The organism is Micromonospora sp. CPCC 205561 (assembly GCF_036906775.1).
GTDB lineage: Bacteria > Actinomycetota > Actinomycetes > Mycobacteriales > Micromonosporaceae > Micromonospora.
Map to the genome: position 1 here is coordinate 1 of NZ_JBAKHV010000031.1, position 57,068 is coordinate 57,068.

Annotated in this window: 50 protein-coding genes and 2 pseudogenes (1 of these 52 running past the window's edge); 34 read left to right on the forward strand and 18 right to left on the reverse strand. The window is 74.1% G+C overall.

Features of this window, described 5'->3' with window-relative positions:
* Positions 1-380 (reverse strand): annotated as a pseudogene (locus tag V6V16_RS17325) (alpha/beta hydrolase); the annotation flags it as partial.
* Between the two features lie 149 nt (positions 381-529).
* Positions 530-826: a type VII secretion target gene (locus V6V16_RS17330; protein ID WP_334563318.1), complete on the reverse strand. Its 297-nt coding sequence runs from the start codon at positions 824-826 to the stop codon at positions 530-532.
* A 173-nt stretch (positions 827-999) separates the two neighbouring features.
* On the opposite strand from V6V16_RS17330, the gene V6V16_RS17335 reads away from it, so the two are divergent.
* From V6V16_RS17335 to V6V16_RS17400, 14 genes are all read left to right on the forward strand, one after another.
* Positions 1,000-1,368, forward strand: coding sequence for a holo-ACP synthase (locus V6V16_RS17335; protein WP_334563319.1), 369 nt, complete (start codon positions 1,000-1,002; stop codon positions 1,366-1,368).
* A 51-nt stretch (positions 1,369-1,419) separates the two neighbouring features.
* On the forward strand, positions 1,420-2,889 hold the full coding sequence (locus tag V6V16_RS17340) for an NAD(P)H-hydrate dehydratase (RefSeq protein WP_334563320.1): 1,470 nt from the start codon (positions 1,420-1,422) through the stop codon (positions 2,887-2,889).
* A 70-nt stretch (positions 2,890-2,959) separates the two neighbouring features.
* On the forward strand, positions 2,960-4,078 hold the full coding sequence (alr, locus tag V6V16_RS17345) for an alanine racemase (protein WP_334563321.1): 1,119 nt from the start codon (positions 2,960-2,962) through the stop codon (positions 4,076-4,078).
* Positions 4,075-5,166 (forward strand): alpha/beta fold hydrolase, encoded by a 1,092-nt coding sequence (locus tag V6V16_RS17350; protein WP_334563322.1) that lies wholly within the window; start codon positions 4,075-4,077, stop codon positions 5,164-5,166. Before alr ends, V6V16_RS17350 begins: the two co-directional genes overlap by 4 nt.
* A gap of 26 nt (positions 5,167-5,192) precedes the next feature.
* Positions 5,193-5,663 carry a tRNA (adenosine(37)-N6)-threonylcarbamoyltransferase complex ATPase subunit type 1 TsaE gene (gene tsaE, locus V6V16_RS17355; protein ID WP_334563392.1) on the forward strand — a complete coding sequence of 157 codons (471 nt, stop codon included), beginning with the start codon at positions 5,193-5,195 and terminating at the stop codon, positions 5,661-5,663.
* A 60-nt stretch (positions 5,664-5,723) separates the two neighbouring features.
* The gene (ung, locus tag V6V16_RS17360; RefSeq protein WP_334563323.1) at positions 5,724-6,425 is read left to right on the forward strand and encodes a uracil-DNA glycosylase; all 702 of its coding nucleotides are present in this window, start codon (positions 5,724-5,726) and stop codon (positions 6,423-6,425) included.
* An 83-nt stretch (positions 6,426-6,508) separates the two neighbouring features.
* Entirely contained in the window at positions 6,509-7,360 is an 852-nt protein-coding gene (locus V6V16_RS17365; protein WP_334563324.1) for a maleylpyruvate isomerase family mycothiol-dependent enzyme, read from the forward strand.
* Between the two features lie 75 nt (positions 7,361-7,435).
* Entirely contained in the window at positions 7,436-8,113 is a 678-nt protein-coding gene (gene tsaB, locus V6V16_RS17370) for a tRNA (adenosine(37)-N6)-threonylcarbamoyltransferase complex dimerization subunit type 1 TsaB (RefSeq protein ID WP_334563325.1), read from the forward strand.
* Complete coding sequence (gene rimI, locus V6V16_RS17375; RefSeq protein ID WP_334563326.1) at positions 8,110-8,580, forward strand: ribosomal protein S18-alanine N-acetyltransferase; 471 nt, start codon at positions 8,110-8,112, stop codon at positions 8,578-8,580. The genes tsaB and rimI overlap by 4 nt, the downstream gene beginning before the upstream one ends.
* Positions 8,573-9,619 carry a tRNA (adenosine(37)-N6)-threonylcarbamoyltransferase complex transferase subunit TsaD gene (gene tsaD / locus V6V16_RS17380; RefSeq protein WP_334563327.1) on the forward strand — a complete coding sequence of 349 codons (1,047 nt, stop codon included), beginning with the start codon at positions 8,573-8,575 and terminating at the stop codon, positions 9,617-9,619. Before rimI ends, tsaD begins: the two co-directional genes overlap by 8 nt.
* 18 nt (positions 9,620-9,637) lie before the next feature.
* Complete coding sequence (locus V6V16_RS17385; RefSeq protein WP_334563393.1) at positions 9,638-9,892, forward strand: hypothetical protein; 255 nt, start codon at positions 9,638-9,640, stop codon at positions 9,890-9,892.
* A 122-nt stretch (positions 9,893-10,014) separates the two neighbouring features.
* Positions 10,015-11,715 (forward strand): ABC transporter ATP-binding protein, encoded by a 1,701-nt coding sequence (locus V6V16_RS17390; RefSeq protein WP_334563328.1) that lies wholly within the window; start codon positions 10,015-10,017, stop codon positions 11,713-11,715.
* Entirely contained in the window at positions 11,715-13,496 is a 1,782-nt protein-coding gene (locus V6V16_RS17395; protein WP_334563329.1) for an ABC transporter ATP-binding protein, read from the forward strand. The genes V6V16_RS17390 and V6V16_RS17395 overlap by 1 nt, the downstream gene beginning before the upstream one ends.
* Before the next feature lie 143 nt (positions 13,497-13,639).
* The gene (locus tag V6V16_RS17400) at positions 13,640-15,214 is read left to right on the forward strand and encodes a Na+/H+ antiporter (RefSeq protein ID WP_334563330.1); all 1,575 of its coding nucleotides are present in this window, start codon (positions 13,640-13,642) and stop codon (positions 15,212-15,214) included.
* A 465-nt stretch (positions 15,215-15,679) separates the two neighbouring features.
* Here V6V16_RS17400 and V6V16_RS17405 read toward each other — a convergent pair whose 3' ends face one another.
* From V6V16_RS17405 to V6V16_RS17435, 7 genes are all read right to left on the reverse strand, one after another.
* Positions 15,680-16,417, reverse strand: coding sequence for a DUF4142 domain-containing protein (locus V6V16_RS17405; protein ID WP_334563331.1), 738 nt, complete (start codon positions 16,415-16,417; stop codon positions 15,680-15,682).
* A gap of 142 nt (positions 16,418-16,559) precedes the next feature.
* On the reverse strand, positions 16,560-17,741 hold the full coding sequence (locus V6V16_RS17410) for an ROK family protein (RefSeq protein ID WP_334563332.1): 1,182 nt from the start codon (positions 17,739-17,741) through the stop codon (positions 16,560-16,562).
* Positions 17,742-17,769: 28 nt separating this feature from the next.
* Positions 17,770-19,029, reverse strand: a complete 1,260-nt coding sequence (locus tag V6V16_RS17415; RefSeq protein ID WP_334563333.1) for a sugar ABC transporter permease — start codon at positions 19,027-19,029, stop codon at positions 17,770-17,772.
* Positions 19,026-19,850 carry an ATP-binding cassette domain-containing protein gene (locus tag V6V16_RS17420; protein WP_334563334.1) on the reverse strand — a complete coding sequence of 275 codons (825 nt, stop codon included), beginning with the start codon at positions 19,848-19,850 and terminating at the stop codon, positions 19,026-19,028. The genes V6V16_RS17415 and V6V16_RS17420 overlap by 4 nt, the downstream gene beginning before the upstream one ends.
* Before the next feature lie 109 nt (positions 19,851-19,959).
* Entirely contained in the window at positions 19,960-21,060 is a 1,101-nt protein-coding gene (locus tag V6V16_RS17425) for a sugar ABC transporter substrate-binding protein (protein ID WP_334563335.1), read from the reverse strand.
* A 194-nt stretch (positions 21,061-21,254) separates the two neighbouring features.
* Entirely contained in the window at positions 21,255-21,734 is a 480-nt protein-coding gene (ybaK, locus tag V6V16_RS17430) for a Cys-tRNA(Pro) deacylase (RefSeq protein ID WP_334563336.1), read from the reverse strand.
* Between the two features lie 49 nt (positions 21,735-21,783).
* Positions 21,784-23,013, reverse strand: coding sequence for a THUMP-like domain-containing protein (locus tag V6V16_RS17435; protein ID WP_334563337.1), 1,230 nt, complete (start codon positions 23,011-23,013; stop codon positions 21,784-21,786).
* Between the two features lie 249 nt (positions 23,014-23,262).
* Here V6V16_RS17435 and groES point away from each other — a divergent pair, with 249 nt between their 5' ends.
* Both groES and groL read left to right on the forward strand, forming a co-directional pair.
* The gene (groES, locus tag V6V16_RS17440; RefSeq protein WP_121399825.1) at positions 23,263-23,577 is read left to right on the forward strand and encodes a co-chaperone GroES; all 315 of its coding nucleotides are present in this window, start codon (positions 23,263-23,265) and stop codon (positions 23,575-23,577) included.
* Between the two features lie 70 nt (positions 23,578-23,647).
* Positions 23,648-25,297, forward strand: coding sequence for a chaperonin GroEL (gene groL, locus V6V16_RS17445; RefSeq protein ID WP_334563339.1), 1,650 nt, complete (start codon positions 23,648-23,650; stop codon positions 25,295-25,297).
* A 228-nt stretch (positions 25,298-25,525) separates the two neighbouring features.
* Here the strand turns inward: groL and V6V16_RS17450 are convergent, their stop codons facing one another.
* Complete coding sequence (locus V6V16_RS17450; protein WP_089003203.1) at positions 25,526-25,909, reverse strand: WhiB family transcriptional regulator; 384 nt, start codon at positions 25,907-25,909, stop codon at positions 25,526-25,528.
* Positions 25,910-26,162: 253 nt separating this feature from the next.
* On the opposite strand from V6V16_RS17450, the gene V6V16_RS17455 reads away from it, so the two are divergent.
* Positions 26,163-26,987, forward strand: coding sequence for a helix-turn-helix transcriptional regulator (locus V6V16_RS17455; RefSeq protein WP_334563342.1), 825 nt, complete (start codon positions 26,163-26,165; stop codon positions 26,985-26,987).
* Between the two features lie 42 nt (positions 26,988-27,029).
* Here V6V16_RS17455 and V6V16_RS17460 read toward each other — a convergent pair whose 3' ends face one another.
* Positions 27,030-27,440, reverse strand: a complete 411-nt coding sequence (locus tag V6V16_RS17460) for a DUF5319 domain-containing protein (protein ID WP_334563343.1) — start codon at positions 27,438-27,440, stop codon at positions 27,030-27,032.
* Positions 27,441-27,626: 186 nt separating this feature from the next.
* On the opposite strand from V6V16_RS17460, the gene guaB reads away from it, so the two are divergent.
* From guaB to V6V16_RS17480, 4 genes are all read left to right on the forward strand, one after another.
* Complete coding sequence (guaB, locus tag V6V16_RS17465; RefSeq protein WP_334563344.1) at positions 27,627-29,189, forward strand: IMP dehydrogenase; 1,563 nt, start codon at positions 27,627-27,629, stop codon at positions 29,187-29,189.
* Positions 29,190-29,218: 29 nt separating this feature from the next.
* Entirely contained in the window at positions 29,219-30,337 is a 1,119-nt protein-coding gene (locus tag V6V16_RS17470; protein ID WP_334563346.1) for a GuaB3 family IMP dehydrogenase-related protein, read from the forward strand.
* A gap of 49 nt (positions 30,338-30,386) precedes the next feature.
* Positions 30,387-31,793 carry a M1 family metallopeptidase gene (locus tag V6V16_RS17475; protein WP_334563347.1) on the forward strand — a complete coding sequence of 469 codons (1,407 nt, stop codon included), beginning with the start codon at positions 30,387-30,389 and terminating at the stop codon, positions 31,791-31,793.
* 168 nt (positions 31,794-31,961) lie between these two features.
* A complete protein-coding gene (locus tag V6V16_RS17480) occupies positions 31,962-33,419 on the forward strand; it encodes a M1 family metallopeptidase (RefSeq protein WP_334563349.1) in 1,458 nt (485 codons plus the stop codon).
* A gap of 45 nt (positions 33,420-33,464) precedes the next feature.
* Here the strand turns inward: V6V16_RS17480 and V6V16_RS17485 are convergent, their stop codons facing one another.
* The gene (locus V6V16_RS17485; protein WP_442934099.1) at positions 33,465-34,595 is read right to left on the reverse strand and encodes an LCP family protein; all 1,131 of its coding nucleotides are present in this window, start codon (positions 34,593-34,595) and stop codon (positions 33,465-33,467) included.
* A 136-nt stretch (positions 34,596-34,731) separates the two neighbouring features.
* Between V6V16_RS17485 and V6V16_RS17490 the strand changes: the two genes are divergently transcribed.
* Positions 34,732-36,429, forward strand: coding sequence for a GMC family oxidoreductase (locus V6V16_RS17490; protein WP_334563351.1), 1,698 nt, complete (start codon positions 34,732-34,734; stop codon positions 36,427-36,429).
* Between the two features lie 18 nt (positions 36,430-36,447).
* On the opposite strand, the gene V6V16_RS17495 is transcribed toward V6V16_RS17490, so the two are convergent.
* Both V6V16_RS17495 and V6V16_RS17500 read right to left on the reverse strand, forming a co-directional pair.
* Positions 36,448-37,518 carry a Brp/Blh family beta-carotene 15,15'-dioxygenase gene (locus V6V16_RS17495; protein ID WP_334563352.1) on the reverse strand — a complete coding sequence of 357 codons (1,071 nt, stop codon included), beginning with the start codon at positions 37,516-37,518 and terminating at the stop codon, positions 36,448-36,450.
* Positions 37,496-38,194: a bacteriorhodopsin gene (locus V6V16_RS17500; protein WP_334563353.1), complete on the reverse strand. Its 699-nt coding sequence runs from the start codon at positions 38,192-38,194 to the stop codon at positions 37,496-37,498. Before V6V16_RS17500 ends, V6V16_RS17495 begins: the two co-directional genes overlap by 23 nt.
* 184 nt (positions 38,195-38,378) lie before the next feature.
* Between V6V16_RS17500 and V6V16_RS17505 the strand changes: the two genes are divergently transcribed.
* Both V6V16_RS17505 and guaA read left to right on the forward strand, forming a co-directional pair.
* Positions 38,379-39,203: a bacteriorhodopsin gene (locus V6V16_RS17505; protein WP_334563355.1), complete on the forward strand. Its 825-nt coding sequence runs from the start codon at positions 38,379-38,381 to the stop codon at positions 39,201-39,203.
* Positions 39,204-39,249: 46 nt separating this feature from the next.
* Positions 39,250-40,803: a glutamine-hydrolyzing GMP synthase gene (gene guaA / locus V6V16_RS17510; protein ID WP_334563357.1), complete on the forward strand. Its 1,554-nt coding sequence runs from the start codon at positions 39,250-39,252 to the stop codon at positions 40,801-40,803.
* Between the two features lie 7 nt (positions 40,804-40,810).
* Here guaA and V6V16_RS17515 read toward each other — a convergent pair whose 3' ends face one another.
* Positions 40,811-41,125 (reverse strand): PspC domain-containing protein, encoded by a 315-nt coding sequence (locus V6V16_RS17515; protein WP_334563358.1) that lies wholly within the window; start codon positions 41,123-41,125, stop codon positions 40,811-40,813.
* A gap of 144 nt (positions 41,126-41,269) precedes the next feature.
* On the opposite strand from V6V16_RS17515, the gene V6V16_RS17520 reads away from it, so the two are divergent.
* The 3 genes from V6V16_RS17520 to V6V16_RS17530 all read left to right on the forward strand — a co-directional run bounded on the left by V6V16_RS17520 (position 41,270) and on the right by V6V16_RS17530 (position 44,528).
* Positions 41,270-42,217: an NUDIX hydrolase gene (locus V6V16_RS17520; protein ID WP_334563359.1), complete on the forward strand. Its 948-nt coding sequence runs from the start codon at positions 41,270-41,272 to the stop codon at positions 42,215-42,217.
* A gap of 68 nt (positions 42,218-42,285) precedes the next feature.
* Positions 42,286-43,245, forward strand: coding sequence for an NUDIX domain-containing protein (locus V6V16_RS17525; RefSeq protein ID WP_442934100.1), 960 nt, complete (start codon positions 42,286-42,288; stop codon positions 43,243-43,245).
* A gap of 362 nt (positions 43,246-43,607) precedes the next feature.
* Positions 43,608-44,528 (forward strand): CDP-alcohol phosphatidyltransferase family protein, encoded by a 921-nt coding sequence (locus V6V16_RS17530; RefSeq protein ID WP_334563361.1) that lies wholly within the window; start codon positions 43,608-43,610, stop codon positions 44,526-44,528.
* 64 nt (positions 44,529-44,592) lie between these two features.
* Here the strand turns inward: V6V16_RS17530 and V6V16_RS17535 are convergent, their stop codons facing one another.
* The 3 genes and pseudogenes from V6V16_RS17535 to V6V16_RS17545 form a co-directional block, all read right to left on the reverse strand.
* Complete coding sequence (locus tag V6V16_RS17535; RefSeq protein WP_334563362.1) at positions 44,593-45,846, reverse strand: phosphatidylserine decarboxylase; 1,254 nt, start codon at positions 45,844-45,846, stop codon at positions 44,593-44,595.
* Positions 45,847-46,383: 537 nt separating this feature from the next.
* Positions 46,384-46,638: pseudogene (locus V6V16_RS17540) on the reverse strand (hypothetical protein); the annotation flags it as partial.
* Complete coding sequence (locus V6V16_RS17545; protein WP_334563364.1) at positions 46,635-48,329, reverse strand: PspC domain-containing protein; 1,695 nt, start codon at positions 48,327-48,329, stop codon at positions 46,635-46,637. The pseudogene V6V16_RS17540 and the gene V6V16_RS17545, both read right to left, overlap by 4 nt.
* Positions 48,330-48,528: 199 nt before the next feature.
* Between V6V16_RS17545 and V6V16_RS17550 the strand changes: the two genes are divergently transcribed.
* From V6V16_RS17550 to V6V16_RS17580, 7 genes are all read left to right on the forward strand, one after another.
* Positions 48,529-49,770 carry a PspC domain-containing protein gene (locus V6V16_RS17550; protein ID WP_334563397.1) on the forward strand — a complete coding sequence of 414 codons (1,242 nt, stop codon included), beginning with the start codon at positions 48,529-48,531 and terminating at the stop codon, positions 49,768-49,770.
* A complete protein-coding gene (locus V6V16_RS17555; protein WP_334563366.1) occupies positions 49,767-50,453 on the forward strand; it encodes a response regulator transcription factor in 687 nt (228 codons plus the stop codon). Before V6V16_RS17550 ends, V6V16_RS17555 begins: the two co-directional genes overlap by 4 nt.
* A gap of 190 nt (positions 50,454-50,643) precedes the next feature.
* A complete protein-coding gene (locus V6V16_RS17560; RefSeq protein ID WP_334563368.1) occupies positions 50,644-51,801 on the forward strand; it encodes a thioester domain-containing protein in 1,158 nt (385 codons plus the stop codon).
* A gap of 760 nt (positions 51,802-52,561) precedes the next feature.
* Positions 52,562-54,205, forward strand: coding sequence for a peptide ABC transporter substrate-binding protein (locus V6V16_RS17565; RefSeq protein WP_334563370.1), 1,644 nt, complete (start codon positions 52,562-52,564; stop codon positions 54,203-54,205).
* Between the two features lie 148 nt (positions 54,206-54,353).
* Positions 54,354-55,280: an ABC transporter permease gene (locus V6V16_RS17570; RefSeq protein ID WP_334563371.1), complete on the forward strand. Its 927-nt coding sequence runs from the start codon at positions 54,354-54,356 to the stop codon at positions 55,278-55,280.
* 72 nt (positions 55,281-55,352) lie between these two features.
* Complete coding sequence (locus V6V16_RS17575) at positions 55,353-56,330, forward strand: ABC transporter permease (RefSeq protein WP_334563372.1); 978 nt, start codon at positions 55,353-55,355, stop codon at positions 56,328-56,330.
* Between the two features lie 25 nt (positions 56,331-56,355).
* Positions 56,356-57,068: the 5' portion of an ABC transporter ATP-binding protein gene (locus V6V16_RS17580; protein WP_334563399.1), read on the forward strand. The gene runs 310 nt beyond the window's last position; 713 of the gene's 1,023 nt are visible here — the first part of the coding sequence; its start codon is at positions 56,356-56,358; the stop codon falls past the right edge of the window.

A 57,068-nucleotide genomic window follows, 5' to 3' on the forward strand; every position in this document is an offset into this window, starting at 1 on the left:
ATCCGACTTAGCTCCAGCGCCGCCCGCAGCGCCGCGCCCACCTCGGCCACGCCCGCCCCGGACGGCGCGGGCGCCGCGCGGGCGGGATCGGCGGAGACCCGCCCGTCCCGGTCGACCCGCAGCCCGGCCGCGTCCGCCCGGGCGACCGCGGCGGCGAGCCGGGCCTTGGCGGCGCCCAACCGGCCGGCGAACTCGGCCAGCACCTGGTCGACCTCGATCAGGGCCGGAGCGACCGCGGTCAGTTGGGCGCGCAGCGCCGCGAGCCGGGCCCCGGCGGCCCCGGCCGCCCCGCCCGACCAGCCGGCCCGCAGGACGCCGGCGTCGGCGGCCAGCTCGTCGGCCCGGCGCGCCACCGGGTCGGTCAGCCCGCGCCAGCTCACCCCGGCCGCCTGCCACGCGCCGGGATCGGCCGCCCATAGCTGCCGGTAGCCGACGGCCGTCGCCCGGTGCGCCGGCCGCCCACCGGGAGGGCCCGGGGGCGTCGGACCGCCGGCCGGGGCGGCTCCGGGCGCCGCCGGCGTCGGGGCGGTCACCGGGGTACGACGGCGAGCCGGCGGGCCGCCCGGTCGTCCGCCGCCTCGTAGGCCCCCGCCGCCGCCCGGACCGCCCAGGCCGTCGCGGCCACCCGGGAGCCGAGACCGCCGAGCCAGGCGTGCACGGCCGACTCCAGATCCGCCAGCGCCGCCGCGGCCGGCCACTCCGGTGCCGGCACCCCAAGCCCGGGCGTGCCGAGCAGGCCGTGCCCCAGCCGGTACGCGGCGTCGTCGAGCCCGCCGGCGGCCCGGCGCAGCGCCTCCGGTCGTACGGTCAACGGCTCCTCGGTCATCCTCGCCCCCCGCCTCGTAGAACATCGACGGGCGCGACGTTAGGCGCCGTCCACACCCCCGGGCGACGGGTGTGGACGACGGCCGCCCGCCTACGCCCTCCGTCGTCCACAGGCGTTGCCGCGCGCGGAGTCGGCGGCTAATGTGCGGCCGTCCGCGCCGGTAGGGTTGGCCCGTGATCGTCGCTGTCGGCATCGACGTCGTCCTGGTCGAGCGGTTCGCGAAGGCCCTGGCACGGACGCCGCTGCTCGCCGAGCGGCCCTTCACGGAGGCCGAGCGGGTGACCCCCTCCGGCAACCCGCGTTCCCCGGAGTCGCTGGCCGCGCGATTCGCCGCCAAGGAGGCGGTGGCGAAGGCGCTCGGCGTCCCGGCCGGGCTGGGCTGGCACGACTGCGAGGTCGTGCCGGACCCGGACGGCCGTCCCTGGCTCACCGTCTCCGGCACGGTCGCGGCGGCGGCCACCGAGCGCGGGGTCAACCGCTGGCATCTCTCGTTGTCCCACGACGGCGGGATCGCCTCGGCGATGGTGGTCGCGGAACGCTGAACGGCTCCGTGCCGGGGCGCGGCACGGAGGAATCGGACGGGACGGGGTGGCATGAGACCGGTGTGGCGGGTCGCGGACGTACGCGCGGCGGAGGCGGGCCTGATGGCCACGCTCCCGCCCGGGATGCTGATGAAGCGGGCGGCGGCCGGCCTGGCCCGCCGCTGCGCGCTGCTGCTCGCCGACCGGGGCGGGGTCTACGCCGCGCGGGTGCTGCTGCTGGTCGGCTCCGGCGACAACGGCGGCGACACCCTCCTCGCCGGCGCGCAGCTGGCCCGCCGCGGCGCGGCCGTGTCGGCGCTGCTGCTGAGCCCCGGTAGGGCGCACGCGGAGGGGCTGACCGCGCTGCGGGCGGCCGGCGGTCGGGTGGTCGACCGCCCGCCGGCGACGATCGACCTGGTGCTGGACGGCATCGTCGGGATCGGCGGGATCGGCGGGCTGCGGGAGACCGCCGACCAGCTCGCCGCCAGCCTCGTGCGGCACCGCGGCCGCGACGGCGCCCCGGCCGCCGTGGTCGCGGTGGACGTGCCCAGCGGGGTCGCGGTGGACACCGGTCACGTGCCGTTGACCGCCGCCGGCCGGCCGGGCGCGGTCCGGGCCGACGTGACGGTGACCTTCGGCGCGCTGAAGCCCGCGCTGGTGGTGGGTCCGGCGGCGGCGCTCGCCGGTGAGGTGGAGCTGGTCGACATCGGGCTGGAGCCGTGGCTGCGCGGCAGTCCGGCGCTGCGGGTGACCGAGTGGTCGGACGTCGTCAGGTGGTGGCCCCGGCTCGGCCCGTCCGCGGAGAAGTACACCCGGGGCGTGGTGGGCCTCGCGACCGGCTCGGCCACGTACCCCGGGGCGGCCGTGCTCTCCGTCGCCGGGGCGCTCGCCGGCCCCACCGGCCTCGTCCGCTACGCCGGCTCGGCCCGGGCCGACGTGCTGCACCGGTACCCGTCGGTCATCGCGACCGGCCGGGTCGCCGACGCCGGGCGGGTGCAGGCGTGGGTCTGCGGCTCCGGCCTGGGCACCGGCGAGGAGGCGGCCGGGGAGCTGCGGGCGGTGCTGGCCGCCCCGGTGCCGGTGGTGCTCGACGCCGACGCGCTGACCCTGCTGGTCGACGGCTCGCTCGCCGACCGGCTGCGCGACCGCGACGCCCCGATCGTGGTCACCCCGCACGACCGGGAGTTCAGCCGGCTCTGTGGCGAGGAGCCGGACGCCGACCGGGTGGGCGCCGCGCTGCGGCTGGCCGCCTGGATGAACGCGGTGGTCCTGCTCAAGGGCGACCGCACGGTGATCGGCACGCCGGACGGCCGGGCGTACGTGAACCCGACCGGCACCCCGGCCCTCGCCACCGGGGGGACCGGCGACGTGCTGGCCGGGCTGCTCGGTTCGCTGCTCGCGGCCGGGCTGCCCGCCGAACGCGCGGCGGCGGCCGCCGCGTACCTGCACGGGCTGGCCGGCCGGGAGGCCGCCGGGGGCGGGCCGGTGACGGCGCCCGACGTGGCGGCCGCGCTCCGCCCGGTCCTGGCCCGCCTCGGCTGAACCGGCCGCCGCGTCCCGCCGCGCCCCGGCCCGGGCCGGGGCGGCGGGTGCGGAAAGTAGGCTGGGGGGCATGTGGCAGGCCGAGGTGCGCGTGGACCTGGACGCGATCCGTGAGAACGTCAGCCGGCTCCGGTCCGGCACCGCCGCCGAGCTGATGGCGGTGGTGAAGGCCGACGGCTACGGGCACGGCATGGTCCCGGCCGCCCGGGCGGCGCTCGACGCCGGGGCGGACTGGCTGGGGGTCTGCACCCTGGACGAGGCGCTGACGCTGCGTCGGGCCGGGATCACCGCGCCGGTGCTGGCCTGGCTGCTCGCGCCGGGGCTGCCGCTGCACGAGGGCGTCACCGCCGGGGTGGACCTCGGCGTGGCCAGCCTGCCGCAGCTCGACGAGATGGTCGCGGCGGCCCGCGCCGCCGGCCGGCCGGCGAGCGTACACCTCAAGATCGACACCGGGCTGGCCCGGGGCGGCGCGACCGTGGCCGACTGGCCCGCCCTGCTCGACGCCGCCGCCAAGGCGCAGGCCGACGGCCTGGTCGAGGTGGTCGGGGTGTGGAGCCACTTCGTCCACGCGGACTCGCCCGGCCACCCGACCACCGACCACCAGCTCGCCGTCTTCCACGAGGGCCTGGGCATGGCCGAGCGGGCCGGCCTGCGGCCGCGCTACCGGCACCTGGCCAACTCTGCCGCCACGCTGACCCGGCCCGACGCGCACTTCGACCTGGTCCGGCCCGGGCTGGCGGTCTACGGGCTCTCCCCGGTGGCCGGCGAGAGCTACGGCCTGCGCCCGGCGATGACGGCCCGGGCCCGGGTGATGCTCGCCAAGCGCGTCCCCGCCGGCTCCGGCGTCTCGTACGGGCACACCTACACCACCGAGCGGGAGGCGAACCTGGCGGTGGTGCCGCTCGGCTACGCCGACGGGGTGCCTCGGCACGCCTCGAACAGCGGGCCGGTGCAGCTCGGCGGCAGGCGCCGGACGATCTCGGGCCGGGTCTGCATGGACCAGTTCGTGCTCGACTGCGGCGACGACCCGGTGGCCGCCGGCGACGTGGTCACCCTCTTCGGCGGCGGTGTCGACGGGGAGCCGACCGCCGACGACTGGGCCGAGGCGGTCGGCACCATCAACTACGAGATCGTCACCCGGTTCGGCAGCACCCGGGTGCCCCGCGCCTACGACGGCGAGCGCCCGTGACACCCCGCTCCCGCATCCCGATCCCCCGCTCCGGGCAGGCGAGGGCCGCCGTCGGCGCACTGGCTGCCGTCGGGGTCGCCGCCGCCGGGCTCGCGGCCGGCGTCGCCACCGAGCGCGCCCTGGTCCGCAGGTTCAAGTCCGACCCCACCGACCCGTACGCCGGGGAGGCCTTCGACGAACAGCGGTACGACGAGGCGTTCCGGCTGGAGTTGCCCGACGGCACCGACATCCACGTCGAGGTGGTCGAGCCGACCCGGCCCGCGCCGGGCGCCCCCACGGTGGTGCTGGTGCACGGCTTCTGCCTGGACATGGGCACCTTCCACTTCCAGCGCAAGCTGCTCGCCGAGCGGGGTGAGCACCGCGTGGTCGCGTACGACCAGCCGGGGCACGGTCGGTCCGGGCGGCTGGAGACCGGCGAGTACGACCTCGCCGCGCTCGGCCACACGCTGCGCCAGGTGATCGACCGGGTCGCGCCGGAGGGGCCCCTGGTGCTCGTCGGGCACTCGATGGGCGGCATGACGATCATGGCGTTCGCCGAACTGTTCCCGGAGATGTTCGGCGACCGGGTCGTGGGCACCGTGCTGATGGCCACCTCGGGCGGCCTGCTGGCCGAGACCAAGCTGGTGGCGCCGGCGCTGCTCGGCCGGATCGGCGCGCCGGTGCTGCACATGGTCGGCAACGTCACCCGCTACGGCGGGCCGGTGATCGACCGGGCGCGCCGCTCCACCACGAACGTGGCCTGGCTGCTCACCCGCAAGTACGGCTTCGGCACCCGCCACCCCAGCGCGGCGCTGGTGTCGTACGTCGAGACGATGAACTCGCGTACCTCCGCCGACACGGTCACCCGCTACCTGCGGACGCTGGCGACGCACTCCCGGTTCCCGGCGCTCGCCGCGTTGGCGAGCACCCCGGTGCTGGTGGTCGTCGGCGACAAGGACATGATCACGCCGGTGACGCACTCGGAGGAGATCGTACGGCGGCTGCCGCACGCCGAGTTCGTCAAGATCATCGACAGTGGGCACGTGGTGATGCTGGAGCACGCCGACGAGGTCAACGAGGCGCTGATCCGGTTCATGGAGGCGCTGTGAGCCGGGAGCACGGGGCGGGCCACGTGGTGAAGCTGCCGACGGTCGACGACACCCACGAGTTCGGGCGGCGGCTGGCCGGGCTGCTGCGCGCCGGTGACCTGCTGCTGCTGACCGGGCCGCTCGGCGCCGGCAAGACCGCGCTGACCAGGGGAATCGGGGCCGGGCTCGGGGTGCTCGGGGACGTCACCTCGCCCACCTTCGTGATCGCCCGGGTGCACCGCCCCGATCCGGCCGGGGGCGGCACGGTGGCGCTGGTGCACGCCGACGCGTACCGGCTGGGGGACGCCGCCGACCCGCGCGCCGAGATCGACGACCTCGACCTGGACGCCTCCGTGGACGAGGCGGTGACCGTGGTCGAGTGGGGCGAGGGCCTGGTGGAGCAGCTGGCCGACGCCCACCTGCGGGTGCGCGTCGACCGGCGCGACGACGACACCCGGGTGGTCGAGCTGGAGCCGGTCGGGGGCGACTGGGCGCGGCGCCTGGCCGCCCTCGGCTGAGCGCTGTCGTACCGGCTGCCTAGAGTGCGCGGGACGGACCCGACAGGCGAAAGGTTGCCGATGCCCGACGACGCCCCCACCCTGGACCTGCTGGCGCTGCTGCCGGAGGAGTGGCGTGCCGTGCTCACCCCGCACCTCGACGCGGCCCGCACCGCCGAGCTGGCCGCGTTCGTCGCGGGGGAGTACGCGACGCACACCGTCTTCCCGCCGGTCGAGGACCTCTTCTCGGCCTACCGGCTCTGCGCGCCCGCCGACTGCCGGGTGCTGATCCTCGGGCAGGACCCCTACCACAAGGCGGGGCAGGCGCACGGGCTCAGCTTCAGCGTCCGGGAGGGCGTGAGCGTGCCGCCGTCGCTGCGCAACGTCTTCAAGGAGCTCGGCGAGGACCTCGGCGTGCCCAAGCCGCGCGGCGGCGACCTGAGCGGCTGGGCCGCCCAGGGCGTGCTGCTGCTCAACTCGGTGCTCACCGTGCGCGAGGCGACGCCCGGCTCGCACGCCAACCGGGGCTGGGAGGAGTTCACCGACGCCACCATCCGGGCGCTCGACGCGATGGAGTCCCGGGTGGTCTTCCTGCTCTGGGGCGGCTACGCGCGCAAGAAGGCCGCCCTGGTCACCAACCCGCGGCACGTGGTGCTGGAGGCCGGGCACCCCAGCCCGATGAACCCGCGCGGCTTCCTGGGCAGCCGCCCGTTCAGTGCGGCCAACAAGGCGCTCGCCGACGCCGGCCTGCCCACGGTCGACTGGGAGCGCCCGGCCGGCTGACAGCTGCGCACTTTCGCGGTCACCCCCCGGTCACCGTCCGTTGTAGCCTGTGCCTGCAGCGGTCGGTGAGCCGGGAGGCGACCATGGCCACGACGGTCAGCGACGAACGGTGGCGGGTGGCGCGCACGGCGCTGGCGGAACAGACGGACCGCTTCCTCGACCTGGTCCGCGCCACCCCACCGGAGGCGATGGCCACCGCCGACTGGTCGGTGGCCGACACGCTGGCCCACGTCGGCTCCCTCGCCTGGTACTACGTGTGCCTGGTGGACCCGGAGCACCCGCCCCTGCCGGTGCCGGGCCTGCACCGGCAGCTCCCCGACGTCACCGTCGACACGGTGGCCGACCTCAACGACGTGCTGCTGCGGCACCTCACCGAGCGCGAGCCGGCGGCCCTGGCCGGCCAGCTGCGCGCCGACGTCGGGCAGCTCCTGCTCGCCTGCGGGGACCGGCGCCCCGACGACACGGTGCCCTGGCTCGGTGGGGCCCGGGTGCCCCTCGCCGGCCTCTGCGCGCACCTCGTCAACGAACTGCTCATCCACGGTCACGACGTCGCCCGCGCCACCGGCCGCCCCTGGTCGGTCCCGGGCCCCCACGCCGCGTTGTTCATGGAGCTGTTCCTGGCCGGGGTGGTGCGGCACGGCTACGGGCGGCTGATCGACGGCGGCGCGCCGCCGAGCGAGCGCCGCGTCGTGGTCGAGTTCCGCTCGGCGTACGCGGCCCCGGTCCGGCTCATGCTGCACCGGGGGCGGATGACGTTCGCCGACCCCCGCGCCCGGGTGGACGCCCGGATCGACCACGACCCCGGCACGCTCAACCTGATGATGTTCGGCCGGGTCAGCCGGGCCCGGGCGGTGCTCACCGGAAAGGTACGCGTCAGCGGGCGCCGCCCCTGGCTGCTGCCGGGGTTCCTGCGCAAGTTCCGTACGCCGAGCTGACCGCGCGGCGCTCCCGGCCGACGGCGGCACGGGGCGGCACGGGAGCGGCGGTCGGGGCGACTAGGCTGGCTTACCGTGCTCGTACTGGTGGTGGACAGCTCGACCCCGGCGGTGACCGCGGCGCTCGTGGAGGTCACGGCGGAGGGTGTGGTGACCCGGGCCGGGCGCTGCGCGGTCGACGCCCGCGCCCACGGCGAGCTGCTCGCCCCGCAGGTCGACGCCGTGCTCGCCGACACCGGCACCCGCGCGGCCGACCTGGGCGCGATCGTCGCCGGCCTCGGCCCCGGCCCGTTCACCGGGCTCCGGGTGGGGCTGGTCACCGCCGCCGCCATGGGCCAGGTGCTGGGCGTCCCGACGTACGGCGTCTGCTCCCTGGACGCCGTCGGCCACCCGGCGGCCGCCGGCGAGCCCGTGCTGGCGGCGACGGACGCGCGCCGTCGGGAGATCTACTGGGCGGTCTACGACGGCGCCGGTCAGCGGATCGCCGGCCCGGAGGTCTCCGCGCCGGCCGTCGCCGCGGAGCGGGCCCGCGCCCTGGCCGTCACCGTGGCGGTCGGCGACGGCGCGCACCGGTACGCGGACGCGCTCGGCCTGCCGGTGCGGGACGAACCGCGCTACCCGGACGCCGCCGTGCTGGCGACCCTGGCCGCCGAGCGGATCCGGGCCGGTGCCCCCGGCGAGATACTCACCCCGCTCTACCTGCGCCGCCCGGACGCCGTGGCGACGGCGACCCGCAAGCGGGTCCTGCCGTGAGCGCGAGGAGCGTTCGCCTGGAGCGGTTCCGGTGGTGGCACGTCGACGAGGCGCTGCCGATCGAGGCGGACCTGTTCGGTGCCGAGCAGTGGTCGGCGGCGATGTTCTGGAACGAGCTGGCCAACGGGCACTTCTATGTCGTCGCCACCGGCGGCGACGGTGCCGTGCTGGGCTACGCCGGGCTCGCCGCCGCCCCGCCCGACGAGGCGTGGGTGCAGAACGTCGCGGTGCGCCGGGACGCCCAGCGACGCGGCGTCGGCCGGCTGCTGCTGGAGGCGCTGCTCGCCGAGGCGGCCCGGACCGGCGTCCGCAGCACCCTGCTGGAGGTCGCGGCGGACAACGCGCCCGCCCAGCGGCTCTACGCGACGTACGGCTTCGAGCCGATCGGCGTGCGGCGCGGCTACTACCAACCGAGCAACACCGACGCGCTGGTCATGCAGCGGAACCGGGATGTGAGCGATGACTGACGAACCCCTGATCCTCGGCATCGAGACCTCCTGCGACGAGACCGGGGTCGGCATCGTACGCGGGCACACCCTGCTCGCCGACGCGCTCGCCTCCAGCGTCGAGCAGCACGCCCGCTTCGGCGGCGTGGTGCCCGAGGTGGCCAGCCGGGCCCACCTGGAGGCCATCGTGCCGACCATGGACCGGGCGTTGAAGGAGGCGGGGGTGACGCTCGCCGACATCGACGCGATCGCGGTCACCTGCGGTCCGGGGCTGGCCGGCGCTCTCCTGGTCGGGGTGGCCGCCGCGAAGGGCTACGCGCTCGCCGCCGAGAAGCCGGTCTACGGCGTCAACCACCTGGCCGCGCACGTCGCCGTGGACACGCTGGAGCACGGCCCGCTGCCCGAGCCGGCGATCGCCCTGCTGGTCTCCGGCGGGCACTCCTCGCTGCTGCTCGTCGACGACCTGGCCCGGGGCGTCACCCCGCTCGGCGCCACGATCGACGACGCGGCCGGCGAGGCGTTCGACAAGGTGGCCCGGCTGCTCGGGCTGCCGTTCCCCGGCGGCCCGTACATCGACCGGGAGGCCCGGGCCGGCGATCCGGCCGCCATCGGCTTCCCGCGCGGCCTGACCGCCGCCAAGGACCTCGCGGCCCACCGCTACGACTTCTCCTTCTCCGGGCTGAAGACGGCGGTGGCCCGCTGGGTGGAGGCGCGGCAGCGGGCCGGCGAGCCGGTGCCCGTCGCCGACGTGGCGGCGTCCTTCCAGGAGGCGGTCTGCGACGTGCTGGTGCGCAAGGCGCTGGACGCCTGCCACGCCAACGGCGTGGAGACGCTGGTGATCGGCGGGGGCGTGGCGGCCAACTCGCGGCTGCGGGCGATGGCCGAGGACCGCGCCGCCGCGCACGGCGTACGGGTCCGGGTGCCCCGCCCAGGGCTCTGCACGGACAACGGCGCGATGGTCGCCGCCCTCGGCTCGCACCTGGTCGCCTCGGGTGTCGCGCCGAGCCGGCTGGACCTGCCCGCCGACTCCGCCATGCCGCTGACCACGGTCAGCGTGTGAACCCCGAGGATGGCTGACGTGATCGTGCGGATGTGGGAGGCGCGGGCGGAGCCGTACGGCGTCGCGGACCTCATCACCTGGGTCTGCGACGCGGCGCTGCCGGAGTTCGAGCACGACCCGATGCACCTGTCCAGCGAGGTGTTCTCCTCCACCGACCACCGGGTCGTGGTCATCTCCAAGTGGCGCAGCAACCCGCGCCCCCTGCCGGAGCCGCCCGCGACGCTGCTGGCCCGCCCCGCACACTCCTGGGACTTCACCCAGGTCGACCGCTGAGGCGCCGCCGGTGGGCCCTCGCGTCCGCGGGCCCGGGCGGAACCGGTGGAGGTGAACTGCGGCACGTCGGCCCGGTAAATGGTTGGCGGGACGGTCCGCCCGCCACCTAGCGTCGATGGGCCATGCGTTTCTCACCGGCCGGGGACCCCGGCGTACCCGACAGCCGTTCGGCGACCCGCTACCTGCTGTGGCTGGCCGGGCGGCACAAGGTGCTGCTCACCGTCGGCATCCTGTTCGGCGTCGTCTGGATGGTCGCCCAGGCGCTGGTGCCGGCGGCCGTCGGGCGGGCCGTCGACGGGCTCACCCGCCGGGACGAGGACGCGCTGGTCGCCTGGGGGCTGGCGCTGCTCGGCCTGGGCGTCCTCCAGACGGTGGCGGGGATCCTGCGGCACCGCTGCGCGGTGCACAACTTCCTCGCCGGGGCGTACCGCACGGTGCAGCTGACAGTGGGCGCGGCGAACCGGCTCGGCGCCGCGCTGCCCCGGCGGGTGGCCGCCGGTGAGGTGGTGAGCATCGGCACGGCCGACATCAGCCAGATCGGCGCGGCGATCGACATCACCGCCCGGGGTGCCGGCGCCGTCGTCGCGATCGTCACCGTGGGCGTGATCCTGCTCGACGCCTCGGTGCCGCTCGGGCTGGTCGTGGTGCTCGGCGTGCCGCTGCTGATGGCGGTCGTCGGGCTGCTCATCCGGCCGCTGCACCGGCAGCAGCAGGCGTACCGGGACTCGGAGGGGGCGCTGACCGCCCGGGCCGGCGACATCGTCTCCGGGCTGCGGGTGCTGCGCGGCGTCGGCGGCGAGCCGGTGCTCTCCGCCCGCTACCGGGCACGGTCGCAGGCGTTGCGCGCCGACGGCCTGCGGGTGGCCCGGATCGAGTCGCTGCTGGAGGCGGCCCAGGTGCTGCTCCCCGGCGCCTTCATGGTGCTGGTCACCTGGCTCGGCGCCCGGTTCGCGCTGCGCGGCGAGATCAGCGCCGGTCAGCTCGTCGCGTTCTACGGCTACACCGCGTTCCTGGTCAGCCCGTTGCGACAACTCACCGAGGCGGTGGACAAGCTGACCCGGGGGCACGTCGCGGCCCGGCGGGTGGTGCGGCTGCTGCGGCTCACCCCGGAGCTGACCGACCCGGCCCGCCCGGCCACCCTGCCGGAGGGCCCCGGCGAGCTGGTCGACACGGTGTCCGGCGTGACGGTACGGCCGGGCCGGTTCACCGCGCTCGCCGCGACTGCGCCCGAGGACGCGGCGGCGATCGTGGACCGCCTTGGCCGGTACGTCGACTCGGACGCGACGCTGCACGGCGTACCGCTGCGGGACCTGGCGCTGGCGACGGTGCGGGAGCGGATCCTGGTGGCCGACAACGGAGCGCACCTGTTCACCGGCCCGCTCCGCGCGGAGCTGGACCCGCACGACCGGGCCGACGACGCGACGGTCACGGCGGCGCTGGCGGCGGCGAGCGCCACCGACATCGTCGAGGCGCTGCCCGCCGGGCTCGACAGCGCGGTCGCCGAGCGCGGGCGCGAGTTCTCGGGTGGTCAGCAGCAGCGGCTGAGGCTGGTCCGGGCGCTGGTCGCGGACCCGCAGATCCTGCTGCTGGTCGAGCCGACGAGCGCCGTGGACGCGCACACCGAGGCCCGCATCGCCGACCGGCTGGGCGCGGCCCGGGCGGGCCGGACCACCCTCGTCTGCACGACCAGCCCGCTCGTGCTGCACCGCGCCGACCACGTGATCTTCGTGGAGGACGGCAAGGTCGCGGCCGAGGGGTCGCACACCGCACTGCTGGACGGCGAGCCGCGCTACCGCGCGACGGTCAGCCGGGGGGAGGACTGATGGCCACCGCGCTGCCCGTCGCCGACGCGCGCCAGGTGCGTCGCTACGCCCGCACGCTCGCCCGCCGCCACCCGAGGGCGCTGGGGGCCGCGCTCGGCCTGCACGCCCTGGCGGCCGCGGCCGGCCTGGTCGCGCCGCGGCTGCTCGGCGACCTGGTCGAGGGGATCTCCCGAGGCACGAGCGGCGTCACCGTCGACCGGATCGCCCTGCTGATCGCGGGGTTCGTGCTGGTGCAGTCGGTGCTGGTCCGCTTCGCGCACCTGGCGTCGGCCCGGCTCGGTGAGGGCGTGCTGGCCGAGCTGCGCGAGGAGTTCGTCGACCGGATCATGGCGCTGCCCCTGGCCACCGTGGAACGGGCCGGCACGGGCGACCTGCTCACCCGGACGTCCCGGGACGTCTCGGCGCTCTCCCGGACGGTCCGGTTCGCCGTACCGGAGACGCTGATCGCCGTCGTCACCGGCTGCTTCATCGTCGCGGCGCTGCTCCTGGTCGATCCGCTGCTGGCGCTGCCCTGCCTGCTCGCGGTGCCGCTGCTCTGGGCCGGCACCCGCTGGTACCTGCGCCGCGCGCCCGACGGCTACCTGCGGGAGAACGCGGCCTACTCGGACATCACCGACGGGATCAGCGAGACCGTCGAGGGCTCGCGGACCACGGAGGCGCTGCGGCAGCAGGCGCGCCGCCGGGCCCGCACCGACGCCGACATCCGCCGGTCGTACGCGGCCGAGCGCTACACCCTGCGGCTGCGCACCGTGTTCTTTCCCGTCGCCGAGATCGGCTACGTGGTGCCGGTGGTCGCCACGCTGATCGTCGGCGGCTGGTTCTACCTGAAGGGCTGGGTGAGCCTCGGCGAGGTCACCGCCGCCACGCTCTACGTCCAGCAACTGGTCGACCCGGTCGACCGGCTGCTCTCCTGGCTGGACGAGTTGCAGGTCGGCGGCGCCTCGATGGCCCGCCTGCTCGGGGTGGCCGACGCCGACCCGCCGGCCGGCTCCCCGACCCGGGCCGGGCCCTCGGCGACGGCGGGCTCCCCGGAGCCGGCCACGGGGGACCGGCAGCTCGCCGCCCGGGACGTCCGGTACGCGTACCGGGAGGGGCGGGACGTGCTGCACGGGGTGACCCTCGTGCCGGAGCCGGGGGAGAAGCTGGCCATGGTGGGCCCCTCGGGCGCCGGCAAGTCCACCCTCGGCCGGCTGCTCGCCGGGGTGCACGCGCCCCGCTCGGGCTCGGTGACCGTGGCCGGGCGGCGGCTCGACGAGCTGCCGCTGGCCGAGCTGCGCTCGCAGGTCGCGCTGGTCACCCAGGAGCACCACGTCTTCATCGGTACGCTGCGGGACAACGTGGCGATGGTCCGGCCCGACGCGGACGAGGCGGCCGTGGAGTCGGCGCTGGCCGCCGTCGACGCGCTGGACTGGGCCGGAGCGCTGCCGGACGGGCTGGACACGGTGGTCGGCGCCGGCGGGCACCAGCTGTCACCGGCGCAGGCGCAGCAGCTCGCGCTGGCCCGGCTGGTGCTGGCCGACCCGCACACCCTGGTGCTGGACGAGGCCACCTCGCTGATCGACCCCCACGCCGCCCGGCACCTGGAGCGCTCCCTCGCGGCCGTCCTCCAGGGCCGTACGGTCGTCGCCATCGCGCACCGCCTCTTCTCGGCGCACGACGCCGACCGGGTCGCGGTGGTGGAGGACGGCAGGATCACCGAGATCGGCTCGCACGACGAACTGGTCGCTGCGGGCGGCTCCTACGCCTCCCTCTGGCGCTCCTGGCACGGCACCGGCTCCTGACGCCGCCTCGCCGGGCGCGGTGCGCGGGTGCGGACCGGTTCCGGGTTTCGGCGGTGCCGCGTCCGACGGCCGTACCACGATGGTGGAGCGGCAGGCGACCGGCGCACCGTCACCGCGGCGTCGGCCGGTGACGGGGGTGCGACGTGGGTGGTCTCGAACTGATCGTGGTGCTGGGCGTCACGGTGCTGGTCGGCACCACCCTCGGCGGGCGGTACAGCGTGGCGCCTCCCGTGCTGCTCATCACGATGGGCGCGCTTCTCGGGCTGCTGCCGCCCCTGTCCCACGTGGTCCTGGAGCCCGACGTGGTGCTGCTGCTCTTCCTGCCGGCGATCCTTTACAAGGAGAGCATCACCACCAGCCTGCGCGAGATCCGCGCCAACCTCCTCGCTATCGCGCTGCTCGCGGTGGGGCTGGTGGTGGCGACGATGGTCGCGGTGTCGCTTGTCGCGCAGCGGTTCGGCGTCGACCCGGCCGCCGCCTGGGTACTCGGCGCGGTGCTCGCGCCGACCGACGCCGCGGCGGTCGCCGGCCTGGCCAAACGGATGCCGCGCCGGATCCTGACCACCCTGCACGCGGAGAGCCTGATCAACGACGGCACCGCGCTGGTGCTCTTCGCCGTCGGGGTGGGTCTGATCGTGGGCGGCACCGAGCCCGGGGTGCTCGGGCTGACCGAGCGGTTCGTGGGGGCCTCGGCCGGTGGTGTCGCGGCGGGCCTGCTCGTGGGCGGGGCGGTGATCCTGCTGCGGCGGCGCCTCGACGACCCGCTGCGCGAGGGTGCGCTGAGCGTCCTGACGCCGTTCGTCGCCTTCCTCCTCGCGGAGTTCGTGCACGCCAGCGGCGTCCTGGCGGTGGTGGTCGCGGGCCTGATGCTGTCGTACGCCGCCCCCCGGGTCGTCCGGGCCCGCTCGCGGCTGCTGGCGTACGGCTTCTGGGACCTCGCCACGTTCCTGATCAACGGGAGCCTGTTCGTGCTGCTCGGGTTGCAGATCCCGCGGGCGCTGCGGGGCGTCACGAGCCTGTCGGTGATGCGGGCGCTGGTGATCGCGGTGGTGGTGACCGGCGTGGTCGTGCTGACCCGGATGCTCTGGGTCCACCTGGCCGCGTTCGCCTTCCTGCTCGTCGACCGCAAGGCGGCGCGGCAGGACGAGCGGGTGGGCTGGCGGGTGCGGACGGCCGCCGGCTGGGCGGGATTCCGGGGCGCCGTCTCCCTCGCGGCGGCTCTCGCGGTGCCGGTGGCCACGCCCACCGGCGTTCCGGTGCGCGAGCGTGACCTGATCATCTTTGCCACCGCCATGGTCATCCTGCTGACGATGCTGGTCCAGGGCACCACACTGCCGGCCGTCGTGCGGTGGGCGGGCCTGGTCGGCGACAACCGGCGGCTCGACGAGCTGCGGCTGGCCCGGGTACGCGCCAGCGAGGCGGCGTTGGCGGTCCTGCCGCAGATCGCCGACCGGCTCGGCGCGGGACCGGACGTCGTCGACCGGATCAGGGCGGACTACGAGCAGCACCTCGTCGACGTCCGCTCCGCCGAGGGCCGCTCGGCGGAGTCGGCCCGGGATCTCGACCGGCGGCTGCGGCTCGCCGTCCTCGAACACAAGCGCCGTGAGATCACCAGGCTGCGGGACACGAGGGAGATCGACGACATCGTGCTGCGGGAGCTGGAGGCCGTGCTCGACATCGAGGAGATCCGGCTGTTGGGACCGGAGTCCAACGATTAGCCCGGCCGAGCGCCGGGCTGGCGTCCGACACTCAGAGTGACGGGACTGGTGGAAGGCTGCGAGGTGACGGAAAGTAGCCGCCGGTTGGCCGACGTCGGAACGCGAGCGGCGCCTGTCCGGCTGCGAAACCTGCTGACCAGCCGCTACTTCGTCATGCGGGCCCGACCGACCGACGGGCCTCCCGCCCCCTTTGCTCTGCAGCCGCCGACGCACCAGGCACCCTCGGTAGCTGGTGCGTCAATGGCTGCAGAGCAAAGGGGGCGGGGCGGGTTGCCGGCGGCAGCCGGGAAACGCACCGTCGGTCACCATTAGTAATGAGGGTGGGTGGCAGGCGGCCGGCGGGAGCCGGGCTGTCCGAGGGGCGACCGCCGCCGTCGCCCGCAGGGCCGCCGTCGCCCGCAGGGCCGCCGCCGGGACGAAGAGGCCCGCCACGGGCGACCAGCTGGGGGCGGCCAGCGCGGCCGGTCAGGTGCGGCGCAGGATGCGGTACGTGGCGATGCCGCCGGTGCCCAGGGCGGCGAGGAATACCAGCCAGACCACCGTGCTGCTGACCCCGACCGGTGGGCCGGAGTTGGCGGAGGCGGCGGCGAGCAGGCCGTCCTCGCCGGGCGCGGGCAGCGCTGCCGGCGGCAGTTCCGGCCAGCGGACCAGCCCGGTGCTCTCCAGCATCTGCATGTGGTGCAGGACGAACCGGTTGGCGTCTTCGGCGAGCTTGCGGATCACCGGGTCACGGGTGCTGGCGCGGACCGCCCCGATGACCGGGAAGATGTTGCCGTGGGCGACCCGGAGCCGGGTGACGAAGAGCTGGTCGAAGCGGGCGCCGGAGGCGTCCCGCAACTCCGTCAGCCAGCCCTTCTGCTCGACCGTCGGGTCGGTGGGGATGCTCGCCCCGAGCTTGTTGGCCGCCGCTACCGTCAGCCGGTCCAGTTCCTCGTGCTCGGTGGCGATCCCGGCGCCGATCTCGCGCACCCTGGCGCTGCGCCCCTTGTCGGCGGCGAGCTGCCCGGCCGGCATCTCCCAGAGCCCGGCCAGGCGCACCCCGTTGAGCAGGGCGGCGTCGGCCGCGTTGAGTTGCTGACCGCCCGGCGCGGCGACGGCCACCCCGGGCGCCAGCCCGAGCCCGGCGGCGATCACGACGAGCAGCAGCGCCAGGCGGCTGCTGCGGGGCCCTCGTCGGCAACGGGCGGAGCTGAGCGGTGCCATGTCCGTGGTGCCTCCTCGGTCCGGTCCGGACGCGTCCGGTCCGAGCGCGTCCTGGCCGGGCGGCGCGCGATCCGGCCGCCGCCCGTCCCCGCACTGGTACGGACGGGCGACCCGATCAGTTCACCCCGCCGTTCCCGACCGGTCAGCCGGCGTCGAGGGGGTCGGCGAGCAGGCGTTCGAAAGCCAGCTCGGCGGCGCCGATCAGGGCCGCGTCCTCGCCGAGCTTCGGGGTGCGCAGCCGGACGTGCTCCAGGCAGGCGGGCAGGGCGATCGAGTTGAGCCGGCTGCGGACCTGGGCCGCCGCCGCGAGGTAGAGGTCCCGCAGTCCGCCGCCGAAGATGACCATCTCCGGGTTGAAGATGTTCACCAGGTTGGCCACCCCGAAGCCGAGCCAGTCGCCGGCCTGGCGGACCGCGGTCTGCGCCCGCAGGTCGCCCCGGTCGGCGGCGTCGAAGACGGCCAGCAGCGCGTCCCGGCCCCTGGCGTCGGAGCGACCGGCCGCGCGGAGCAGCGCGTGCTCGCCGATCTCGGTCTCCCAGCAGCCCCGGGAGCCGCACTCGCAGGGCGCGCCGTCCCGGACGACCACCATGTGGCCCACCTCGCCGCCGTAGCCGCCGTGCCCGGTCAGCCGCCGCCCGCCGGCGATGATGCCGGCGCCGACGCCGACGTCCCCGTACAGGTAGATGACGTTGTCGCAGCCGGCCGCCGCGCCCCGGGCGTGCTCGGCGAAGGCGGCCACGTCGGCCACGTTGCCGACCGTCACGGGCACCTCGCAGCCCAGCTCCGTGCCGAGGGCCGCCCCGATCGGCTCGTCCACCCACCCGGTGGTCGGGCCCAGCCGGACGAGCCCGTCGTCGCGGCGGACCATCCCGCAGACCGCGACGCCGGCGCCGACGCAGACGGCGTCCGCCGGGACGGCCTGCTGCATCTCCTTGACCGCCCCGGCCAGCAGCGGGGCGGCCTCCGCGGCGGTCAGGCCCCGGGGACGGTCCAGCTCCCGGCGGTCGAGCACCGCGCCGCCGAGACCGATCCGCGCGGCCCGCAGCCGGTCCACCTCGATGCTGTACGCGTACGCGTGCACCCGGTCCGACTCGGGCCGGACGACCAGTGACGGTCGCCCGGCCCGGCCGGTCTCCTTCGGCGCCCCCTCGCTGACCAGCCCGGCGCCGGCCAGTTCGGCGGTCAGCGCGCCGATGGTGCTGCGGTTGAGCCCGAGGGTGGTGGTGAGCTCGGCACGGGTGGTGGCCCCGTGCACGTGCACGTACCGCAGCAACGCGCCCAGGTTCTGCCGGCGGATCTCGTCCTGGCTCGGTCCCGCGCGCATCGCCGTCGTCACTTCCGGTGTCGGTTGCTCAGCGGGTGCCGGTGGCGGTGGAGCGCCGGCGGGAGAACGCGTCGACGCTGGCGGCGAGCAGCAGCACCACGCCGGTGACCACGTACTTCACCCCCGAGCTGTATCCCATCAGGCCCATCCCGTTGTCGATGACCGCGACGACCGCGCCACCGAGGACGGCGTCGAGCACCCGGCCCTTGCCGCCGAAGAGGCTGGTGCCCCCGATGACCGCCGCGCCGACCGCGTAGAGCAGTACGTTACTGCCACCGGTGTTCGGGTCGACCGAGTTGGCCCGGCTGGCGGCGACGATGCCGCCGATGGCCGCCATCGAGGAGCAGATCACGAAGACCGAGATGCGGATCCGGTCCACGTTGATGCCCGCGCGGCGGGCCGCCTCCTTGTTGCCGCCCACGGCGTAGACGTGCCGGCCGTAGCTGGTGCGCTGGAGCACGAAGGTCCAGAGGATCAGCAGCACCGCGATGATGGGCACCACGATCGGCACGCCCTTGAGCGAGCTGATCAGGACGTTGCGGCTGCGCTCCAGGTTGAGGATGAACACAGCCGTGCCGAGGACGAGCGCCAGCCCGCCGATCCGGGCGAAGACCACCGCGATCGGGTCCGTGAGCAGCCCGCGGGCGGCCCGCTTGCGGTGCCGGAGCAGCTGCACGGCGGCGTAGCCGGCGACCGCCGCGGCGGCCAGCAGCCAGCCGAGGACGGGCGGGAGGTTGCGGTTGGCGATGGCCACCAGCACGTCGTCGCGGACCGAGATGTTGGTGCCCTCCTCCATCAGCATCAGCACGATGCCCTGGAAGGCGAGGAACCCGGCCAGGGTCACCACGAAGGAGGGGATGCCGATCTTCGCGACCAGGAAGCCGAGGGTGGTGCCGATCGCCACTCCGGTGAGGACGGCCGCGAGCACGGCCACGTACCACGGGTAGCCGAGCACGGTGACGACGTTGGCCAGGATGGCCGCGCAGACCCCGCTGGCGAAGCCGGCGGAGAGGTCGATCTCCCCGAGGAGCAGGACGAAGACCAGCCCCATCGCGATCAGCGTGACCGCGGCACCCTGGGTGAACAGGTTGGCGAAGTTGCCGGCGGTGAGGAACGACGGCCGCATGATCGAGAAGACCGTGCAGAGCACGACCAGGCCGAGCACGGCCGGCAGCGCGCCGATGTCGCCGCCGCGGACCCGGCTGACGTAGTTGCGGACGTGGCTGCCGAGGCTGGGCGTCGGCGTGACGGCCGCCGGGCCCTCCTTCTGCACGACGGTGCTGGTCATCGGACGCCTCCTGAGGTGCTCTGGGCCGGCTCCGCGCCGTGCCCGTTGCCGCCGTTGGCCGGCTCGGCGGCGAGCCCGAGCCCGCCGGAACGGCCGGCGGTGATCAGCTCGACCACCTGGGAATGGGTGATGTCGGTGGTCTTCACCTGGGCGACCATCTGGCCGAGGTAGAGCGCGGCGATCCGGTCGGAGACGGCGAAGACGTCGTTCATGTTGTGCGAGATGAGCACCACGGCCAGGCCGTTGTCGGCCAGCCGGCGGACCAGTTCGAGCACCTGGGCCGTCTGCGCGACGCCGAGCGCGGCGGTCGGCTCGTCGAGGATGACGAGCCTGCTGTTCCAGAGCACGGCCTTGGCGATCGCCACGGTCTGCCGCTGGCCGCCGGAGAGGCTGGAGACGTGCTGCCGCAGTGACTTCACGGTGCGTACGCTCAGCCCGGCGAGGGTGTCGGCGGCCATCTGCTCCATGGTCGGCTCGTCGAGCACGAGGCCGCTGCGCTTCTCCCGGCCGAGGAACATGTTCTGCACGATGTCGAGGTTGTCGCAGAGCGCGAGGTCCTGGTAGACGACCTCGATGCCCAGCGCGGCGGCGTCGCGGGGGCTGTTGATGTTCACCGGCCGGCCGTCGAAGACGAACTCACCGGCGTCGGTGGGGTGGATGCCGCTGATGCACTTGACGAGGGTCGACTTGCCGGCGCCGTTGTCGCCGACCAGCGCGGTCACCTCGCCCGGGTGGGCGGTGAAGGCGACGTCGCGCAGGACCTGGACGGGACCGAAGCTCTTGTCGATCCCGCGTAGTTCCAGCAGGGGGGTTGCGGACACGGGGGCTCCTTCGGGTGGAGGGGAGGTCTCGGATCCCGTCCGGCGCGAGCCGCCGCCCGGCACCAGGTTGCGTGCCGGGCGGCGTGCGCGTGGATCGGATCGGTACGGGTCAGCTGATGCCGGCGTCTGCGCAGAGCTTCGCGTACGCCCCGCCGCAGACCTCGTCCTTGGTGACGTAGCCGTCGGCGATGACGTCCTTGACGTTCTCCTTGTAGACCATCTTCGGGGTCAGCAGCACCGACGGGACGTCCCGGCCGCCCTCCGGGTCCTTGACCGTCTGGCCGGTCTCCTTCTTCTCGCCCTTCGCGACCGCGATGGCCAGCTCGGAGGCGGCCTTCGCCTCCTCCTTGATCGCCTTGTAGACGGTCATGCACTGGTCACCGGCGAGGATGTTCTGCAGGCCCTGCGGGGTGGCGTCCTGGCCGGTCACCGGCACCTTGCCGTTGAGCTTGTTCTTCTTCAGCACCGAGATGGCCGCGTTGCCGAGGCCGTCGTTCGCGGCGAGCACGCCGTCGATCTTGCCCCGCTGCTGGGTGAGCATCTGCTCGAAGATGGTGGCCGCCTGGGCGTTGTCCCACTCCGGAACGTTCTGGTCCGGGCCCTTGGTGTATTCCTTCGAGTCGAACTTCGGCTTGAGCACCGAGTCGTACCCGTTCTTGAACAGAGTGGCGTTGTTGTCGGTCGGGGAGCCGTTGAGGTAGGCCACGACCGGGTTCTTGACGCCCTTGTCGGTCAGGCACTTGCTCAGGCCCTCGCCCTGGAGCTTGCCGACCACCTCGTTGTCGAAGCTGACGTAGTAGGTGGCCGAGCCGCCCAGCGTGAGCCGGTCGTAGTCGATCGTCGCGACGCCCTGCGACTTGGCCTTGTCGAGCACGGCCTTGCCGGTGCCGGAGTCCAGGTTGACGATCATCAGCGCGGTGACGCCGCTGGTGATCATCTGGTCGGCGATGGTCTGGAACGCGGTCTTGTCGCCCTGGGCGTTCTGGATGTCGTAGTCGACGCCGGCGGCCTTGAACGCCTCCTCCAGGAACTTGCGGTCCGCGCCCTCCCAGCGGGCGGAGGACTTGCTGTCCGGCAGGATCACGCCGATCTTCGGCTTCTTGTCGCTGCCGCCGGCCTGGTCTCCGCTGCCGGAATCGTCGCCGCAGGCGGTGAGACCGCCGGTGGCCAGCAGGCCCACGGCGGCGAGGGTGAGGAAGCCCTTGCGCATGTGCAGGGTCCTTTCGGGGGGTGGGGGGTGGTGTTGGTTTGTTGTGTCCGGCAACGTATTCCCCGTCGCGCTGTGGGCACAAGGGTGCCGAGGTCACGAGTTTGTTGTCGGCAGTAACAATTCAGCAACGCCCCCGACACCCGGCCGTCGCCGACGAGGGAGCGCTCTCCGGCCGTGCGGGGTCGCCGCGCAGCTCAGCTGGTCGACAGCGGGGCCGTGCTCGCCCCGGTGAGCGCGACCAGGTCCCCGGGCGCGAGTTCGACCTGGAGGCCGCGCCGGCCCGCCGAGACGTAGACGCTCGGGTGGCCGAGGGCCGACGAGTCGAGCACCGTGGGCAGCCGGCGACGCTGGCCCAGCGGGCTGATCCCGCCGCGCACGTAGCCGGTGGCCCGCTCGGCCACCGCCCGGTCGGCCATCGCGGCCCGCTTGCCGCCCAGGGCCGCGGCGAGCGCCTTGAGGTCCAGCTCGCCGGTGACCGGCACGACCGCCACGGCCAGCGCGCCGTCGACCTCGGCGACCAGCGACTTGAACACCCGCTCCGGCGGCACCCCCAGCGCGGCCGCGACGAGCGCCCCGTAGTTCGGGGCGTCCGGGGAGACGTCGTACGGGTGGGTGCTGTGGTTGATCCTCCGCTTCGCCAGCAGCGCCGTCGCCGGAGTGCCCTGTCCCGCCATGCCGGTCAAGCTAACCCGGGCTCGCGCCGCCCGCGAGCCGAAACGACCGTCACCCGGGCGGGCGGCAGACCAGCGTCGTCGGGGCCCCGGCGACCCGGGTCAGCACCAGGCTGGCCGCCTCGTCGCCGGCCAGCCGGAGGTCGCGCCGGAGCCTCTCCGGCTCCAGCGCGGACCCGCGCTTGAGGATCTCGACGCGCCCGACCCGGCGCTCGCGCAGCAGCGCCCGCAGCCGCTTGAGCGAGAACGGCAGCACGTCGGTGACCTCCAGGCAGCGGGCGAACGGGGTCGGGGTCGGGGCGTCGGCGTAGAGGTAGGCGATGCTCGGGTCGGCGAGCGTCGCGCCCAGGGCGTCGGCCAGCTCCGCGACCAGGTGCGCGCGGACCACCGCCGGGTCGGGGTCGTACAGGAAGCGGCGGATGGGGCCGACGGGCGCCTCGGCGCCCCCCGAGCCCGTCAGCCGGTGACAGCCGCCGGTCGGTCGACCGGAAGGGTGAGGCGTCCCGGAGGTGTCGGCGGGAGCGCGCAGCACGGTGGCCCGGCGGGGCGCCTCGGCGAGCGGGCCGCACCACAGGGCCGCCTCGACCAGATCGCCGTCGACGCTCACCCACTCCGCCTCGGCCCCCGCCGGGACCAGCGCGTGGTCGATGCCGGGCGCCACCTTCACCACCGTGCGCGGCACCCGCTCGGCCAGCCCGACGACGAAGTCCCAGGGCGGGGAGTAGGCGTTCGGGTCGAAGATCCGCTTACCGGTGCCCGCCCGGCGGCGCGCCGGGTCGCAGAACACCCCGTCGACCCGGCCCACGTCGAACGCCGTGGCGTCGGCGCACTCCACGGTGAACAGTCCGGCCAGCCCGGCCGCCTCGGCGTTGGCGGCGGCCATCGCGGCGGTCACCGGGTCGGCCTCCACGCCGTACACCCGGATGCCGGCGCGGGCGGCGGCCAGCGCGTCGGCGCCGAGGCCGCAGCCGAGGTCGGCGAGGGTCCGTACCCCGGCGGCCCGGAGCCGGTCGGCCCGCCGCGCCGCCACGACGCCCCGGGTGGCCTGCTCCAGCCCGGCCCGGGTGAGGAACATCCCCGCCGCCGCGGGCCCGAACTTGCCGGCCGCCCGGCGCCGCAGCTCGGCCTGGGTGAGCGCGGCGGCCGCCAGCCCGGGCGGCAGCCCGGCGGAGCGGAGCGCGGACGCCGCGGTCAGCGGGTCGCCGCCGGCCACCCGCGCGGCCGCGTCGAGCGCGGCCGACCCCTCGGGCGTACGCAGGGCGGCGAGCAGGTCGGGATCCACCCGCTCATTGTGGTCGGCGGGTGCGACGCGCCGGGCGGCGGGTTGGCACTCTCCTTGACGGAGTGCTAGCCGAGGAATAACCTGCGATTAGCACTCTCACCCCGAGGGTGCCAGCTTCCGGGCCCCGTGGTCCGGTTGCTGAACGCCAGGCGGACCGGCACCCGCGACGACGGCCCCGCCCGGTGGCATGTGGCAGATTGACGCTGGTCGGCTAGCCGACCGGTAACGAAACCAGTACCCCAGGAGGGTATGCCCGTGACTACCGCGACCAAGGTTGCGATCAAGCCGCTCGAGGACCGGATCCTGGTCCAGGCGAACGAGGCTGAGACCACCACGGCGTCGGGCATCGTGATCCCCGACACCGCCAAGGAGAAGCCGCAGGAGGGCACCGTCCTCGCTGTCGGCCCGGGCCGGATCGACGACAAGGGCAACCGGATCCCGGTTGACGTCTCCGTCGGCGACACCGTCATCTACTCGAAGTACGGCGGCACCGAGGTCAAGTACGCCGGCGAGGAGTACCTGGTGCTCTCCGCCCGCGACGTCCTCGCGGTCATCGAGAAGTAAGCAACCGATCAGTGACGTCGCCCCGGTCCGGCTCGCCGGGCCGGGGCGACGTCGCATCGAAGGGACATTCATGGCGAAGATCCTGAGCTTCTCGGACGATGCCCGGCACCTGCTCGAGCACGGTGTCAACGCCCTCGCGGACGCGGTCAAGGTCACCCTCGGCCCGCGCGGGCGCAACGTCGTCCTGGACAAGAAATTCGGTGCGCCCACGATCACCAACGACGGCGTGACCATCGCCAAGGAGATCGAGCTCACCAACCCCTACGAGAACCTCGGCGCGCAGCTGGTCAAGGAGGTGGCGACCAAGACCAACGACGTCGCCGGCGACGGGACCACCACCGCCACCGTGCTGGCCCAGGCGATGGTCCGCGAGGGCCTGCGCAACGTCACGGCCGGCACCAACCCGGCCGGCCTCAAGCGGGGCATCGACGCGGCGGCCGCCAAGGTCTCCGAGGCGCTGCTCGGCCGCGCGGTCGAGGTCGGCGACAAGGAGTCGGTCGCGCACGTGGCGACGATCTCCGCGCAGGACGCCACGATCGGCGAGCTGATCGCCGAGGCGATGGAGAGGGTCGGCCGCGACGGCGTCATCACCGTCGAGGAGGGCTCCACCCTGCACACCGAGCTGGACGTGACCGAGGGTCTCCAGTTCGACAAGGGCTTCATCTCGCCGAACTTCGTCACCGACATGGAGGGGCAGGAGTCGGTCCTTGAGGACCCGTACATCCTGATCACCACCCAGAAGATCTCGGCGATCGAGGAGCTGCTGCCGCTGCTGGAGAAGGTCCTGCAGAACAGCAAGCCACTGCTGATCATCGCCGAGGACGTCGAGGGCCAGGCGCTGTCGACGCTGGTGGTCAACTCGATCCGCAAGACCCTCAAGGTCTGCGCGGTCAAGGCCCCCGGGTTCGGCGACCGCCGCAAGGCGATGCTCCAGGACATGGCGATCCTCACCGGCGCCGAGCTGGTCGCTCCGGAGCTGGGCTACAAGCTCGACCAGGTCGGCCTGGAGGTGCTCGGCACCGCCCGGCGCGTGGTGGTCGACAAGGAGAACACCACGGTCGTCGACGGCGGCGGCCGGTCGAGCGAGGTCGCCGACCGGGTCGCGCAGATCCGCAAGGAGATCGAGGCCTCGGACTCCGACTGGGACCGGGAGAAGCTCGCCGAGCGGCTGGCCAAGCTCTCCGGCGGTATCGCGGTCATCAAGGTCGGCGCCGCGACCGAGGTCGAGATGAAGGAGCGCAAGCACCGCATCGAGGACGCGATCGCCGCGACCAAGGCCGCGGTCGAGGAGGGCACCGTCCCCGGCGGTGGCGCCGCCCTCGCGCAGATCCTGCCGGTGCTCGACGACGACCTCGGCTTCACCGGTGACGAGAAGGTCGGCGTCTCGGTCGTGCGCAAGGCGCTGGTCGAGCCGCTGCGCTGGATTGCGCAGAACGCCGGCCACGACGGCTACGTCGTGGTGCAGAAGGTCGCCGGCAAGGAGTGGGGCCACGGCCTCGACGCCGCCACCGGCCAGTACGTCGACCTGGCGAAGTCCGGCATCGTCGACCCGGTGAAGGTGACCCGCAACGCGGTCACCAACGCCGCGTCGATCGCCGGCCTGCTGCTCACCACGGAGAGCCTCGTGGTGGAGAAGCCGGAGAAGGCCGAGCCGGCCGCCGGTGGGCACGGCCACGGCCACGGCCACGGTCACGGCCACCAGCACGGCCCGGGCTTCTGACCCTCGCCGTACGCCTCGTCGGGGCGCACCGTCCGCGTGACGGTGCGCCCCGACGCCTTTTCCGGCGGCCGGCGCCCTCCGGTGCCCCGCGAACCGGGCGCGACGGCCGGCGGTCGGGCCGATCGGCACGCCGGCCCGGTGGGCGGCCCGACTCGCGGAGCCGGGAACGGCGCGACGCCGCGCCCCGGTCGGGGCGCGGCGTCGGTGTGCTCTGGCAGGCGGCCGGCGTCAGGCGATCTTGCGCTGGGCGGGGACGGTCGACCGGTGCGGCTGGCCCAGGCGGGCCTCCAGCCGGGCCACGTCGACCCGGCTCTGCCGGCGGTCGGCCAGGTCCTCCCAGCCGACGGCGAGCAGCCGCAGCCGCTCCGACTCGCTGAAGCCGCCCCAGACGCCGTACGGCTCGCGGACGGCGAGGGCGTGGGCGGCGCACTCGGCCCGGACCGGGCAGGCCCGGCAGACGGCCTTGGCGCCGGACTCCCGGCGCAGCCGGGACGAGCCACGCTCGCCGTCCGGGTGGAAGAACTGGGCGCTGTCGCGCCCCCGGCAGGCACCGAGTCGCTGCCAGTCCCAGAGGTCGACGATCGGTCCGGGCAGTCTGCGTACGTTCGACATCAGCACCCCTCCTCCCGCGCGGCACCGCGCAGATCCATGTGAATCGGCGTCCGGGCGACGGTCCGCGCAGGCGCGCCGTTTCCGGCCTGGCCCCTCCGTACCCGGGCCGTCGCCGACTCACACACCTGTGATCGAAAACTTCCGGCAACAAGTGGCTTATGCCCCACTTGTCGGAAAAGTTCGGATGATTGCCGGGAACCCCCTCGCGACCCGTCCCGGCCGTGGTCTGCTCGTGACCGGAGAGGAGACCACTGTGCGTACGGTTCTCGTGTGCGTTCGGACACCGCTCGCGGCGCAGCATCTGGCGTCCGCGGCGGCACGGCTCGGTCTGTCCGCCGTGGTGCGGACGGCCGTCTCCGATCCCGAGGTGATGCTCCGCCTGGCCGAGCGCCCGCCCGACGTGGTGCTCGCCGACACGGCCCTGACCCGGCCGGACAGCGCGGGCTTCGTCCGCCGGGTGCTGGCCCGCGCGCCGCAGGCCTCCGTGCTGCTGCTCGGCACCGAGGAGTCGGAGGCGGCCGCCGCCACCATCAGCGCGGGTGCCCGGGGGCTGATCCAGGGCATCGACCACGACCTGACCAGCGCGGTGGCCAAGGCCCTGCTGCTGCTCTCCGCGCCGGGCCGGGCGGCCCGGCACCGGATCACCGACCCGGCCCGCGACGCGGCGGCGGTGGGCGGGCCGGTGCGCGCCGCCCAGGCCGGCCGGCAGTCGGCCGAGGCCGGCCCCACCTGGTCGGCGTCCTCCGGCGACGGCAACCCCGGCGCCCCGACGGTCGTACCGTCGCAACGCGGCGACGACCCGGGTGAGCCCGCCGACGAGCCGGCCGAGGCCGTGCCCGCCGGGCGGCGGGGCGGTTCCGCTGCGCGCGGCGGCCGCTCCCCGGCCGGGCTGACCGAACGCGAGCTCCAGGTGCTGCTTGGCATGGCCGAGGGGAAGAGCAACGCCGAGATCGGCCGGGAGCTCTTCGTCTCGGAGGACACGGTGAAGACGCACGCCCGGCGGCTGTTCCGCAAGCTCGGCGCGCGGGACCGCGCGCACGCGGTGGCGGCCGGCTTCCGCGCCGGCCTGGTGGCCTGACCCCGGGGTCACGCCCACTACGGCCGACCGGCCGGCCCCGCCTCAGGGCTCGGAGCCGGGTTCCTCGTCGGCGCCCTCGGTCAGGGTGTCGTGCACCCCGTCGGCGTAGCCCCTGGCGTAGTCCCAGGTGACGTAGTGGTCCGGGTCGGGGTCGTAGGCGGGCTCGTGCACCCGGGGCCGCCCCGAGCTGAGCAGGTGACGCAGGTTGCCCCGCAGCAGGTCCCAGTCGAAGTAGTGCGGCTCCCGGCAGTCCTCGCACTCGATGACCAGCCCGCGTACCCCGATCGGCGCCAGCAGCGCCTGGTAGATCTCCAGGTCGGCGAGATCCTCCAGCACGTCCTGACGCTCGACGTCGGTCAGCGGGTCGAGCGGGGCGTCGTCGCCCGGGTCGTCCAGGCCGGCGGCCGGATCGGCCGGGTCGCCGTTGAAGGGGTCGATGGGCTCGTCGTGCACCCCCTCACCGTAGACCCAACGCCTGGGCCGCGTCCGCCCCCGGCCACCGGTGACCTGGGCCGCCACCGGCCGGAGACGGCCCGGGCCGGTGGGTACGATGGGACGACGCGCCCGTCACCCGGCGTGTGCCGGTGCCCGCCCGCGCCACCTCGCTGAAGCCCGTTCGAGCAGCTCAGGGGAGCAATCGTGGAATTTTCGCCCAGCACCGATCTTCCGGCCGGCGCCGACAGCGGCGGGCTGGGCGGCCATCTGCCCGAGCTGCCCGCCGGCTCCGCCCGGGTGGTGCCGCTGGGGCTGACCTTCGACGACGTGCTGCTCCAGCCGGGCGAGTCGGACGTGGTGCCCAGCCGGGTCAACACGGTGACGAAGCTGACCCGCAACATCGACCTCTCCATCCCGCTGCTCTCCAGCGCGATGGACACGGTGACCGAGGCCCGGATGGCGATCGCCATGGCCCGCCAGGGCGGCATCGGCGTGCTGCACCGCAACCTCTCCCTGGAGGACCAGGCGCTCCAGGTCGACCTGGTGAAGCGCTCCGAGTCCGGCATGATCACCAACCCGGTGACCGCCAGCCCCGACGACACCCTGCGCGACGTCGACTCCCTCTGCGGGCGCTACCGCATCTCCGGCGTGCCCGTCGTGGACGGCGAGGGCCAGCTGGTCGGCATCGTCACCAACCGCGACATGCGGTTCGTCTCCGACCCGGCCACGCCGGTCCACCAGATCATGACGCGTACCCCGCTGGTCACCGCCCCGGTCGGGGTGAGCAAGGACGACGCCCTCGGCCTGCTGCGCCAGCACAAGGTGGAGAAGCTGCCGATCGTCGACGACGCGGGCCGGCTGCGCGGGCTGATCACCGTCAAGGACTTCACCAAGAGCGAGCAGTACCCGGAAGCCACCAAGGACGACGCGGGCCGGCTCCGGGTGGCCGCCGCGATCGGCGTCGGCGACGACGCCTACAAGCGGGCCCGGGCGCTGGTCGACGCGGGCGTCGACGTGCTGATCGTGGACACCGCGCACGGTCACCAGCGGGCCGTGTTGGACATGGTCCGCCAGCTCAAGAAGGACGTGACGGTCGACATCGTCGGCGGCAACGTCGCCACCTACGCCGGCGCCCGGGCGCTGGTCGAGGCGGGCGCCGACGGCGTGAAGGTCGGCGTCGGGCCGGGCGCGATCTGCACCACCCGGATCGTCGCCGGGGTGGGCGTACCGCAGATCACCGCGATCATGGAGGCGGCGCGGGCCGCGCGGCCGGCCGGCGTCCCGGTGATCGGCGACGGCGGCATCCAGTACTCGGGCGACATCGCCAAGGCCATGGTCGCCGGCGCCGACACGGTGATGCTGGGCAGCCTGCTGGCCGGCTGCGAGGAGAGCCCCGGTGAGCTCATCTTCGTCAACGGCAAGCAGTACAAGGCCTACCGGGGCATGGGCTCGCTCGGCGCGATGCAGTCCCGGGGCCAGGCCAAGTCGTACTCCAAGGACCGCTACTTCCAGCAGGACGTGACCAGCGACGAGAAGCTGGTCCCGGAGGGCGTGGAGGGGCAGGTGCCCTACCGCGGCCCGCTGTCGCGGGTGGCCCACCAGCTCGTCGGCGGGTTGCGGCTGGCGATGGGGTACGCCGGCGCGGAGAACATCCCCGATCTGCACGAGCGCGGTCAGCTCATCCGGATCACGGCGGCCGGGCTCAAGGAGAGCCACCCGCACGACATCCAGATGACCGTCGAGGCGCCCAACTACCACACCCGCTGACCATCCCCCTGCGACAACTGGAGTCCCCCATGCGTGACGTGGTCGAGATCGGGCTGGGCAAGACCGCGCAGCGCGGCTACCACCTGGACGACATCGCCATCGTGCCGAGCCGCCGGACCCGGGACGTCGACGACGTCTCGACCAGCTGGCAGCTCGACGCGTACCAGTTCGGCATCCCGTGCGTCGGGCATCCCTCGGACGCGACGATGAGCCCGGCCTCCGCCGTCCGCCTCGGCCAGCACGGCGGCCTCGGCGTGCTCAACGTCGAAGGGCTGTGGACCCGCTACGAGAACCCGACCAAGGTCCTGGAGGAGCTGGCCGGGCTGGGCGAGGGCGCCCGCGCCACCAAGCGGCTCCAGGAGGTGTACGCGGAGCCGATCCGCCCCGACCTGATCGCCGAGCGGGTACGCGAGCTGCGCGAGGGCGGCGGCACGGTGGCGGTGCGGGTCTCCCCGCAGCACACCCTGGCGCTGGCCCCGGTGATCCTCGACGCCGGCGTGGACATCCTGGTCATCCAGGGCACCATCGTCTCCGCCGAGCACGTCTCGACCACCGACGAGCCGCTCAACCTCAAGGAGTTCATCGCCGACCTGGATCTCCCGGTCATCGTCGGCGGCTGCACCGACTACAAGACCGCGCTGCACCTGATGCGCACGGGCGCCGCCGGCGTGATCGTCGGCATCGGCGGCGACGAGTGGTCCACCACCGAGTCGGTGCTGGGCATCCGGGTGCCGATGGCGACCGCGATCGCCGACGCGGCGGCGGCCCGCCGGGACTACCTCGACGAGACCGGCGGCCGGTACGTGCACCTGATCGCCGACGGCGACCTGCAGACCTCGGGCGACATCGCCAAGGCGCTCGGCTGCGGCGCGGACGCGGTGATGCTCGGCGAGCCGCTGTCGCTCTGCGCGGAGGCGCCGGCCGGTGGCGCCTGGTGGCACTCCGCCGCCAGCCACCCGTCACTGCCCCGGGGCGCGTTCGAGATCGCCGGAGAGCCGTTGGGTTCGATGGAGCAGCTGCTCTTCGGTCCCGCCGACGAGCCGGACGGCCAGCTCAACCTCTTCGGCGGGCTGCGCCGGGCGATGGCCAAGTGCGGCTACCGCGACCTCAAGGAGTTCCAGAAGGTCGGCCTGGTCCTCGACCGCTGACCTGCGCAAGCAGCACCACCCGCACCGGCCGCGCCGATAGGCTCGGCCGGTGCGTCGTACCCGCCGGTTTCGCCCCGCGCTCGCCGTCGCCGTCGTGGCGGCCCTGGTCTTCACCGCCTGCACCGACGCCGACGAGCGGGCCGGGCTGCGGCCGGGGGCGGCCGACCTCGCCGACCCGTACGTGCCGGGGGCCGGCAACGGCGGCTACGACGTGGCCGACTACCGCCTCGCCGTCCGCTACGACCCGGCGACCGACCGGCTCTCCGGGCGGGCCGTGCTCACCGCCACCGCGACCACCGGGCTGTCCCGGTTCAACCTCGACCTCGCCGGGCTGGACGTCTCGCGGGTGGCCGTCGACGGCAGGCCGGCCGGCGCCGGGCGCGACGGCGACGAGCTGGTGGTCACCCCGCGCGACGGCCTGCCGCGGGGGACCCGGTTCAGCGTCGAGGTGGAGTACTCGGGCGTGCCGGCCGCGAGGGCCGACGGGCAGCTCGGCAGCGGTGGCTTCCTGCACACCGGCGACGGCGCGATCGCGCTCGGCCAGCCCTGGTCGGCGGCCACCTGGTTCCCCGTCAACGACCACCCCTCCGACAAGGCCACGTACGACATCGAGGCGACCGTCCCGGACGGGCTGGCCGCGCTGAGCAACGGGGTGCCGGGGGAGAAGAGCAGCTCCGGCGGCTGGACGACCTGGCGCTGGAGGGAGCGGGCGCCGATGGCCAGCTACCTGACCACCCTGGTGATCGGCGACTACCGGGTACGCACCGGCACGCACGCCGGCAGGCCGATGGTCACGGCGGTGCCGGCGAGCCTGCCGGAGACCGGGCCGGAGGCCGCCTCGCTGGCCCGTACCGGCGAGATCGCCGACTTCCTGGCCAGCCGGTTCGGGCCGTACCCGTTCGATTCCTACGGCGGGATCGTGGTCGACGACGGCCGGATCGGCTACGCGCTGGAGACCCAGTCCCGGCCGGTGTACGGGCCGGCCTTCTTCCGCGGCGGGCGGCCCAACCTCGCCGTGGTCGCGCACGAACTGGCCCACCAGTGGTTCGGCAACAGCGTGGCACTGAGCCGGTGGAGCGACATCTGGCTCAACGAGGGCTTCGCCAGCTACGCCGAGTGGCTGTGGGAGGAGCACGACGGAGGCCGCACCGCGCAGCGCAACTTCGAGCTGGAGTACGCCGCCACCGACTGGTCGCGCCCCTCCGTCGACCCCGGACGGTCGCGACTGTTCGGCGCGGCCGTCTACAAGCGCGGTGCGCTCGCCGTGCACGCGTTGCGCCGTACGGTCGGCGACGACACGTTCTTCCGCATCCTGCGCACCTGGACCGCCGAGCGGCGCGGCGGCAACGCCACCACGCAGGACCTGGTGGCGCTGGCCGAACGGGTCGCCGACAAGCCCCTGCGCCCGCTCTTCGACGCCTGGCTGGTCGGCGCGGCCGCCCCCGCCCTGCCCTGACGACCCAGCGCCGCGGCGCTCGGTAGGCTGCCGCCGGACCCCGGTTCCGCACCGCCGCCCCGGTCCGGCCGCCCTCCGCGCGGCCGGTCGGGCGCGAGCGCGGCGCCGGGTGCGGATCCGCTTCGGGTCGCCGGTGCGGCGACCGGCGGCACAGGGAGGGAAGTGGCGATGACGCTGTCGCGGCGGACGCTGTGCGCGGGCACGGGCCTGCTGCTGGCCGGGGCGCTCGGGCTGGTCGGCTGCGGATCGGCCGAGGAACCGGCCCCGGCCCCGACCACCGCCGCGCCGGCCGCGCCGCGCCAGTTCATCCTCGGAGCGGCCGGCGCCGGAGACGCGTACTTCCCGACCTACGGCAACGGCGGGTACGACGTCAGCCGCTACACCGTCAAGGTGCGGTACGACCCGGCGAAGGACCGGCTGACCGGCACCACCACCGTGCAGGCGGCGGCGACCACCGACCTGTCCGCGTTCAACCTCGACCTGGCCGGGCTGACCGTGCGGTCGGTCTCGGTGGACGGTGCCCCGGCGAAGCACGGCCGCAAGGGCGACGAGCTGGTGGTCACGCCGGCCGCCGGACTGATCGCGGGCAACGGCTTCGTCGCCGAGATCAGCTACGAGGGCGAGCCGGAGCCGCTGCGCAACGAGGCTCTCGGTGTCGGGGGCTTCCTGCACACCGAGGACGGCGCGATCGCGCTCGGCCAGCCCGAGTCGGCGAGCACCTGGTTCCCGGTCAACGACCACCCCTCGGACAAGGCCACCTACGACTTCGAGATCACCGTGCCGAATGGACTGACGGCGGTCAGCAACGGCGTGCCCGCCGGGAAGAGCACGGCCGGCGGCTGGACCACCTGGAAGTGGGCCGAGCGCAGCCCGATGGCGAGCTACCTGAGCACCGTGGTGATCGGCAGGTTCCGGATCACCGAGGGGCAGCACAGGGGACGGCCGGTGTTCCACGCGGTGAGCACGGGCGTGCCGCAGGGCGCCGCCGACCGCTCGATCGCCGGCACGGTCGAGGTGGCCGACTACCTGGAGAGCGTCTTCGGGCCGTACCCCTTCGAGGCGTACGGGGGCGTGGTCGTCTCGGACGCCCGCATCTCGTACGCGCTGGAGACGCAGAGCCGCCCGGTCTACGCCGCCAGCTTCTTCAAGGGCGGGGTGAACACCGGGGTGGTCGCCCACGAGCTGGCGCACCAGTGGTTCGGCAACAGCGTGTCGCTGGCGAGGTGGCAGGACATCTGGCTCAACGAGGGGCTGGCCACGTACGCCGAGTGGCTCTGGGCCGAGCACGACGGCGGGCGCACCGCCCAGCAGGCCTTCGACGCCCGGTACGCCGGCTCGTCGGGCCAGCTCTGGCGGACGCCGCCGGGCGAGCCGGGCATGGCGAACCTGTTCAGCGAGTCGGTCTACCAGCGCGGCGGGATGACCGTGCACGCGCTGCGGATGACCGTCGGCGACAAGGCGTTCTTCGAGATCCTCAGGAGCTGGGCGGCGCAGAAACGCGACGGCAACGCGACCACGGCCGAGTTCGTCGCGCACGCCGAGCGGGTCTCGGGCCGGCAGCTGGACGACCTCTTCGACGCGTGGCTGCACGGCAAGGAGCGGCCCGCCCGCCCCGGGAAGCGGTGACGGCGGGCGGCCCGGCCGGGCCGCGAGGCGGGGGCGTGCGGGCGTTCAGCGCTTGACGCGCAGCTCCGGGTGGGCGGTGAGGTAGGCGTCGGCCCGGCCGGCGCGCAGCTCGGTGAGGAACTTCCGTCCGGTCGCGGTGAGCTGCTCGCCCCGGTAGGCGCTGCCCCGGCCCACCCCCTCGCCGGGGAGGCCGACCGGCACGAACCGGTCCGGCGTCAGCCCGCCCAGGGCGTACGCGACGTCCACGACGCGCGGCCCGCCCGCGTAGACCAGGGTGTCGCCGAGCGCGTCGACCACCTGCTGGACGCGCTCCGGCTGCCGGGCCAGCCCGCCGTCGAGGATCTTGGTCACCAGCGCCTTGACCAGCTGCTGCTGGTGGCGCTGCCGGGCGTAGTCGCCGCCGGTGACGTAGCGCTGCCGGGCGTAGTCGAGCGCCTGCCAGCCGGTGAGGTGCCGCTCGCCCTTCTCGTACACCATCTGCGGCCCGACGTAGCCCCCGCCGCCCGGCGCGGGCTCCCGGTGCCGGCCGTCGGGCCGGCGGTGCAGCGAGACCACCCGCTGGTCGACGTAGAGGTCCACGCCGCCGAGGGCGTCCACCAGCCTGTCGAAGCCGTTGAAGGTGAGCACCGCGCCGGCGTCGAAGCGCAGCCCGGTGTAGCCGCTGACCGCGCTGCGCAGCAGCTCGTACCCCTGGGTGGTGCTCGGCTGCTTGGGCCTGCCGGGCACCCGGCTGCCGTAGCTCATCGCGTGCGTGAGCTTGGTCTTCCCGCCCCGGTAGCCGGCCTTCGGGAAGGCCGGGACGTCGACCAGCAGGTCGCGGGGGAGGGAGAAGAGGTACGCCCGGTCGAGGCCCTTCGGCACGTGCAGCACCAGCACCGCGTCGCCGTGCGGCTCCCAGCCCGGCACGCTGACCCGGGTGTCCACCCCGACGAGCAGGAGGTTGAGCGGCCCGGTGAGGCCGGCGCCCGGCGGGGCGGTGGGGCTCGGCGTGGGGCCCGGGGTGGGGCTCGCCGGGGGCGTGCCGGTGGCGCCGGTCGGACCGACCGCGCGCCGTGGCCCGTCGTCGCCGAGCAGCCGGGTGACCACCAGGGCGCCGACGGCCACCAGGACCACCGCCGCGAGGGCTGCCAAACCCAGCACCCACCGCGGGCGCTGTGCCCCTGTCCGCTGAGCCATGTGACACCCCCGTGATGACAACGTCCCGACGGGGGCCCCGAGTTGCGGGTGGGCGCCTCCGGATCGGCGGACCGGGAGCATGATCGCGCGAGAACGGGCGCTGGCGCGATGGCTACCCAGCGGTAATGATTCCTGCATGCGGTACGACGTGGTCGTCATCGGGTCCGGTTTCGGCGGCAGCGTCACCGCGCTCCGGCTGGCCGAGAAGGGCTACTCGGTGGGGGTCCTGGAGGCGGGGCGGCGCTTCGCCGACGACGAGTTCCCGCAGACCTCCTGGCGGCTGCGGCGCTTCCTGTGGGCACCCCGTCTCGGCTGCTACGGCCTCCAGCGGCTCACCCTGCTCCGCCCGGCCGACCGGGGCTCCGGCGGCGGCGTGCTGGTGCTCTCCGGCGCCGGCGTCGGCGGCGGCTCGCTGGTCTACGCGAACACCCTCTACGAGCCGCCGGACGCCTTCTACGCCGACCCGCAGTGGCGGCACCTCACCGACTGGCGTGACGAGCTGGCCCGCCACTACGACCAGGCGAAGCGGATGCTCGGCGTCACCACGTACCCGACGGTCACCCGCGCGGACCGGGCGATGCGGGCGGTGGCCGACCGGATGGGGGTGGGGCACACCCACCACGCCACCCCGGTCGGCGTGTTCATCGGCCGCCCCGGCCAGCGGGCCGCCGACCCCTACTTCGGTGGGGCGGGGCCGGAGCGCACCGGCTGCACGCACTGCGGGGGGTGCATGACCGGCTGCCGGCACGGCGCGAAGAACACCCTCGTGAAGAACTACCTCTTCCTGGCCGAGCGGCTGGGCGCGCGGGTGCACCCGCTGACCACGGTCACCGCCGTGCGCCCGGCCGACGGCGGCGGGTACGCGGTGCACACCGCGCGCACCGGGGCGTGGCCGCGCACCCGCCGGCAGGTGATCCACGCCGACCAGGTGGTCTTCGCGGCCGGTGCGCTCGGCACCCAGCGCCTGCTGCACGCGATGAAGGCGGAGGGGGCGCTTCCCGCACTCTCGCCCCGCCTCGGCGAGCTGACCCGGACGAACTCGGAGGCGATCCTGGGCGCCTCGGTGCCCCGCGGGCGGGCGCGGGCCGAGGGGCTCGACTTCACCGAGGGCGTGGCGATCACCAGCTCGTTCCACCCCGACCCGCAGACCCACATCGAGCCGGTCCGCTACGGGCGGGGCTCGAACGCGATGGGACTGCTCCAGTCGCTGCTGGTCGACGGCGGGCCGCACCGGGTGCGCCGCTGGCTGGGGACCCTGCTGCGTCAGCCGGGCGCGGCGGCCCGGCTGCTGTCGGTGCGCGGCTGGTCGGAGCGGACGGTGATCGCCCTGGTGATGCAGTCGGCGGACAACTCGCTGACCACCCGGCTGCGGCGCGGCCCGTTCGGCCGGCGCCTGGTCTCCGGGCCGGGGCACGGCGCGCCCAACCCGACCTGGATCCCGGCCGGCAACCGGGCGGTGCGGCTGCTTGCCGAGGAGATCGGCGGCACGCCCGGTGGGGCGTTGACCGAGCCGTTCGACATCCCGATGACCGCGCACATCCTCGGCGGGGCGGTGATCGGCGGCACCCCGGACGAGGGCGTGGTCGACCCGTGGCACCGGGTGTTCGGCCACCCGGGGCTGCACGTGGTCGACGGGGCGGCGGTCTCGGCGAACCTCGGGGTGAACCCGTCGCTGACCATCACCGCCCAGGCGGAACGCGCCATGTCCTTCTGGCCCAACAGGGGCGACGAGGACCCGAGGCCCCTGCCGGGCTCGCCGTACCGGCGGGTGGACCCGGTTGCGCCCCGCCTGCCGGCGGTCCCGGCCGGCGCCCCCGGCGCGCTCCGGACGTGACCGGGACGCGGCGCCCGGTCAAACCGTCCGGCGCGGCGGCCCGCACCCGCGTCGGTCCGTCCAGGCGACCAGCGCCGCATGCGGGAGGGTCAGCGCGGCCAGCACGGCGAACGTCGCGGGCAGCGGGTCCGCCCGGTCGCCGGGCCAGATGACGAGGGCCACCAGGGCGGCGACGGCGACCAGCGTGGGGGCCGCCGCCTGCCGGGTGAAGCGACGCAGCGGCGGTCCGACCCGTCCGGCCTCCAGGTCGGCCGTGTTGCGCGGGTCGTGCCGCAACAGCCGGGCGACGTGGCGGCAGGAGTGCCAGGCCGCGAAGTAGGCGCCGACGGCCAGGGGCGGCGGCACGGTACCGAACAGCACGGCGAGGAGGAAGGGCTGGCCGGCGTCGCGGGCGCGTCCGGCGCGGACCTCCCGGATCGTGGTGGCCGCGACCGCGCACAGCACGGTGCCCAGCGCCAGCGCCCGCACCTCGCCCGTGAGCAGCGCCGGCGCCCGGGGGGCCACCGCCGCCAGCAGCGGGTCGACCTGGTCCCGCCACAGGGCCAGCGGGACGACCACCGGCGGCCCGCCGTACGCGAGCACGGCCGTCACCCCCGCCCGGGCCGGCCGGCGGTCCCGCTCCGCGTGGAACGCCACGTCGGCGGCGCCGAAGTGGACGACCGACACGACCAGGAACCCGAGCAGCGCCAGGTCCGGCGCGGCCCGGAAGGCCGCCAGCCCGGCACCGGCCGTGGCGGCGTAGACCGCCAGCAGCGCCACGCGCGCCGGCAGCGGCCGGGCGCGCGCCGACAGCCAGGCGGGCACCAGGTGGTCGACCGCGCCGTGCGGGAGCCCGAGGAGCAGCCCCGCCACCAGGAAGGCCGGGGAGTCGCCCAGCCCGGCGCCGGCGAGCAGCGGCGACGACGCCAGCAGCCCGCCGAGGGCTAGCTGTGAGGCGGTCCCCGCGCGCCGCAGCAACCGTTCCGGACCGGCCGCCGCGCCGGTCCCGCGCGACGGCGGCCGTCCGGCCCGGGTCGGTGCCCCGTCGTGGGCCACGGTCGCCGGGGAGCCGGCCCCGGTGGCCGGGTCAGACGACGGTGAGGTGGCCACGGTCGGACAGGGCGCGTAGCCGGCCGAGATCGACGATGCTCCAGCCCACCTTCGACAGGATGGAGAGCCCGACGAGGAGCACGCTGGTGGTGGTGGAGCCGAGCAGGCCCACGCCGGACGGGCCGAGGATCCAGAACACGGGATAGCCCGCCCAGAGCACGCTGAGCAGCAGGGCGGCCTCCGTGTACACCGCCGCGATCCCGGCCGGCTGGCGGCGGGCGTGGGCGCGCAGCGGCCCCCAGACCAGGCCGTAGACCACGAGCAGGGCCAGCACCCCGATCGCGTACAGGGTGTAGCGGGCCGTGCCGTCCGTCGTGAGGTCGGCGACGAGGCCGCTGAGGATCATCACCACGTTCGCCCCGACGAGGGCGGTCATCAGCCGCCAGCGACGGCCCGGCAGGGAGTGCGTCCCGGTCAGCATCAGGGCCACCAGCAGCAGGGGGGCGGTGACCACCCAGTCGGCGTACCGTGCCCAGTAGACCGTGTGGCCGGCCACCTCCGCCCGCCCGCCGCCCAGGGCCATCACCAGGTACCAGAGGCCGGACCAGAACGGGATCGCGATCGCCACCCGGTACTCGCTGAGCGGGACTCCCCGCGGGTCCGCGCGCCACCGGGTGAACAGCGCGACCCCACCGGCCATGGCGGCGACGTACATCCACAGCCACCAGTCGGTCATGCCCACTCCTCGGCCCGGCCGCCTGCCGCGCCAGCCGGGCGACGCCGTGGCGTCGGTGCCGGCGGGCCGGTGGGAGGTCTCGTTCGGAAGCCCCGGCACCGCCGGTACGGATAGTCTATACGCGGCAAAAGGCTTGCGCCGGGTCAATGGTATCCATATCGCCGCGAAAGGCCGTGAGACCACGATGAACATCGAGAACCTGTTCGGTTACGACGTGGTCCAGTTCACGCTGGTCTCCCACGTGCTCACGCTGGGCTACGCGGTGATGGCCGCCGGACTGGTCTACTTCCTCGCGACCCGCGGCTCGTCCGCACCGCGCTACCAGCTCGCGTCGGTGCTCTCCGCCGTGGTGATGGTGTCGGCCTTCTTCGAGCTGTGGGTGCTCTCGGAACGCTGGGGCCAGGCGTTCAGGTGGGACGGGACGGCCTACGTCCAGTCGGACGTGCTGTTCTCCAACGGCTACCGGTACATGAACTGGGCGATCGACGTCCCTGTCCTGCTGATCCAGTTGCTCATCGTGCTGGGGGTCACCGGTCGGGTGTTCCACCGGACCTGGGCGATGTTCGTGGTCGGCGGCCTCGGGATGATCTACACCGGCTACGCCGGCCAGTTCCACGAGGTGGACCGCTCGGCGCCGTACTGGGTCTGGGGCCTGGTCAGCACGGCGTTCTTTCTGTTCCTGCTCGCCCTGGTGGCCCGGGTGATCTTCGGCAGCCTGGCCCGGCTACCGGAGTCGGCGCGGAACCTCGCCCGGGCCGTCTGGTGGCTGGTGCTGGTCTCCTGGATGCTCTACCCGGGCGCCTATCTGATGCCGGCGATGTGGGACTCCGCCGACGGCGTCGTGGCGCGACAGATCACCTACACGGTGGCCGACATCACTTCCAAGGTCGTGTACGGCGTGTTGCTCGGCGTCATCGCGCGCAAGGTCAGCGCCGCCGAGGGGTACGCCCCGGCGGTGCAGGACGACGTCGCCCGGCCCCGCGGCGGGATCACCTCGGCGGCGCGGTGACGGACCGGCGGGGGCCGCGCCGACGCCGTCGGTAGGATTTGCTGCCATGAGCACGCCTCGCCCCGTCCTCGTGGTGGACTTCGGAGCCCAGTACGCCCAGCTCATCGCGCGTCGGGTGCGTGAGGCGAAGGTCTATTCCGAGATCGTGCCGCACTCGATGCCGGTCGCCGAGATGCTGGCGAAGGACCCGGCCGCGATCATCCTCTCGGGCGGCCCGTCCAGCGTCTACGCCCCGGGCGCCCCGCAGATCGACGCGGGCGTCTTCGACTCCGGCGTGCCGGTCTTCGGCATCTGCTACGGCTTCCAGGCGATGGCCCAGGCGCTCGGTGGCACGGTGGCCCGCACCGGCAACCGCGAGTACGGCGGCACCCCGCTGCGCGCCCGCCCGGACGCCGGGGTGCTGCTGCGCGAGCTGCCGGCGGAGCTGCCGGTCTGGATGAGCCACGGCGACTGCGTGACGGAGGCCCCGGCGGGCTTCGCGGTCACCGCGGAGTCGGCCGGCGCGCCGGTCGCCGCGTTCGAGGACCTGGTCGGGCGCCGGGCGGGCGTGCAGTTCCACCCGGAGGTCGGGCACACCGCGCACGGCCAGGAGATGCTCAGCCGCTTCCTCCACGACATCGCCGGCATCGAGCCGACCTGGACGCCCGAGAACATCATCGACGAGCAGGTCGCCCGGATCCGCGAGCAGGTCGGCGACAAGGAGGTCATCTGCGGCCTCAGCGGCGGCGTCGACTCGGCCGTGGCCGCCGCGCTGGTGCACCGGGCCGTCGGCGACCAGCTCACCTGCGTCTTCGTCGACCACGGCCTGCTGCGCGCGGGCGAGGCCGAGCAGGTGGAGAAGGACTACGTCGCGGCCACCGGCATCAAGCTGAAGGTGGTCGACGCGCAGGAACGGTTCCTCGCCGCGCTCGCCGGGGTGACCGACCCCGAGCGGAAGCGCAAGATCATCGGCCGGGAGTTCATCCGGGTCTTCGAGGCCGCCGCGCGGGAGGTCGCCGCCCACGGCGACGTGGAGTTCCTGGTCCAGGGCACCCTCTACCCGGACGTGGTGGAGTCCGGCGGCGGCACCGGCACGGCCAACATCAAGAGCCACCACAACGTTGGCGGGTTGCCGGAGGATCTGAGGTTCGCCCTGGTCGAGCCGCTGCGCACGCTCTTCAAGGACGAGGTCCGGGCGCTCGGGCTCCAGCTGGGCCTGCCCGAGGCGATGGTCTGGCGGCACCCGTTCCCGGGCCCCGGCCTCGCCATCCGGATCATCGGCGCGGTCGACCGGGAGCGGCTCGACCTGCTGCGCGAGGCCGACCTGATCGCTCGGGAGGAGCTCTCCGCCGCCGGCCTGGACCGGGGCGTCTGGCAGTTCCCGGTGGTGCTCCTGGCCGACGTGCGCAGCGTCGGCGTGCAGGGCGACGGCCGCAGCTACGGGCACCCCGTGGTGCTGCGGCCGGTCTCCAGCGAGGACGCCATGACCGCCGACTGGTCCCGGCTGCCCTACGAGGTGATCGCCCGGATCTCCACCCGGATCACCAACGAGGTCGCCGAGGTCAACCGGGTGGTGCTGGACGTGACGAGCAAGCCGCCGGGCACGATCGAGTGGGAGTGACCCGGCCTCACGCCGCCGGCGGCACGGTCGGCGGGTAGGCCGGCGCCGGCTGCGCGCCGCCGCTCGGCGCCGGGGCCTGCGTCGGGTGCGGCCAGGCGGGCGCGTCGGCCGGCTCCTCGGGCATCAGGAACCACATGATCGGGTACGCGAGCAGCGCCAGCCCGCCGGTCAGCAGACCGGTGACCGCGAAGACGACCCGGACCAGCGTGGGGTCGACGGCGAAGTAGCGGCCGAGGCCGCTGGCGACCCCGGCGACCATCCGGTCCGTGACGGGGCGGCGGAGCTGCTTGTACGGGGCCTGGGGCGGGGTGGTGTAGGTCATGTCTCCACGGTCCGCGCCGGTCGTCGGGTCGGCCTCGGTGACCGCCCGGATCCCTACCCTGACCGGCCCCTGACTCGGGAGCGTTGAGTCAGGAATCTGACTCTTTTCGATGGAGGTAACCCGGGCCGGGGAGAATTTGGCCCCGTGACCACCATGCTGGAGCCGCTCCGCAGAATCGCGGCATACGCAGTTTGTGCTGATTCGGTCGGCCGAGTGTTGCTGGTTCGCGCATCGGAGCGCTCCGGCACCCCCGGCACGTGGTCGCTGCCCGGCGGGGCGGTCGACCACGGCGAGGACCCGCACCACACCGTCGTCCGCGAGACCGCCGCCGAGACCGGGCTCTCGGTCACCGTCGCCGGCCTGCACGACGTGCTCGCCGACATGCGGGCGCTGCCGGAGCGGGGCATCACCATCCACACCGACCGCCTGATCTACCAGGTCTCCGTCCGGGGCGGCACGCTCACCGACCGGGTCGAACGACCGACCGACCTGGCCCGCTGGGTCACCCCGGAGGAGGCGCGCGAGCTGCCGCTGCGCTCGTTCACGGCGCGTGCCCTGGGGCTGCCCGCCTCCTCCGCAGACATCGTCCCCGACGAGGCGCCCGAGTTCCCGTCGTTCTACGCGGTGCCCGGCCCCGACGGGCTGCACCGGGCCCAGCGCTTCGCCGCGTACGCGGTGGTGACCGACCCGGACGGCCGGGTGCTGCTCACCCGGGTCTCCGACGGCTACCCGGGCGCCGGCTGCTGGCACCTGCCCGGCGGCGGCACCGACTACGGCGAGCAGCCCGGCGCCGCCCTGATCCGCGAGCTGGTCGAGGAGACCGGCCAGACCGGCCGCCTCGTCGGACTGCTGGGCGTGGCGAGCCACCGGGACGCCGCCTCCCTCGGCCCGGAGGGCTACCCGATCGACTGGCACGGCGTCCGCGCCTTCTACCGGGTCGTCGTCGACAAGCCCGCCCCGCCCACCGTCGCCGACGTCGGCGGTTCCACCTGCGAGGCTCGCTGGTTCGGCCGCGAGGAGCTGGGCGCCCTCCCCACCGACCGGCTCACCGAGGTGACGGCCGAGGCCGTCCAGGCCGCCCGCCTCGACTGACCCGCCCGCGCCGCCGTCGGCCATCGGGGCCGACCGGGCGGTGGGCCGCCCCCGGCACGACTAACCTCATGATCGACACAGTGGTCTGCGGGCGGGGAGCGCGGGTGGACGGACGGCGGCGGGTCGGGGCGTACGGGGTGTGCCGGAACGCGGACGGGCGGGTGCTGCTGGCCCGGGGCTCCGCCTCGTGCCCGTTCCCCGGGGTCTGGCAGCTGCCCGGAGGCGGGCTGGAGCACGCGGAGCACCCGGCACACGCGGTGGTCCGGGAGTTCGCCGAGGAGACCGGCCTCACCGTGGCGGTGACCGGGGTGCGGGCGGTGCTCGCCGACGTGACGACCTTTCCCGATCCCGGTGCGGCGGTGCACACCGACCGCCTCGTCTTCGACGTCGCCGCGCGGGGCGGCGAGCCGCGCCCGGAGCCCGCCGGCGGCAGCGACCGGGTGGACTGGTTCACCGCCGAGGAGGCGGCTGCGGTGCCGCTGATGCCGTTCACCGCCGAGGCGCTCGGCCTGCCCGTCGTGCCCCTGCCGCCCGGCCTGCCCCGAGCGCCGTGCCCGGAGCCCGCCGCGCCGCCGGCCGACCGGCGGCAGCGCTTCGGGGCGTACGGGCTGGTCACCGATCCCGCTGGTCGCGTGCTGCTCACCATGATCGCCGACGGCTACCCGGGCGCCGGCAGGTGGCACCTGCCCGGCGGCGGCACGGACCACGGCGAGCAGCCGGTCGCCGCGCTGCTGCGCGAACTGGTCGAGGAGTCCGGCCAACTCGGCCGGGTGGTCGAGCTGATCGGCGTCGACAACCTGCACAACCCGGCCGCGCTGGGCCCGGAGGGGCGCCCGCTCGACTGGCACGGCATCCGGGTGATCTACCGGGTCGCCGTCGACGCGCCGACCGAGCCGCGGGTGACCGAGCAGGCCGGCGGCTCCACCGCGCGGGCGGGCTGGTTCGCACCCGGGCGGCTCGTGGAACTTCCGCTCACCGAGATCGCCGCCCGGGCGCTGGCCAGTGCCCCTCCCGGGGCCCGCCCGTAACCGGACATCGAAGCCCCCGGCACCCGCTCGCCGAGCCGAGCGGGACGGGGTCCGGTACATTCGAGGTGGGGTTGGTGGAGGAAACGGGCGATGGAGCCCGGGATGGGAATAAGAGAGCGGTTCGAGCGGTTCGACCAGATATAAGTACCGCCGGCAGCTATCGCCAACCCGCGTTCCCCTATGCGATGGTGTACTCCGCAAAATGGCTGCCGGGCCAGAAAGGTCCGGCACGAGACAGCCGGACACCCGCCCTCGTGGCGGTCAGCCGATCCGGTGATGGAGGAATCGTGCCGAGAGCCCCTTGGCGCCGGCGTCGTACCACTGACAGTCCGCGCCCCGCAGGGCGTCGCTGGGCGGGCCCGTTGCGCCGCAGCAGCACGCTCGCCCGGCAGGTGCTGCTGGTCCGGGTCGGTCGTCGCGACGGTGACCCGCACCGCGCCGGCGACCTGGCGCTGCCCGAGCACCGCTACGCCGACCGGCCGCGGCGCCGCTACGGGTTGAGCCCCGTCGAGCGCGCCGAGGTCGCCTCGATCGTCCCGGTCAGCCCCGCCCTCGGTCCCACGACACCCGTCGACGACGAGTCTGCGATCTCGATCCCGCTGCTCCCCGGCGAGCGGACGGTCGCCCGCCGGGTGAAGTTCGCGGTGGTCAACGCCTGCACCCTCAGCAGCCTGATGCTCGGCATGCTGGCGATCTTCCTGGCGATGCGGGGCGACGTACGCGTCGCCGCGCTCTGCCTGATCGCCTGCGTCGTCTTCGACGGCCTCGACGGCGCGCTGGCCCGCAGGTTCGGCGTGGCCAGCCCGTTCGGCGCGCAGATGGACTCGCTGGCCGACATGTGCTCGTTCGGGCTCGCCGCCCCCGTGGTGGTCTACGCCTCGCTGGCCGGCTCGGTCTCCACGGCGGCCGCCGCGGTGGCCTGCGCCCTCGTCGCGGCGTGCGCCGCGATCCGGCTCGCCCGGTTCAACGTCTCGCCGAAGGACGGCCGGTTCTTCTGCGGCGTCCCCACGACGATGGCGGCCGCCGTGCTGGCCCTGACCGTCGCCATCGGGCTGCCGGTGCCGGGCACCGTCCAGGTCGCCGGCGTGGCGCTGCTCGCCTTCGCGATGGTCTCCAGCTTCCCGTACGCGAAGCTGGCCCGGCTCGTGAAGCTGCCGCCGTGGCTGTGGCTGGCTCCGGTGATCGGCGCGCTCATCGACATCCGGCTCACCTTCGCCCTGATCGTGGTGGGATACCTGGTCAGCGGGCCGGTGCTCTGGCTGCACCAGCGCCGCGCCGCCTGATCCACGCAGCCGAAAAGGGGCGCCGCGCGCGCGGCGCCCCTTTTCGGCTGTCCGTCCCGGCGCCTCAGCGCCAGCGGGCGATGACCGTGGCGCCCCCGACGACCTTGTCCCCCGGGCCGACAAGCGGCTCCGCCGCGTCGGCGGGCAGGTAGACGTCGGTGCGGGAGCCGAACCGGATCAGCCCGAAGCGCTCGCCCCGGGCCAGCAGCGCGCCGATCGGCGCCCGCTGCACGATCCGCCGGGCGATCAGGCCGGTGCGCTGCGCCACCACCACCGTGCCGCGCGCGGTGTCCAGCACCGTGTAGGCGGCCACGTTGTGCTCCGCCGCCGGCTTCATCGCGTTGGCGAAGCCGCCGTCGGCGACGAAGTAGTCGACCACCTTGCCGGCCACCGGGGCGCGGTTGACGTGCACGTCCAGCACGGAGAGGAAGACGGCGACCCGCAGCCACTCGCCCGCGCCGAAGCGCTCGTCGTGCATCCGCTGCACGGAGAGCACCCGCCCGTCGGCCGAGGCGACCACCGCCGCCGGGTCCTCCGGCACGTCCCGCTCCGGGTCCCGGAAGAAGGCGGCGACCGGGCCGGCGGCCAGGGCGGGGAGCAGCCAGAGCTTCGACCTCGGCCGGGTCAGCCGGGCCACGGCGGCCAGGCCGAGCGCGATGCCGGCCGCGGCGACCCCGTTCGAGTCGATGTGCATGCCGCGGGTCAGCGGCACGCTCGACGGGCGGTGCGCCGGAGCCAACCGGTCGGCCGAGGCGGCGTCGGCCGGGGTGAGGCGGAGCCGGTAAACCCGCAGCGGCGGGGTGTTGCGCAGCACCAGGTCGGTGCCGACGCCGTACAGCGCGCCCTGCCGGTCCAGCTCGGCGGCCGCGCCCGCCGTGCGCCCCGGCGTGGCGGCGGTGGCCACGCTCAGCACCGCACCCTCGGCGAGATACTTGGTGAGGCCCTCGACGGCGGCACGGGCCTCGTCGGCCGTGCCGGTGAGCGGTTCCCCAGCGACGACCACGGCGGCCGGCTCGGCCTCGGCGAGCGTGTCGACCACGCGGACCCGGTCGGCGACCCAGCGGCCCTGGGCGGTGACGTGGGTCCGCAGCGTCGCCGGGTCGGCCGAGGCCGCCGGCACCAGGGTGAGGGTGTCGCCGGGCAGCAGCGCGTCGATCGCCGCGGCCAGCACCGCGGACTCCGGCGTCGCGCCGACCAGCAGCGCGGCCTTGGGGTCGTTGATCCGGGCGAGCTCGGTGACGAGGGTACGGGCGGCTCGCTCGCCGATGCGGACCGGACCGGACGGGCCGGGGGTGCGCACGGCGGGGGACTGCGTCATGTCGGGCGGGCTCCTGACGGGGTAGAGACGGAATCGCGGCGGGACAGCCACGGCGGGGCGGTCCGGCCGGCGCGGCGGCCAGGTCGGCGCGGGCCGGCCGGCGGAGGCGAGATCTCCACCGGCCAGCATAGGCCGCTGCCGCCGCCGGCGGCACCGCTGTGGTCAGCCGCGCGGACGCTCTCCACCGGCCGGGGGTCCGTCCACCGGTCGGGTGGGGCCTTCCTCGTCGGCGACGCGCTCCTCGACGGCCTCGGCCCGCCCGTCCGTGACGACCTCCGTCGGCCACTCGTCGGCCTCGTCCCCGACCCGCGGGTCGGTCGCCCCCCGAGGGGCCGGCCCGCCCGACCCCGGCCCGTCGGTCGTCGGCCCGCCCGAGATCGGCGCGGAGACGTCCCACTCGGGGCGACCGCCCCACTCGGGCCGGTCGCCCCAGTCGGATCGTCGGCCGCCCCAGGAGGCCGGGTCCTCGGCCGGGCCGGGCCGGTCGAGGTCCCACCGGGTCGCGTCGGCCTCGGGCGCGGCCCGGTCGGACGCCCCGCCCTCCGCCTGCGGGGCCGGCGGTACGGAGGCGGGCGCGTCCGCTGCCCCGGGCGCCGCCGCCGGGGCGGACCGCCCGGAGCGCAGCGCGCCCACCAGGCCGAGCAGACCGATCAGGATCAGCGCGCCGGCCAGGAACCAGCCGACCGGCGGCAGGGCGAGCCCGAGCAACTGGGCGAGCAGCCACCACGCGGCGAAGCCGAGGAAGACCAGCCCGAAGGCGAACGACACGACGTCGGTGCGGTGGGCCTTCACCGGGTCACCTCCAGGTTGCCGGCGTTGACGTGGATGTAGAGGCGCAGCGTGCCGCCGCCGGCCCCGTCGGCGCCGAGGTCGACCGCCTCCCGGAGCTGGCCGTCGAGCCCGCCGGAGCGCTTGCCGAAGACGACCGCGTCGCCGGCGTTGACGTCGGCCACCGTGGTCACGTCGACGTTCGGCGGCACCACCACGGTGCACTCGCCGAAGTTGACGGAGACCGTGATCTGGGTGTCCTTCTTGTCGAAGTCGACGGCGCGCAGGTCCAGGACCGCGTCGCCGAAGCTGTTCTCGTACCGGTCGGCCAGGTCGCGGTGGTCGGTCGGCGCCCAGGTGACGTTGCCGTCGACGCCGCGGATCCGGTCGTAGGACTCGGCCACGGTGGCCACCCCGAGCGCGGCGGCGGCCACCACGCCGAGCGCGATCAACCACCGCGCCCGCCCGAACCAGGTGCCGACCAGCAGGCCGAGGCCGATGGTGGCCAGTGTGGCGGCGAAGTACGCCGACGCGCCGACGTCGAAGATGTCCAGCAGGTCGATGACGGCGACCAGGCCCAGGGCGAGGAAGATCAGCGAGAACGTCACCGGCCCGAGCGAAGAGCGCTCGCGCGGTCGCTTCGGCGGCTTCGTCGGCGGTTTCGGCGGCGTGGGCGGGCCGGTGGTCGGCCCACCGTGCGGCGCGAACGGGCCGTGCGGGGCGAACGGGCCGTGCGGCGCGAACGGGGGCCGGTAGCCCGGCGGCAGGGGCGGGGGCAGCGGGGGACCCGGCGTCGGGCTGCCGCCCGGGGACGCGGCGGGCCACCCGGAGGTGGGTGTCACCGGCGGCCAGCCGGCGGCGGCCGTACCCGTGGGGGGGTGTCCGGGCGTCGTCGGCGCGACCAGCGGCGGGGCGAGCGGCGCGGTGGTGGGCTCGGGCGGCTGACCGGAGACCGGAACCGGGGCGCCCCCGTGCGGGTACGGGCCGGGCGCCGGCGCGGCCGGGCCCGACGGTGTCACGGCGACCTCCGGCGCGGCGGCGTACGCGGCCGGGGCGGGGTAGCCCACCGGCGGTACGGGCCCGGGCGGGGCGGCGGGCGGCCCGGGCGGTACGGGGCCGGCCGGGGCTCCCCGGTTGTCCCGGTTCAGCAGCAGCGCGCCGCCGACCAGGATGGTGGCGCCGAGCAGCACCGCCCGGAACGCGTCGGTGACGATGTAGCCGAAACTGATCGCGACCAGGATGCTCAACACGATCACGGTCACCGGGGACATGCTGGACCGGCCCCGGCCGAGCATCGACTCGACGGGGGAGGCGCTGTCCCCCTCGCCCGGAATGATCAGCCAAGCGGTGACATAGACCAGGATGCCGATGCCGCCGAAGAAGCCGAGCACCGCCAGCAGCACCCGCCAGAGCACCGGGTCGGTGTTGGTGGCTCGGCCGATCGCCGCGCAGACGCCCGCCAGGTAGCGGCCGTCGCGGGGGCGGACGAGCCCGTACCGCGAGGTGAAGCCGGCGCCGCCGTACGACGGCTGGGGCCCGCCGGTGGGGTCGGCGCCGGGCGGTGGCGCTCCGCCCGCGGCGGCGGCCGGCGCGGCCACGGGCGGTGGCGGCTCGAAGCCGGTGGGTGCGGGACCGCCGGCGGGCGTCGCGGCGGGGGGTGCTCCACCCGGCTGTGTCGCCCCGGGAGCGGGGAACTGGGCAGCTTCCTCGGTCATGTCCCGATCCTGCTGCCCCGGGCGGCCGGACGACCTCCGGTCCCGACCCTGACCCCACCCTGAGATCCCGGCGGGGCGAATGTCGGGGGCGTCCCCGTGGTCGGGCGGCGCCGGATCGTGTGACGATCGACCCGGCGCCGGAAGCGAACCGTCGCTCGTTCTCGTGCCCGTCGTGACCAGGGGGTATCCGATCAGCGCCGTGATCCAGCCACCCCGCCTCTACCGTGCCCCCGAGCACCGGATGGCCGCCGGGGTGGCCGCCGGTATCGCCGACCACCTCGGCATCTCCGTGCTGCGGGTGCGGGTCGCCTTCATGGTGCTGCTCGGGCTGAGCGGGCTCGGCCTGCTGCTCTACGCGGCCTTCTGGGCCGTCGTGCCGCTGCGTCCGGGCGACACCGCCGTCGCGCCCCGCCGGGACGTCGCCCAGCTGCTGCCGTTCGTGGCGATCGGCCTCGGTGTGCTGCTGGTCCAGGTGATGGTCTTCGACTCGGTCGGCGCGGCCGGCACCGCCGGTTGGCTGGTCGCGATCATCGCGGTCGGCGCCGGCGTGATCTGGCACCAGTCGGCCCCCGAGCGGCGGCTCCAGTGGGGCGGCTCCATGCCGGTGCCGTGGCTCGGTGCGGTGGTGGAGGAGAGCGACCGGCGGGCCTTCGTGCTCCGGTTCATCGGCGGCGGGGTGCTGGTCGCGGTCGGCATCATCGGGGTCGCCGCGGTCTACTCGCCGGCGCAGAACTTCGACGCCGTCCTCAACGGCGTGATCTTCGCCCTGGTCGGGCTGGCCGGGGTGGGCGTGGTGGCCGCGCCGGTGCTGTGGCGGACGTACAACCAGCTCCGGTCGGAGCGCGAGGGGCGCATCCGCGAGCAGGAGCGGGCCGAGTTGGCCGCCATGGTGCACGACCAGGTGCTGCACACCCTCGCCCTGATCCAGCGCAACGCGAGCGACGTCAAGACCGTCCAGCGGCTCGCCCGCGGGCAGGAACGCTCGCTGCGCAACTGGCTCTACAAGCCGGCCGGCTCGCCCACCGAGCGGTTCGCCGCCGCCCTGGAGCAGGCCGCCGCCGAGGTCGAGGACACCTTCGCGCTCACGGTCGAGGCCGTGGTGGTCGGCGACCGGGAGACCGACGAGCGGGTCGGCGCGCTGGTGGCCGCCGCCCGCGAGGCGCTGGTGAACGCCGCCCGGCACGCCGGGGTGCAGACGGTCTCGCTCTACGCCGAGGTCGAGCCGGATCAGGTCAGCGTCTTCGTCCGGGACCGGGGGAAGGGCTTCGACCCGGATACGGTGGAGGACCACCGGCACGGCGTCCGAGGCTCGATCATCGGGCGGATGAGGCGGCACGGCGGCCGGGCGGAGATCCGCTCCGGTCCGGGTGAGGGGACCGAGGTCCGGTTGATCCTGCCGATCTCCCGGGACCCGGCAACGGCGGAGAGGGACAAGTCATGACCGAGCAGTCGATGGAACCGGTCGAGGGGGCGGCTGCCCGCGCCGAGCGCCTGCGGGTCTTCCTCGTCGACGACCACGCCATGTTCCGTGCCGGCGTCCGCGCCGAGCTGGGCGCGCACGTCGAGGTGGTGGGCGAGGCGAGCACCGTCGGCGAGGCGGTCACCCGGATCGCCGCCACGCTGCCCGACGTGGTGCTGCTCGACGTGCACATGCCCGACGGCGGCGGCCGGGCCGTGCTGGAGGCGATGCGGCGTACCCATCCGCAGGTCAAGTTCCTGGCGCTGAGCGTCTCGGACGCGGCGGAGGACGTGATCGGGCTGATCCGGGCCGGCGCGCGGGGCTACGTCACGAAGACCATCTCCCCGGACGAGCTGGCCGCCGCGGTCCGCCGGGTGGCCGACGGCGACGCGGTGTTCAGCCCCCGGCTGGCGGGGTTCGTGCTGGACGCGTTCGCGGCCCGCCCCGACGCCCCGGTGGCCGACCCGGAGCTGGACCAGCTCACCAACCGCGAGCGTGAGGTGCTGCGGCTGCTCGCGCGGGGGTACGCCTACAAGGAGATCGCCAAGGAGCTCTACATCTCCATCAAGACCGTGGAGACGCACGTGTCGAACGTGCTGCGCAAGCTCCAGATGTCCAACAGGTATGAGTTGTCCCGCTGGGCGGCCGATCGCCGGCTGGTGTGAGCCACTTTTTATCGCCATCTTTTCGGGCGTAAGAGACGAAGGCGGCCCACCGGGGCTGACAAACGATCAACGATCGCCCCATAATGCCCCGTCGCGTTCTCGCGTGCGGGTGGTGCGCATCCCGCGGGAACGGCGGCTCGACGCAACCCGCCCTGTGCGGGTCACCCCTGGGGAGAGGTGCACCAAACTGATGTTCGGACAACGAGGACGGCGCTGGGCGCGGATCGCGCTCGCGACCGTCGCGGGTGGCGCGCTGGCGCTCGGCTCCGCCGCGCCTGCCGCCGCCGAGCCGGCGACCGGTGTGGCCAAGTCGGTGAAGGGCAGCAACGTCACGCTGCTGCTCGACGGCAAGCCGAAGAGCACCGGGGCGCTGGCGCTCAAGATCGACGACAAGCTCGTGCCGGCCTTCTGCATCGACTACCACACCAACGTGGCGATCGACGGCAAGTACAAGGAGGGCACCTGGAACGAGTCCCAGGTGAAGAACCTGGGCAAGGTGCAGTGGGTGCTCACCCACGGCTACCCGAACGCCGACTCCGCCAAGCTGCTGGCCGCGGCCGGGGCCACCGTGCCGGAGCAGGCCGACAGCAAGAACCTGCTCTACTTCGGCACCCAGACCGCCGTCTGGCACTTCAGCGACGGGATCACGCTGGGTGACTGGGTCAAGGACAAGGGCCTGCTCGGCAAGAAGCAGTACGACGTGGTCAAGAAGGTCCACGACTACCTGATCGCCAACGCCACCGACCAGCCCGAGCCGAAGGCCGAGCTGAGCGTCGACCCGGCGAGCGCCAAGGCCACCGTCGGCGAGAAGGCCGGCCCGTTCACCGTCAAGGGCCCGGCCGGTGAGATCACCGTCGCGGTCAGCGGCGGCGCGGCGGTCGACGCCGAGGGCAAGCCGGTCACCACGACCACCAACGGCGGCCAGTTCTGGCTCACCGCGGACGGCGCCGGCGAGGTGAAGGTGACCGTTTCCGCCCAGGACTCCGTCTCCTTCGGCCGGGTGTTCCTGTTCACCGGCGAGCGCGCCGCGCAGAAGCTGATCCTCGGCGGCAGCACCGGCGCGACCGTGACCGCCGCGGCCGAGGCCGCGTTCACGACGCCGGCCGAGTCCCCGTCGCCGAGCGCCCCGGCGCAGTCGCCCACGCCGAGCGCCCCCGCGGAGTCGCCGTCGCCGACCGCTCCGGTCGACAGCCCGGCCCCGTCGACCTCGCCCGCCGGAAACGGCGGCGACCTGCCGCTGACCGGCTCCCCGATCGCCGCCGCGATCGCCGCCGGCGTGGCCCTGCTGGCCGCCGGTGCGGTCGCCGTGCTGATGTTCCGCCGGCGCAAGCTGCGCTTCACCGCCTGATCGACGCCCGTTCACGGCCCCGGCCCCGGTACCGCCCCGCGCGGTGCCGGGGCCGGGGCCGTTCGGTGCCCGGTTCGGCCGGCGGGAGATCGGCGCGCGGCACGGCCGTCCGGCGGCAGCCGTGCCGGCCCGGCGCGGGCCCGGGTGTCCCGGCGGCGGCGAATCCCCGTGACCGCCTGAGCCGGAGCAGGTACGCGACGTCGGCGCCCTCGTCCGCCCAGGCGGTGACGGTGCCCGCACAGCCGAAGCCGACATCGTCCGGATGGGCAAAAACGGCCACCGCGCGGACGACGTCGACGGCCGCCGCCGGAGGCGGCGGGGAAGCTCACAGTCGCCGGTCGAGCCGGGGGCGCGGGACCCCTCCGAACCATGTCTTTCCTGCTCAGAGCGGTACGACTCGCGTAGATCATGATCTTTTTTCAAGTATCGGCAACGTGGCGACCAACTAACGGCTTGATAACGGCACCTTCACGGAACGGGCCGGTGGGTGTCACAGTGGCAGCACCTCACCCCTCATGTGAGGCACTTCGTACGGCCTGACGACCACGGACCCGCTCGATGACGGTGCTCCGTGGTGGTCTCGTGTGTGCGGTGCCGAAGCGCGACGGGCGGGGCGGCCCGGCGGATTCGTACAACATCTTGTCCCGAATTCACTGCGGTGAAACCGGCTCCCCGCGGCGCGGGGCTGCCGGACGTGTCACCCCCTTACGTGCGTGAAACCCACGACGGATCCAGGTTCAGAAAGAGGAGGCCCCTCGGAATGAGAGTCTCGAAGCGGGCAAGCAGCGCGGTCGCGCTGGGCGCGGCATTCGCGCTCGTCGCGTCCGGTTGCTCGAGCAGCGACAGCGACGGCGGGGACGCCGGCGCGAGCGCCGACGGCGCGATCACCATCGACGGCACTCAGCCGGAGGTCGGCCTGGTCCCGTCGAACACCACCGAGACCGGTGGTGGCGCGATCATTGACTGGATCTGGACCGGCCTGGTCGAGTACCCGAACGACGGCAGCGCCCCGCGCAACGCGGTCGCCGAGTCGATCGAGACGACCGACTCCAAGGTCTACACGATCAAGATCAAGAAGGACACGAAGTTCCACGACGGCACCGTCGTCAAGGCCAAGAACTTCGTGGACGCCTGGAACTGGGGCGCCTACTCGCCGAACGGCGCGCAGAACGGCAGCTTCTTCGCCGACATCCAGGGCTTCGACCAGGTCCACACCGAGGACCCGGACGGTGCCGAGGGCCCGAAGAAGGCCCCCGAGCCCGCGGCCAAGGAGATGTCCGGCCTGAAGGTCGTCGACGACTTCACCTTCGAGGTGACCCTCGCCGCGCCGACCGCCGTGTTCCCGACCAAGCTCGGCTACAGCACCTTCATGCCGCTGCCGGACGCGTTCTTCACCCAGGGCGCCGAGGCCTTCGGCAAGAAGCCGATCGGCAACGGCCCGGTCAAGTTCGTGTCGTGGGAAGACGACGTCCAGATCAAGCTGACGCGCTTCGATGACTACTCCTTGAACGACAAGATGAAGATCAAGGACGTAAACATCAAGATCTACCAGGACGACACGGCGGCGTACAACGACCTGCTCGCCGGCAACCTGGACTTCCAGCAGCAGGTTCCGGTCTCCGCCATCGCGGGTGACAAGTGGAAGAACGACCTGGGCGACCGGGCCATCTCCTCCACCACCCCGTCGACCGGCATCATCGCCTTCCCGATCTACGACAAGCGCTTCCAGAACCCGAAGCTGCGTCGCGCCGTCTCGCTGTCGATCAACCGCCAGGAGATCAGCGACAAGATCTTCTTCGGTTCGCGCAAGCCGGCCGACAGCTGGGCCAACCCGCTGACCCCGGGCGCCAAGGCCGGCAACTGCACCGCCTGCCAGTTCAACGTCGACGAGGCCAAGAAGCTCCTCGCCGAGGCCGGCGGCTTCACCGGCGAGCTGGTCATGTACTACAACGCCGACGCCAGCCACAAGGAGTGGATGGAGGCCGTCGCGCAGCAGGTCAAGACGAACCTCGGCATCAACGCCCGCGCCGAGGGCGTGCCGACCTTCGCGGTGTTCCGCCAGAACATCAACGCCGGCAAGATGAACGGCATGTACCGCGCCGGCTGGCAGCAGGACTACCCGGACGTCGAGAACTGGATCAACCCGCTCTACGTGACCGGCGGTTCCTCGAACGACGGCAAGTACAGCAACCCGCAGGTCGACGCCCTGGCCAAGGAGGCCAGCGCCTCTCCGAGCGTGGAGGCCGCGCACGCCAAGTTCGCCGAGGCCGTCGCCATCATCGACCAGGAAGTCCCCTCGGTCCCGGTCTACTTCGGTGGTCAGCAGTCCGGCCACTCGGACAAGATCAAGAAGATCGAGCTGACCAACGTCGGTGAACTCGACCTCACCTCGGTCGAGCTCTGATCCGAACGGTCTGACCCCGGGTCGGGCTCACCTACCGGTGAGCCCGACCCGGGCCGTTCCGTGAGGGGGCGTCACCCCACTCCCTCGCCACGTCTGTCATCCCCGTGTCGGCCGTCCGACGCGCGCCCCCTGTCTGGAGGACCACCCCATGGGCCGTTATCTGTTGAGACGGCTGCTCCAACTCATCCCGGTCTTCATCGGGACGACGTTCCTGATCTATTGGCTCGTGTGGTCGGTGCCCGGCGATCCCTTCGCGGGCAAGTGTGGCGAGCGTCCCTGCCCCGACAGCTTCGTCAACAAGATGACCGAGAAGTTCAAGCTCGACGAGCCGCTCGTGGTGCAGTACGGCAACTACATGAAGAACCTCTTCCAGGGCGACTTCGGGCAGACGTTCGGCGGCCGGGAGATCGGCGACATCATCGCCACGTCGTACCCGAACACCCTGAAGCTGGCCCTGGTGGCGCTGGCCGTCGAGGCGGTCATCGGCCTGACCGCGGGCGTGCTCACCGGTCTGCGCCGCAACGGCTTCCTGGACAACCTGGTCCTCGTCTCCAGCCTCTTCCTGATCGCGCTGCCGATCTTCGTCATCGGCTTCGTGGCGCAGTGGCTGCTCGGCGTGCAGTGGGGCATCGTCAAGCCGACGGTCTCCAGCGAGATGCGGCTCTCCGAGCTGATCGTGCCCGGCTTCGTGCTCGGCAGCGCCTCGATGGCGTACATCGCCCGGTTGGCCCGCACGAGCATCGCGGAGAACCGGCGCGCCGACTACGTGCGCACCGCGATCGCCAAGGGCCTGCCGATGCGCCGGGTGGTCGGCATCCACCTGCTGCGCAACTCGCTCATCCCGGTCGTGACGCTGCTCGGCACCGACCTCGGTGCCCTGATGGGCGGCGCGATCGTCACCGAGGGCATCTTCCAGGTCAACGGGATCGGCCAGCAGGTCTACCGCGCGATCATCACCAAGGAGAGCGCTACGGTTGTCTCCATCGTGGTGGTCCTGGTGCTCGTCTACCTGCTGATGAACCTGGTGGTCGACCTGCTCTACGCCGCCCTGGACCCGAGGATCCGCTATGAGTGAGCGCAGCGAACGAATCATGATTGCAGCGTGCGTGGGCACCCCCGCCCACGCCGAGCGGAGTGAGGTACGGGCATGAGTGACCCGAGTGCCGCCTCGATCGTCAGCACCCCGCCGGCGGAGGCGCCCAACGAGATCGGCGCGCCGACCAACGCGGGCCTGCCGGAGAACGCCCGCAAGGAGAAGCCGCGCGGCCTGCTCGGCGACGCCTGGCGTGACCTGCGCCGCAAGCCGCTGTTCTGGATCTCCGCGGCGTTCATCGTCCTCTTCCTGCTGATGACGGCGTTTCCCTCGCTGTTCACCTCCGGCGACCCGGAGAACGGCAACCTGCAGAACAGCCTCGTCGGGCCGTCCTCGGAGGCCTGGTTCGGCTACGACTTCCAGGGTCGGGACGTCTTCGCCCGGGTGATCCACGGCACCCGCGCGTCCATCGTGGTCTCCCTGCTCTCGGTGCTCGGCGTGCTGCTCTTCGGCGGCGCGATGGGCATCGTCGCGGGCTACCGGGGCGGCTGGGTGGACGCGCTGCTCTCGCGGATCGCCGACATCTTCTTCGGGCTGCCGTTCGTGTTGGGCGCCATCGTGATCCTGACCACCTTCAACGGGTCGGGAACGAGCAACAGCAAGGCCGAGATCATGGGCCTGGTCAGCATCTCCCTGATCGTGTTGGGCTGGCCGGTCGTGATGCGGCTGATGCGCTCCTCGGTGCTGGCCACCAAGGAGGCGGACTACATCGTCGCCGCCCGCGCCCTGGGCGCCGGGACGGGCCGGATCATCCTCAAGCACCTGTTGCCGAACTGCCTCGCCCCGCTGCTGGTCTACGGGACGATCCTGGTCGGCTCCTACATCGGCGCCGAGGCGACGCTCTCCTTCCTGGGCGTCGGCCTGAAGAGCCCGGTGGTCTCCTGGGGCATCATGATCAATGAGGCGCAGTCCCTCATCCGCGTTGCGCCCTACCTGCTCTTCTTCCCCGCCGGGTTCCTCGTCACCGCAGTGCTGAGCTTCGTGATGCTCGGCGAGGCGGTCCGCGAGGCCCTCGATCCGAAACTCCGCTAGGGGAGATTCAGTGTCCGACATTCTGGTGTCCGAGCAGTCCGCAGCCGGCGCGTCCGGCCGCCCCTCGGGCAGGTTGCTCGAGGTCGAAGACCTCCGGGTGGAGTTCCGCACCCGGGACGGCGTCGCCAAGGTCATCAACGGGGTCACGTACCACGTCGACGCGGGGGAGACCCTCGCCGTGCTCGGCGAGTCCGGCTCCGGCAAGAGCGTCACCGCGCAGACCGTCATGGGCATCCTCGACACGCCGCCCGGCTTCGTCACCGGCGGTCAGGTCCGCTTCCACGGCAAGGACATGCTCGGCATGTCCTTCGAGGAGCGGCGCCGCATCCGCGGCGAGGGCATCGCGATGATCTTCCAGGACGCGCTCTCGGCGCTCAATCCGGTCTTCACCGTCGGGTTCCAGATCGCCGAGCAGTTCCGGGTGCGGCGCGGGATGAGCCGCTCCGACGCGAAGAAGCGCGCGATCGAGATGCTCGACCAGGTCAAGATCCCGAACGCCAAGGGCCGGTTCAGCAGCTACCCGCACCAGTTCTCGGGCGGCATGCGGCAGCGCGCGATGATCGCGATGTCGCTCGCCCTGGACCCGGAGGTGCTGATCGCGGACGAGCCCACCACGGCGCTCGACGTGACGGTGCAGGCGCAGATCATGGACCTGCTCGCCGAACTCCAGCGCGAGCGGCGGATGGGCCTGATCCTGATCACCCACGACCTCGGCGTGGTCGCCGACGTCGCGGACCG

Bases quoted from the DNA above. Each gene is read 5' to 3' on its own strand.
- V6V16_RS17330 (WP_334563318.1), bottom strand. From the start codon at position 826: ATGACCGAGGAGCCGTTGACCGTACGACCGGAGGCGCTGCGCCGGGCC.
- V6V16_RS17340 (WP_334563320.1), top strand. From the start codon at position 1,420: ATGAGACCGGTGTGGCGGGTCGCGGACGTACGCGCGGCGGAGGCGGGC.
- alr (WP_334563321.1), top strand. From the start codon at position 2,960: ATGTGGCAGGCCGAGGTGCGCGTGGACCTGGACGCGATCCGTGAGAAC.
- ung (WP_334563323.1), top strand. From the start codon at position 5,724: ATGCCCGACGACGCCCCCACCCTGGACCTGCTGGCGCTGCTGCCGGAG.
- V6V16_RS17365 (WP_334563324.1), top strand. From the start codon at position 6,509: ATGGCCACGACGGTCAGCGACGAACGGTGGCGGGTGGCGCGCACGGCG.
- tsaD (WP_334563327.1), top strand. From the start codon at position 8,573: ATGACTGACGAACCCCTGATCCTCGGCATCGAGACCTCCTGCGACGAG.
- V6V16_RS17390 (WP_334563328.1), top strand. From the start codon at position 10,015: ATGCGTTTCTCACCGGCCGGGGACCCCGGCGTACCCGACAGCCGTTCG.
- V6V16_RS17395 (WP_334563329.1), top strand. From the start codon at position 11,715: ATGGCCACCGCGCTGCCCGTCGCCGACGCGCGCCAGGTGCGTCGCTAC.
- V6V16_RS17405 (WP_334563331.1), bottom strand. From the start codon at position 16,417: ATGGCACCGCTCAGCTCCGCCCGTTGCCGACGAGGGCCCCGCAGCAGC.
- V6V16_RS17410 (WP_334563332.1), bottom strand. From the start codon at position 17,741: ATGCGCGCGGGACCGAGCCAGGACGAGATCCGCCGGCAGAACCTGGGC.
- V6V16_RS17415 (WP_334563333.1), bottom strand. From the start codon at position 19,029: ATGACCAGCACCGTCGTGCAGAAGGAGGGCCCGGCGGCCGTCACGCCG.
- V6V16_RS17425 (WP_334563335.1), bottom strand. From the start codon at position 21,060: ATGCGCAAGGGCTTCCTCACCCTCGCCGCCGTGGGCCTGCTGGCCACC.
- ybaK (WP_334563336.1), bottom strand. From the start codon at position 21,734: ATGGCGGGACAGGGCACTCCGGCGACGGCGCTGCTGGCGAAGCGGAGG.
- groES (WP_121399825.1), top strand. From the start codon at position 23,263: ATGCCCGTGACTACCGCGACCAAGGTTGCGATCAAGCCGCTCGAGGAC.
- groL (WP_334563339.1), top strand. From the start codon at position 23,648: ATGGCGAAGATCCTGAGCTTCTCGGACGATGCCCGGCACCTGCTCGAG.
- V6V16_RS17450 (WP_089003203.1), bottom strand. From the start codon at position 25,909: ATGTCGAACGTACGCAGACTGCCCGGACCGATCGTCGACCTCTGGGAC.
- V6V16_RS17470 (WP_334563346.1), top strand. From the start codon at position 29,219: ATGCGTGACGTGGTCGAGATCGGGCTGGGCAAGACCGCGCAGCGCGGC.
- V6V16_RS17480 (WP_334563349.1), top strand. From the start codon at position 31,962: ATGACGCTGTCGCGGCGGACGCTGTGCGCGGGCACGGGCCTGCTGCTG.
- V6V16_RS17485 (WP_442934099.1), bottom strand. From the start codon at position 34,595: ATGGCTCAGCGGACAGGGGCACAGCGCCCGCGGTGGGTGCTGGGTTTG.
- V6V16_RS17490 (WP_334563351.1), top strand. From the start codon at position 34,732: ATGCGGTACGACGTGGTCGTCATCGGGTCCGGTTTCGGCGGCAGCGTC.
- V6V16_RS17500 (WP_334563353.1), bottom strand. From the start codon at position 38,194: ATGACCGACTGGTGGCTGTGGATGTACGTCGCCGCCATGGCCGGTGGG.
- V6V16_RS17505 (WP_334563355.1), top strand. From the start codon at position 38,379: ATGAACATCGAGAACCTGTTCGGTTACGACGTGGTCCAGTTCACGCTG.
- guaA (WP_334563357.1), top strand. From the start codon at position 39,250: ATGAGCACGCCTCGCCCCGTCCTCGTGGTGGACTTCGGAGCCCAGTAC.
- V6V16_RS17515 (WP_334563358.1), bottom strand. From the start codon at position 41,125: ATGACCTACACCACCCCGCCCCAGGCCCCGTACAAGCAGCTCCGCCGC.
- V6V16_RS17525 (WP_442934100.1), top strand. From the start codon at position 42,286: ATGATCGACACAGTGGTCTGCGGGCGGGGAGCGCGGGTGGACGGACGG.
- V6V16_RS17535 (WP_334563362.1), bottom strand. From the start codon at position 45,846: ATGACGCAGTCCCCCGCCGTGCGCACCCCCGGCCCGTCCGGTCCGGTC.
- V6V16_RS17545 (WP_334563364.1), bottom strand. From the start codon at position 48,329: ATGACCGAGGAAGCTGCCCAGTTCCCCGCTCCCGGGGCGACACAGCCG.
- V6V16_RS17555 (WP_334563366.1), top strand. From the start codon at position 49,767: ATGACCGAGCAGTCGATGGAACCGGTCGAGGGGGCGGCTGCCCGCGCC.
- V6V16_RS17560 (WP_334563368.1), top strand. From the start codon at position 50,644: ATGTTCGGACAACGAGGACGGCGCTGGGCGCGGATCGCGCTCGCGACC.
- V6V16_RS17565 (WP_334563370.1), top strand. From the start codon at position 52,562: ATGAGAGTCTCGAAGCGGGCAAGCAGCGCGGTCGCGCTGGGCGCGGCA.
- V6V16_RS17570 (WP_334563371.1), top strand. From the start codon at position 54,354: ATGGGCCGTTATCTGTTGAGACGGCTGCTCCAACTCATCCCGGTCTTC.
- V6V16_RS17575 (WP_334563372.1), top strand. From the start codon at position 55,353: ATGAGTGACCCGAGTGCCGCCTCGATCGTCAGCACCCCGCCGGCGGAG.